Genomic DNA, 48,702 nt, shown 5'->3' on the forward strand with positions numbered 1-48,702 from the left:
GGTGGTCAGTTCTTTGTAGAAACACAGCTGGGAAAGGCCGCAGATCTGGCGACAGTCTGCCGTGCCGTCGATCAGACGGCGGCCATGGGCGTTACCGGCTGGATCAAGGTGGAAAATTAATGGACCGGGCAATCGTTTATGCGGGATCCATCCCGCTCGACACGGATATTCTGCGGGCCGGGCGTTATACCAAGGCCGCTTTCGGAAACCTGGCGTCCATGCTGTACGGTCCGAATGTCATGGCGGCGTCCGGACTGGGATATTCTGCATCCTCCAGCGATCTGAGCCTGACGGTCGAGGCGGGTTCGATCCTGGCGCCGGGCGTCATGGACGCCAGCAGTCTGGGCGGCAATGGCGGGGGGCTTGCGGCGGATACAACGGCTCTCACATGCCAGTATATCAGCACGACATCGCAGACCGTTACGCTTCCGGGGAGCGGCAACACCTATACCGTTTATGCAGTCTGCTCTGAGCAGGATGCTGATCCGACCGTGCTGCCATTTTTCAATGCCAGCAATCCGTCGCAGACGCAGGCAGGAATCCAGAATGACGGTGGCGCGCTGCCGGTGCGCCGGGCAGGTGTGATTTCTCTGGTGGCCGCTGCCAATCCGCCTTCCGCTCCCACGGGTGGATGTGTTGTGGCGCTTTACACGATTGCGGTTCCACAGGGAGCAAACAGCCTGTCAGGTGTGACGGTTCAGCCGGGACAGGTTTTCTGGCCGACCATCCCGGAACTGGCAACGCAGGCTCTTCTCAAGGCCTGCACGGAACCCATGACGCTGGTGACTGTGAATGGCTCGGTCTCCGTTCCGGCATGGGCATCCCGGGTGGAACTGCGCGTTATTGGCGGTGGCGGCGGTGGGGCTGCTTCTCAGTCGATGACGACTGCCGGTGCGTTTTCTGGTGCCGGTGGCGGCGGTGGGGGAGATGCCTGGGGTATCTACGCGGTCAGCCCCACGCAGGGAAATGGTCTGGCGATTACCGTCGGAAGTGGCGGTGGGTCCGAGCAGACGGGCGGGACTTCCCTGGTGAGTTACAACGGGCAGACGCTCCTGCAGGCCGAAGGTGGACAGGGCGGAACCTTTTATTCCACGACCGGATCTGCGGGCGGTGTGGGCGGCAATGCTTCTGGCGGCACGATCTGGAACCAGAGCGGAACCTCTGGTGGGGACGGGCAGTGCAACGCCTACACGTTCTCCGGATATGGTGGGGATGGCCCTTGGGGAGGTGCGGGACGTTGTGGCAACCAGGGGGGGCGCCTTGCAACGCGGTACGGCGCAGGTGGTGGCGGTTCTTACTCGGCAACGGCTGAGGGCGTGTCTTCCAGTGGTGGCACCGGGTTTCAGGGCTGTGTGCTGTACCGCTTCCTGCCCTGAGGCGGCGTTCAGTTCAGTGAGACCGCATCATCTGCCATATCTGGTGGGGGCATGGTCTTGCTGAACTGTCTGACGTCTTCTGCTGAAACAGGAGAGGCGTTGTTGCCCCAGGCATGGCGGATGAAAGTCACGACATCGGCAATCTGCTGATCGGTCAGTTTGTGACTGAAAGCGGGCATCGTGATGGAAGAGGGCGCGGCTGTCATGGCAGGAAGGCTCGCGCCCTTCTGGACGATGTGAACGAGAGACACAGGATCGCTCTGCATCATGACAGAATTGCCAGCCAAAGGCGGAAAGACGGCGGGATAGCCTTTTCCATCAGTCCTGTGACAGGCTGCACACCGGTCGACATAGATGCGGGCGCCGCGTGAGGACAGATCCGCTTTGTGAAGCTGGTCGGTGATCGTGGGATCATACGTCCATGGCGTCTGTGTCCGGTCGGCGGGTGGCAGACTTTTGAGATAATGTGCGATGGCGTGCAGGTCGTTGTCGGTCAGTTTCTGTGTGCCGTGCAGAACGGCCGAGGTCATGGAGCCGAAAACGCTGCCGGGATTCGAGCGGCCGGTCCTGAGGAATGAAACGATGTCTTCCTCGCTCCAGCGGCCCAGTCCGGTTCGGTTTTCCTGGCGAAGTGATGGGGGCGTCCAGCCATCTACGGGCGCACCGCCAGCCAGATAAAGGCTGCCGTCATGCGCAATCAGGGCTTTTTCCTGCATTGTGATGGCGCGCGGGGAATGGCAGGCGCCGCAGTGAGCTGGGCCTTCCACGAGATAGGCGCCTCGTGCAAGGAGTGGATCGGTGAACTCTCCTGCCGTGCTGGTGATTGCCTTATGGGGCGTGGGAGCAAAGGCCCAGCGCCAGAATGTCAGGGGCCAGCGAATGGAAAGTGGCCAGGGAATTTCGTTCCTGGGCGCTGAAACCGGCACAGCTTTAACGCCGTCCCTGAAATAGACAAAAAGAGCGTGGATATCGCTATCTGTCAGTCGGGCGTAGGACGGAAAGGGCATGGCAGGATAAAGTGTCGAGCCATCCCGGCGGATGCCTTGTCGCAACGCCTGTCCGAACTGGGCTTCCGTATAGCGGCCGATCCCGTGATCGGGATCTGGAGTGATATTGGTGGAATAGATTTTTCCCATTGGAAGGGAAAATGATACACCTCCGGAATACTCCGGTTTGCCATGAACGGAATGACAGGCAGCGCAGTCGGACGCTGCGGCCAGATAGCGTCCCTTTTCTACAATGGCTTTGTCAGAGTCCTGCGCTGTGGCTTCTGCTGTGAGACCCATCCCCAGAAAGCAGGCGATGACCAGCGGCCACTTCATGCTTTCACCAGAGGGCCAGGGGACTTCAGGTAGGTCGTCCGGATGTGATGTGCGGCCCAGTAGGCCAGAGCGGCCACCATTCCCGTTGGATTATAGCCCATTCCCTGCGGGAAAGCGTTCGATCCGATGACAAAGACATTCGACACATCCCAGCTCTGAAGATAGCGGTTGAGCGCACTTGTCTGGGGATTGTCTCCCATGATGGCGCCGCCTCCCAGATGGGTAGTCTGATAATTGCGGGTGTCAAAGGGCTGCCCGGCATTGAGATGAACCAGATTCATCTTTGTTGCCCCCATCGCGCGGGCGATGGGCTCGATCCTGCTGACGACATACTGGTTCATGCGGATATCATTGTCTTTCCACGTGAAGGTCATGCGAAGCAGTGGCTGCCCGTAAACATCTTTCCATGTCGGATCGAGATCAAGATAGACATCCCGATACGCCATATTGCTTCCATGGGCATCAATACCCAGCGAATGCTTGTAGGTATTGATCAGGGCGTTCTTGTAGGCAGAGCCCCATCGTGGTGTTCCGCCACCACCGGCGCCTATAGCGGCGGCGATCGGTTTCACACCCGCCTGATTGACCCAGACAGGCGATCCCCCCACAAAACCAAGCGGCCCATGGTCGAAATTCATGCTGTTGAAATCGTCAATGGCGACACCGGCCCCGCCGGCCCCGACGAACTGGTTGGTGTAGGTTGAAGAGGGGAGCCAGACGCGCGAGGATGTAATGGTCTGATAGACAAAATTGCGTCCGACTGTCCCGGTATTGCTGACCGGATCGTAAGGTTTTCCAATTCCGGACACCAGCATCAGATGAACATTGTTGAACTGGAACGCTCCCAGGATCACCAGATCAGCAGAAAGCGAGGTTTCTTTCCGGGTCTTCGTATCCAGATAGGTCACCCCGGTTGCTTTTGTTTTTGTGCTGTCGAGATCGACCCGCAGGACATGGGCATTCGGGATAAGGGTAAATCCTGGGTCCTGCCGCAATGCGGGCAGGATATTCACGTTGGGCGAGGCCTTGGAATACAGGTAGCAGTCATAGCCGCTGCAATAACCACAGAAATTGCATGGCCCCATCTGACAGCCATAGGTATTGGTGTATTGTCGTGATGCGTTGGCAGCAGGCAGGGCGTAGGGATGATAGCCTGCATTTTTTGCAGCATCGCGGAAGATCGATGCTGAAAAGGTGTCTTTCATGGCTGGGAGTGGAAAATTATCAGAACGATCCGGAGAAAAAACATTTCCGTTTCCGACGATTTTCCCCTGAACCTTGTACGCTTCCCCAGACGTGCCAAAGACCTTTTCCGCCTTGTCGAAAAACGGTTCGAGTTCTTCATAGGTGACGCCATAATCCTGAAGGTTCATGCCTTCGGGAATGAATTTCTCACCGTAGCGTTCGATCACGGAGCTCCGCAGTCTCAGATCTTCGGGGGCAACGCGAAAATGCACACCCGACCAGTGCAGTCCTGCGCCGCCCACGCCTTCTCCGGGCAGAAAGGCTGCGAGTTGACGGTAAGGGAGTGCCGTCTGATCCATCGTATTGCGGATCGTCACCGTGGACTGGGACAGGTTCTGGAAAAGGCGCTTGCGCACGGCGCCGCGCAGTTCATCAATCGATTCCGGATAGGCGCCTTCGACGGGCGTCGTCCGCTCGGGGCCACGTTCCAGCATGATGACTGACAGTCCGGCTTCGGTCAGTTCCTTAGCCATGATCGAACCGGCCCAGCCAGCGCCGACGATGACTGCATCGACATGCGTCCTGCCCATCTTAAGCGGTCTCCCCTGAAATGGAGACCGGCGCGAGGGGATAGGGAGCGCCTTCCTGATTGACCCAGTCCATGAAATCCGCCCTGGCGCCAGGGAAACCCAGCATGGTCCAGCCGCCAAGTCCCCGGTTGCCGCCGTAAAGCGGATCGGCGAAGGCGCCTTCAAGTGTATTGGTCCGGAGCTGTTCGAAAAAGACGCGTCCAGGGACTTCGTCTAGCTGGACCGATCCCCCTTCCAGCGCCGTCAGGATTTCATCCTGCTGCACCGGCGGGAGGTCTGCAAAGCCTTTGCCGTAATGTTGTCGGGTGTAGTGCTCAACGCCTGCGATGCCCTTGCGATACAGGTCGCGCGGGACAAATGGGAGCTGATACCCCAGATTGGCCGGTCCCTGCTGGAAGGGGCCGGACATGTACCAGTTTTCACCCCGGGCATAAGGGGTCTGCATCTGACGGTCGATGAATTCCGCTACCCCCAGCGCTTTTGCGCCCGGTCCGTTATCGTCAACAGGAAAGAGGCGCTCGCTGGCTGCCTCTATAAACCGGTATTCCATCGCATCGAAAAAGGTGGGCAGATAGGGCTGGGCTGCCTCAGCCGCCAGCGCTGCTGTCCATGAGGCATTTCCCGAAGCCATCCAGAATGATGTGGTCCCAAGAAGCCCCTTCACGAAACTGCGGCGGAGCGGACGGTTCAGTGTCGGTTCCATGGGGGGCACAGGTTTCTCCGGACAGTAGAACCAGAAATGACAGAAAATCTGGAAACGGTTATTTTACAAAAGGGATGCTCTCTCCCTAACGAAGGCAGGCGCAGTTCACCAGACATGTGCTCATCACAACATGACGAGAGGCGTGAATCAGTGCGTTTCAGTGCTGTCTGTTGAGGGAAGCTTCAGTATTCCGGGCTGGGGCGAGTGCTGGGTGGCTGTCGTTGTCGCCTCGGTGTCGGATCCTGTGGGGAAAATGGCGTCTGGTGCGCTCGGAGTGGCGGCGGGTACTGCGGCTTTTTCGGACGTGGCTGATCCCGGGGCAGTCTCGGTAGAAGAAAGTGCCGGCGTTGTCGGGGCGGCCACTGGTTCTGTTCCAGGTGCTCCAAGTGTCTGCTGCTGGATACCGCCATTGACGAGCGGAGTTCCGGCAGCATCCGTCATCCAGGAGAGGAGCTTCTTGCGGATCTGGAATTCCAGTTCCACGTTCATGTCCTGCATCATCTGGCTGGTAAGGGTATAGAGTTCCTTGCGCGAGGTCGGATCCCGGTCTCCCGCATCCAGCTTGTGGGTGATGCGCGCATGGACAAAGCCGGTATGCTGGTTGCCGGCATCCGCGACGTTGAGTTGTACGTCCATGGCGCCGGTCACCACGTTATCGCCTGCCCGGTTCAGATAGGCCTGCTTGATGATGAAGTCGGCCTTGCCGGAGGTTCCGCTGGCTACCAGACGCTGGTTTGCCATGGCCTTCAGAGCCTGGTCCGGCGCAACAGGGGCCTTTGCCGATAGTGAGTCCGGCGCAGCGGGAGCTTCATCCTGCACGTTAATGGAGGCCACGTTCAGATGGATCTGGGACAGATAGCTGTAATCAAGCGGAGGAAAGGTCTGGTCCGCATCTCCATCGGAGCATGCCGCCATGCCAAGGGACAGCACCAAAGCACTCAGACCAGTCCAGTAACGTACGCGCATATCCTGTCTCCTGAAGGCGCTACAGACGACCGAAAAGGGACTTGAGTCGACTTTTCAGCCCCTGTCTAGACGCGTGAGGGGGGGTAGCAGAAGCCGGTTGTTCCACTGGGAGCGGCGAGGGAGCTGGCGCAGCCGGTGGGGGCGGGGAATTTTCGTCTGAGGGTTTCGGGCGCAGGCCGGACGCCTGTCCGACGCCGAAATCCTCGGCCCTGAAGGGGCGCGCCTCGCGGATCAGCGCAGCATGTTCGGGATGGCGCGCATACCAGCTCAGGATCATCCCCGGGATCATCGCGCCGCCCGGATCATCACTGATGAGCAGCGGGGCATCGGGATAATAGAAAGAGGGGCGAAGGGCCGGAAGAACGTTGTTCCAGATCAGGTAGAAAACCGTATCGGCTTCCTGAAAACGGCTGACACTCAGAGGGCCCGTTTCGAACGTGATCTGTGCCAGCAAAGGGAGCGCTGTGAAGGGCGAAGAAACGATCAGCGGACCGTTTCCGCGTTGGGCAGCCAGCAGGGCCGTTATCCGGTTTGCGCCGATTTTGCGGCCATTCGGACATGGTAGTGCCTCACCGCTATCTGCATGGCCTGATGGCAGAAGGAGCGTATGCGGTGCGTATCCTTCAAGCCACGAACCGGCCAGCTCGTTCACGGCAATTTCGGGCAGGCTGTCGCAGGATGGTCCGGTCTGGTCGGGCAGGGGAGAGCCCAGCACTCCTGATGCCAGCGGCCAGAATACCGGATCCATGGCGGTCAGAAGGCGTTTCCGCAAGGAGGGATCCAGCGCCAGAACATGGCTGGCACGATAATTTTCGCCTTCAAGCCACCAGCATGCCTGCCGGCTGGTGCTTGCTTCAGTAAACACCACAACGCTGAAATCATCCGCGACCGGCGCCCGGTTGAGGGGCGCCCAGCCGGGATAAAGCTGCTCGACCGGAAAGCCATCGAGCTTTACGTCATCAAGCAGGGGCAGAGTCATGCAGAGCGTGCTCCAAGTTCATCGCGCGTGAATCGGAAACCCACGTTGCAGAATTCACAGTTCATCGTGATGGCGCCATTTTCGACCATGTGGTCGAGGTCGTCATCGGGGAATGTTTCCAGAACGGATGCGAGCCTTGCCCGGTTGCATCGGCAGCCATAAGCCAGCGCGCGTGGAGTGCCCAGACGGACATCCAGCGTACCAAAAAGCCGATGGATCAGCCGCTCGTTCGACAGGTCCGGATCAAGGACTTCCTGTTCCGTCACTGTGTCGGCCAGCGCGCAGGCGGTTTCCCACGCATCTTCGTCCTGTTCGGTGGTCTCGATGCCGCCTTCGGCCGCAATACGCTCCAGAACCAGTGCACCGGCCTTCCAGCCGTCAGGCGATTTCGCACAGAACAGCCGGATCCAGCAGTCATGCTGCTCGCTGGTCTGGAAATAGTTCATCGCCATATCGGCGAGCGTCGTGCCCGTCAGGTCCACGATGCCCTGATGCCGGTCCATGTCCGGCCCCTGGTCGATGGTGAAGGCCATGTAGCCGTCGCCCAGAAGCTCCTTGGCGGTTCCGGGCAGTGCATCGCGATCGGCGTCTTCACGCAGACGCGCGAAAAACCGCAGATCCCCGCTATCCGTCGCATCCGCCACCAGCATGGAAACCGGCCCATCGCCCTTGACCTGAAGGGAAAAGGCACCTTTGAACTTCAGGGCCGAAACCATGGCGGCTACGAGTGCCAGAGCCTCGCCGCCAAGCCGGGAGACGGCATCGGGATTGTCGTGACGCGACAGGATGGCATCCGCCAGTGGTCCGAGCCGCACCAGACGACCCCGAACCGGCGAACGTTCCAGATAGAACGGCATGACACCGCCCGAAACGACCATGTTCGGAACTTCAGGCCGGTTCGTATCAAGAAAGGGGGGTGTATCCATCAGCCGTTTTCTTTCCCCAGGGCCCAGAGCAGCAGGCCCTTCTGCGTGTGAAGGCGGTTTTCCGCCTCATCAAAGACGACGGACGCCGGGCCTTCAAAGACCTCGGACGTCACTTCCTCTCCGATATGGGCAGGCAGGCAGTGAAGGAACAGGGCATCGGGCGCAGCGTTTGCCATCAGGGCTCCATCAACCTGATAGGGCTGGAACACCTTGAGCCGCTTTTCGCGGTCCTTGTCTCCCATGCTGACCCAGGTATCCGTCAGTACTGCATCAGCCCCGGCCACAGCTTCTGCAGGGTCCCGGAAAATCTCGATTGTCGCGCCATGAGCCCGTGCCCACGCCACGGCATCGGGGTTGGGAGCAAAGCCTTCCGGCGTTGCCAGGCGGACATTGAAGCCGAGAAGGGCCGCGCCTTCCATCAGGGAAGTAGCGACGTTGTTGCCATCCCCGATCCAGGCCAGCGTTTTGCCGCGGATCGGCCCGCGATGTTCCTCGAATGTCAGGACACCCGCAAGAATCTGGATCGGATGGGAAACCGGCGTCAGGCCATTGATGACCGGCACCGAACTCCACTTCGCCAGTTCGCGCAGATTGGCATCATTGCCGGTCCGCAGCACGATCACGTCCAGAAAACGCGACAGGACACGGGCCGTGTCCGCCACCGTCTCGCCACGGCCAAGCTGCATGTCGCCCGGCGAGAGGACCGAAACCGACCCGCCAAGCTGTCCCATCCCCACCTCGAACGACACGCGGGTGCGTGTTGAAGGCTGGGCAAGGATCAGGCCGAGACTGCGGCCTTCCAGCGGACGATCCGGATGCAGGGGCTGGCGGCGGCCGTTCTGCAGAGCCTTGACCTTCGCCGAAAGGTCGATGATCTGCCGGATGACCTCGGGGCTGAAATCCCGCAGATCCAGGAAATGTCTCGGAGTGAGGGTTGCTGCTGTGGTGCTCACGATGCGTTCTCCTGCGTTGTAGGGGTTTTCAGGGAGTGAGCCGCCTTCACGAGCCTTTCGCAGGCTTCGCGGCATTCGGCTTCCGTCACGACCAGTGGCGGGACGAGGCGCAGCACGTTGTCCCCGGCACTGACCGTCAGAAGCTCCTGATTCAGTACGGCCTGCATGACGTCCGCGACAGGCGGCACGCAGTGCAGACCCCGCATCAGTCCAATCCCGCGGACATTGTCGAAAACACCTTCAGACCGGCTAACCACATCTTCCAGCATCTTCCCGAATGCGTCGCCGACGCTCCGGACATGCTCCAGAAAACCGGGGCTCAGGATTTCTTCCAGAACGGTCACACCCGCCGCACAGGCCAGCGGATTGCCGCCAAAGGTCGTCCCGTGTGAGCCCGGGGTCAGATGCCGCGCCAGCTCTTCCGTCGCAAGGACGGCGCCGAGCGGGAAGCCGCCACCGATCCCCTTGGCCACGGAAATCACGTCCGGACGGACGCCATACCATTCATGTGCAAACAGCTTGCCTGTCCGGCCAACGCCGGTCTGGACCTCATCAAAGCCCAGATACAGCCCGAATTCATCACAGACGGCGCGAAGTCCTTCCATGAATTCACGGGTTGCGGGCTTGATGCCGCTCTCCCCCTGAACGGGTTCGACGACGATACCCGCCGTGTGCGGCGTGATGGCGTCACGCAGAGTATTGGTATTGTTGAACGGCGCATGGTCGAAGCCCTCCACCACAGGACCAAAGCCCTTCTGATAGGCGGGATTGCCCGTCGCCGAGATCATGGCCAGCGTCCGGCCGTGGAATGCCCCGTCGAAGCACAGAATGTTGGTCCGCTCCGGATGCCCGTTTTCGAACTGGGCACGGCGGATCATCTTGACCATGCCTTCATTGGCCTCGGCACCCGAATTGCAGAACAGCACCGAGTCCGCAAACGTGTTCTGCACCAGCAGTTCCGCCAGCTTCTCGGCCTGGGGGATCCGGTACAGGTTCGAGACATGCATGACCTTCGCGGCCTGTTCCGCAATGGTCTTCACAAGCTTCGGATGAGCATGTCCCAGCGAGGTCACGGCAATACCGGCCCCGAAATCCAGATATCGTCGCCCGTTCGTCGCCGTCAGCCAGACGCCTTCGCCCTGCTCGAAAGCAAGGTCGGCACGTTTGTAATTCGGCATCAGCGCGGGGATCATGATGGATCTCTGAATATCTGGTTGAAAACGAAACGGTTTGTGCGGAATCGCAAAACCCTGCTCTGGTTGCCCGGAGCAGGGCTTCAAGTTCCACACCCTCATAGTGAAGGGCAGAAAGGGGTTCCGTCAAACCCCGACGCAACAGAATGTCCCGGTTAACCCGGCAGATCAGACCCGCTGATACATCAGATCCCGCGCCAGCCAGCACCCGACCCGCACCGCCGTCACGCTGCCGCCCTGACGCTCGAATGCCAGTGTCCAGTCTCCGGGTGCCGTATGATCCAGCGCCCGGGGGCAGGGCAGAACCCAGACATCCTTTGCCAGGCGCTGGAGCATTTCCATCCGGCCATCGCCCAGGATTCCAGAGAAACCGCCATAAACCACGCCGCCAGCCAGTTCGATGGTCACTTCGGCCTCGTCCAGTTCCTCGCAGCGATAGACACCGGCCAGTTCGGCAATATCCTCGCCGGGCGTCTCATCACAGCGGGCGAGGATGCTGGTGCGGTTCTCGCCCGGACGTTCCATCACGGCTTCCGCGCCCTCTGCAGTCTCCTGCGCTTTCACGACGACCGATCCCGCCTCGGCGCGCGTGGCTGAAATGCCTTCCAGAAGCTCCGGCACCATCAGATAGCGCAGCTTCGCTCCACCGGGCGCGGGTTCGATTCGGGCCGAAAGCCCCGTCTCCCGTTCCAGATAGGTGCCATACAGTGCCGTCGGCTGCTGCGTGCTGCGCTCGGGCTCGTAGGGCACACCCAGAGCCGCGGCCAGGATCTGCGCCGAGGCAACCTGCGCCGCACTCATGTGATTGAACATTACAACGACGGACAGACGCTCGGACGCGACATGCAGCCGATGGGACCTCCAGCCGCGCAGTGCGCCCCCATGCATCGTGACGTCCCGGCCGAACATCTTTGTCCGTTGCAGCCCGAACCCGTAAGGCGCGGGTTGCCCGTCGCTGAATGTTACCGGAACGGTCAGGCGCCGGTAAAGACTGTCCGGAGCGTCGCGCGTCTCGTCAATGAAGCGCTCCCAGGCGATCATGTCATCCAGCGAAGCGCCGAGTCCCGCATCGCCCGTCCACCAGATGTTGTTGATGGCCGGGCGGAAACCGCTCTCCACGCTTCCTTCGTAGCCCACCGTTCCATCCGGCATGGCACGTGTTTCGGCGGCAAGGATTGCGCGTTCCATGCCGACAGGATTGAAAATCGACGTCTGGAGCAGTTCGGCGAAGCTGCGCCCCGTCCGGTCCTGAAGAATGTCGGAAATCAGCCGGAAATTCTGGTTCACATAGGAATAGGATGTGCCCGGCTGGAACTGGAGCGTCCGCGTCCCGTCAATGACGCGTCGTGCCTCCCGGTCGCCGAAATATCCTTCGATGGGCGCGCCATGCAGCATCGCCACCGCCCAGTAATCCCGCAGGCCGGACTGGTTATGCGCCAGATGCAGCATTCCCGGTGAGGGTTCATCAAGCTGTGGCAGGCGTGCATCCACATCCGCGTCCAGTTCGGACGGATCGTCATACAGGTCCAGCAGCGTTCCGCAGGTGAACTGCTTGGTGATGGAGCACATGCGGAACAGCGTGGACGGTGTGAACGGAATGCGACGTTCCACATTCGCATAGCCCCACCCATGCCGGACCAGAACCTCTCCGTCCTTCAGAACGGCCACGGCCCCGCCGGGACCGGGAAAGCGGGCAGGGAGGGCGGAGACGGCCGCTTCAAGACGGGCAGAAAATGAATCGCTCATGGACGGAATGATGGCTCCAAGGCGTCTTGCCGTAAATGCCTTTCACGCCGCATACTCCGAAGCATTATGGAGGACAGTCCCGCCCCGCCACCCGTTCCGGATGCAGCGTCCCTGCGTGAAGCGGCGCTGGCGCATCTCGCCCGCTTCGCTACAACCGAACAGGGCCTGCGTCAGGTGCTGGACCGCCGCCTGCGTCGCTGGGGCGTACGCGCTTCCCGGGCGGGTCTGCCGAACGAAGACATCGAATCCGCTATTGCGTCCCTGCGCCCCGCCATCGACGGAATTGTCGCATCCATGACCGATCTCGGTGCAGTGGATGATGCCGGCTATGCCCGCAACCGCGCACTCAGCCTGACCCGGACCGGACGCTCCCGCCGGGCGGTTGAAGCCCATCTTGCCAACAAGGGCGTGGATCAGGACACGACCCGCGAAGCCCTTAACGACTCGCTCGGCGAACGCTCGGACAGCAGCGCGCAGGAAGCAGAGCTCGCCGCCGCCCTCGTTCTGGCCCGCAAGCGCCGCCTTGGCCCGTTCCAGAGACCCGACCGCGAAGAGGAAGATCCGCTCAAGGCACTGGGCGTCTTTGCCCGCAACGGTTTCTCCCGTGATGTCGCGCAGAGCGTGCTCGACATGGACTCCGATGAGGCGGAAGACCGCATCATCGCTTTCCGCAGTCTCTGAAAATGATGATGCCCCGTTTTTTCCGCTGTCTGCCGCTGGGCCTTCTGGTCGTCCTCGCGGCCTGCGGCAACCGCTATGAATACAGCCGTGCCAGCTTCAACGGCCCGCTGCAATGCGCACCCTACGCCCGCGAGCGCACCGGCCTGAAACTGAGCGGAAGCGCCGCCTCATGGTGGGGACAGTCCGCCGGGCGCTATGCCCATACCCATACGCCCCGACCCGGAGAAGTCCTGGTCTTCCGCGCCACGTCCCGCGTGCCCAGCGGCCATGTTTCCATCGTGCGCCGGCAGGTTTCGGACCGCACGATCCTCGTTGACCATGCCAACTGGGAGCCCGGCCGCATCGACCGAGCTGTCCCCGTGACGGATGTTTCCGCCCGCAATGACTGGACGCTGGTGCGCGTCTGGTGGGCTCCTGTCCACAGCCTCGGAAAGCGCGCTTATCCGACCTATGGCTTCATTTCATCGCACGACAGTGACGACGCTTCCTGAGAGGAACGCTTGCACAATCGCCCAAGCCTTGCCACATGATGGTGGCCTTGGCTTTTCGGAGTAATACATTATGGGCAGCATGAGCCCCGTTCACTGGCTGATCCTGGCGGTCGTCCTGCTCGTCGTGTTTGGCGGCGGTGGCAAGATCAGCGGCCTGATGGGAGACTTCGCGAAGGGCATCAAGTCCTTCAAGAAGAACATGGCCGACGATGAATCCATGATCGCGACGGATGCCACGCAGGCTCCGGGTCACATCTCTCCGCCGAACCAGAATCCCGGCTACAGCCAGACGACCAGCAGCGAAACGCACCGCAACCAGGTCTGATGCAGAACCTCAAGGTTGATGAAAGCTGGGGCAATGCCTGCCGTCAGATCGTGCAGGCTGGCCAGCGAATGGACCAGCGCGGCTGGGTTCCGGCCACGGCGGGGAACCTCTCCTGTCGCCTGCCGGACGGTCGCATCGCGATCACGCGCTCGGGTGGCCACAAGGGTTTTCTGACGGACAGCGACGTCATCGAGATTACCCCCGATGGTGTTCCGGTCGACCCCGCAAACCGTGCCAGCGCGGAAACGCTTCTGCACACGCAGCTTTATGCCCATGATCCCGCAATCGGGGCCGTGCTGCATGGTCACTCCGTGGCTGCGACCATCCTGTCCATGGATGAACCCTCCGACGCGATCACGCTGGCAGGCTATGAGGTCCTCAAGGTGTTCGAGGGCCAGACGACCCACGATACCAGCCTCGAACTGCCCCTGTTTCATAACGATCAGGACATCGCGCGTCTGGCCACGGTCGTCGCACCAAAGCTCTCGGACATGCGCCTTGGTTACCTGATCCGCGGCCATGGCGTGTATGTCTGGGGCAAGGACATGTTCACGGCCCTGGCCCGTCTCGAAGGGCTCGAGTTCCTGCTGGCCTGCGAACTGGCCCGTCTGCAGAAGAAGGCCTGATCATGAGCCGTCTGACCGTCTATCGCGACGATGCTCCCGATACGATTCTGCTGGACGTCACCACGCCCGGCGAGATCGCAGAGACCCTGCGTCCCCACAACATCCGCTTTGACCGCTGGTCCGCCCCCATTACACCGGCGCCCGACGCGCCGGCGGAAGAGGTGCTGGACGCCTATCGTCCCTATCTCGATACGCTGATGGGTGAGACGGGTGCTGGCAGCGCAGACGTGGTGCGGATCAACGCGTCCACGCCGAACCTTCCCGAGCTTCGGAAAAAATTCCTGTCCGAGCACACTCACAGCGAAGACGAAGTCCGCTTCTTCGTGCACGGGCAGGGGGCGTTCGTCCTGCATATCCGCGGGCGCGTCTATTCCGTCCTGTGCACACAAGGCGACCTGATCTCCGTTCCCGCAGGCATTCCGCATTGGTTCGACGCCGGGCCGTCGCCGGATGTCGTGGCCCTGCGCGTCTTTACCGATACGACCGGATGGATCGCGCAGTATACCGGCGATGACATTGCCAACCGTTTTCCGGCCGAAGTGCCTGTCGAAGCCTCCGGCAACTCCTGAAAGTCCCCCATGATCCGTCTCGTCCTGCTTGATATCGAGGGCACAACCCTGCCGATCTCTTTCGTACGGGACGTCATGTTCCCCTATGCCGCGAAGGCTCTTCCGGCCCTGATGCAGGACCATACGAACCCGATAGTTGTGGGCGCCCGTGCAGATATCGTCATGGAGCATCCGGGGCAGGACCCGCTGAAGGTCTGTCAGGACTGGATGAAGGCGGATGTAAAGGCTGCTCCCCTCAAGACACTTCAGGGCCTGACCTGGCGTCAGGGCTTTGAGGATGGAACCCTTCAGGCCGATCTGTATCCGGATGTCCCGCCCGCCCTGAAGGCTTGGTCGAAAGGCGGTCTGCGTCTGGCCGTCTACTCGTCCGGCTCCATCCCGTCGCAAAAGCTGCTTTACGGTCACACGGCGCAGGGTGACCTCACGCCGCTGTTCGAGGATTTCTTCGATCTTTCGACCGGCGGAAAAAAAGACGCGGCCTCCTATGAAAAGATTACAGCCGCTGTCGGTCTGCCCGCAGACGAAATCCTGTTTCTGTCCGATATCGGCGCCGAGCTTGATGCCGCCCAGAGGGCAGGGCTGAGCGTCTGCCAGCTTGTCCGTGAGCAGGACGGCACCGTTCCCCATCCGGGCGTGCCGCAGGCGCCGGACCTGAACGCCGTCTCCACCCAGTTCGGCCTGCCCGTCGCATGATCCTGCATACGGACTGGCGCAATATTCCTGCCGCTGCGCGCAATACGGTTGCGGCCCTGGGCAATTTCGACGGTGTGCATCGCGGGCATGTCCATCTGCTCGACACGCTGCGGATGGCGCGTCCCGATCATCCGCTTTCGGTCGTCACGTTCGATCCCCATCCCCGCACGCTGTTCCGACCGCAGGATCCGCCGTTCCGCCTGATGCTGCCGGATGTCCGTGCCGCCGCTCTTGGCGAGCAGGGCGTGGATCATGTCTTCCAGATTCCGTTCGATGCGGAGTTTTCCCGTCTGAGCTCCGAGCAGTTCGTGAACGATGTTCTGGTCAACGGCCTTGGCGTGGCGCATGTGGCCTGCGGGGCGGATTTCGCGTTCGGCCACCGTCGCACCGGCAATATCGAGCGCCTTGAAACCCTTCTGGCACCCCATGGAATCGGGCTGACCATCGTGCCCCAGCTTTCCGATGAGGGCGGTCCGATCTCTTCAAGCCGCATCCGTCGCCTGCTGCAGGAAGGTTATCCCGAACGCGCGGCGCAGGAACTTGGCCGTCCCTGGAGCATCACTGGTCCCGTCATGCACGGAGACCAGCGCGGACGCCTCCTCGGTTTCCCGACTGCCAACATCCCCCTGACCCAGCATGTCGAGCCCGCACGCGGCGTCTATGCCGCGCGCGTCACGCTGCCCGATGGCCGCGTCATTCCCGGCGTCGCCAATATCGGCCGCCGTCCGACCATCAATGATGGTCAGGAAAGCCGGCTCGAAGTCCATCTCTTTGATTTCAACGAGGACCTGTACGGCCAGATTCTCAGTGTCGCCCTGATCGCCCTGCTGCGTGAGGAAAAGCGGTTCTCCGGTCTGGACGAACTCAAGACCCAGATCGCCGCAGATGCTGCGCAGGCCCGGTCCATCCTGAACGCCTGACGTCCCCGGTTTTTCCCTTTTTCAGCGCCGTCAAACCCCCTTTTTCGGTCCGGGAAAGGGGGTTTTTGTTACGTATCGTTCTGTGTCATTTATGCCACGCTTCGACATGGAGAATGAGAATCTTTCGCAATGTTGCTGAATCTGTATTGAGAATTAGTCGCATTAACTCTTTAAGGACAGCATCCGTTTTCGTTTGCAGGATCGTGATCCGATGTCGTCCAGAACACCCCGCCACCCTCTGGGTCCGCTATCTCTTGCCGCAGGACTGACGCTCGTCTGTTCCGCCGCACACGCACAGGGCGACACCGGGCATCATCACAAGGCCCGTCGTCACCCGGTTTCCAAAAACGACGCAGCTAGCGCCCAGACGCCCAAGGCCCTTCCGCCGAAAGCTCCTACATCGGGGTCTGCTCTAAAAACGACGGACAACAGCATCGTCGCAACGCCTGAGGAAACCGAACATCTGCAGGTCATCGGATCTCCGATGAACACCTTACAGACCCCCATCGGCATTGGCCGGATGCCCGAAGACGTCATGCATACGCCGCAGACGATCAACGTCGTGCCCAAGCTCCTGATGGAACAGCAGAACGTCAAATCGCTCGACGAGGCCCTGCGCAACGTGCCGGGCATTACCGCGTCGGTCGGTGAAGGCGAGGGCGGCATGGCGGGGGACCAGTTCCTGATCCGCGGTTTCCAGGCGCAGAACGACATCTATGAGAACGGCCTGCGCGATTTTGGCGTCTATACCCGCGACAGTTTCAATTACGACCACGTTTCGGTCATCAAAGGACCGTCTTCGGAAGTCTTCGGCAATGGCACAACGGGTGGCGCCATTAACATCACCACCAAGGTCGCGCATCTCGGGGACAGCTACAGCGGCGGCTTCTCAGGTGGGTCGGGCGCCTATTATCGCGGCACGCTCGATTTCAACAAGCAGATCGGTGACTCCACGGCCATCCGCATCACGGGCATGGGCAACGAGAACAACACGGTCGGCCGCGACAATGTCTTTTCCCATCGCTGGGGTATTGCCCCGTCCATCGCCTTCGGTCTGGGCAAGCGCACGACCTTCACGCTGGAATATTTCCACCAGACGGACAACCGCGTGCCGGATTATGGTGTGCCGGTCGTCACCAAGCCGGGAACGAGCATTGCAAAGCCACTGACGGAATATGGCCTGAACCGCAACAACTGGTACGGCACGACCTATGATCAGGATGCGTCGAATGTGGACATGCTGACGGCGCGCCTGAAATTCGACCTGAACAAGAACATCACGTTCTACAACGATGCGCGCGGTGGCATGTACAGCCGGTACTTCTCCGCATCACAACCGGGCTGCGATACGACCTGCGCTACCGAGTATTTCACCGATCCTGAAGCGGCGACCATCAACCGGCGTGGCCATCTGGGCGGTCCGGAGCCCTATCAGCAGAACGACTGGTCCGTGCAGGATGTGTTCTCAGGCATCGCGAAGTTCTCGACCGGCAGCATCCGTCACCAGATGATCGCCGGTGTCGATATCTCGCATGTCTATGACCGTCGCACGAACTACGCCTACAATTTCAACGGGCAGAACGGCACGAAAACTGACACGACAAGCCTGCTCCACCCGTCCGCCACCCAGCCGGGTCTCCTGCTCGGATCGCTGGGTCAGTACAGCGGAAATCTCGTGAACATCTCCGGTGTCGGTCATGCCATGTACAAGACGGGCGATGCCACCGATGTCGGCGCGTTCTTCTCCGAACAGATGTGGCTGGCACCCTGGTTCTCGATCCGTGGCGGTTTCCGCTGGGATCACTGGGACAGCCACTACTCCGCCAATGGCGGAACGGCCGGCGCCGGCGTGTCTTACGGACAGACACAGGATACGTTCAATCCGACCGTCAGCCTGATGTACACGCCCAACAGCAACATCATGGTCTATTTCAACTGGGCCCAGTCCACTACGCCGCTGGGCCTGTATGTGACGAACAGCTCCGAACCCCTGAAATCCACGACGCAGGGTTTCAGCCCCGAACGTAGCAGTCTTTACGAACTGGGGGCGAAGTATAACGCCTTTCACGGCCGCATGGGCTTTACGGCGTCCGTGTTCCGTATGGAAAAGGGCAACGCCCTCATGACCGACCCTTCGACGGGGGATGTGTCTTCGTCCAGTGATCGTCAGCGTAACCAGGGCGTTGAACTCAGCGTTTCGGGCGAAATCCTGAAGAACTGGACCATGATCGGCACCTACGCCTATTATGACGCCACAACCGTCTCGTCCCTGACGGCGGCTGATGTCGGCAAGCGCATCCAGTACGCGCCGAAGAATTCCGCTACCATCTGGTCCACCTACACGATCGCGCCGAACCGCCCGTGGAACGTCACGTTCGGTGGTGGTCTGACCTGGCGTGATGGTGTCTACCTGAACGCCACCAACACAGCGGCCGTGCCCGCCACCGTGGAATGGGATGCCGTGATTTCCCACAATTTCGGCAAGCACTGGCGCGTCGCCATGAACGGCTACAACCTCGACAACCGTCTGAACTACAGCAACCTGTTCAGCGACCGTGCCACCCCAGCTGTCGGCCGCTCCTTCCTCTTCAACCTTTCGGCGAATTACTGACCGAAACCGCCGCGCCTGACGGAGAAATTCCCATCTCCTTCAGGCGTTCGCGCACCCGTTCCAGCAGGTCCGCATCACCTTTTGGCCCCAGCGCCGTCAGCTTCTGATCCATCGCCAGCAGAATGTCGGACGTCGCATCTACGACAGCCTGGCGCCACCAGCCCAGCGCCTCATCGATCTTCCCGGCATCCACAAGCGCCGTGGCATGGTTGTGCTGCCCCCGGTAATCGCCGCCTTCCGCTGATTTCCGATACCAGTCCAGCGCCGCGCCCCGATCCTGCGGCACAACCCATCCCTCTTCCAGAAACCGCGCATACAGATTCATGGATTTCGCATGGCCGTTATTTACCGCTGTCCGGAACAGGTCCAGCGCCCGCGCCAGATCTGTCTCCATGCCAATCCCGCGCATGGTCAGGATGCCCAGATTGTACCGGCCCCATTCGTCTCCAGCCGCAGCAGCAGCTTCATAACAGCGCGCGGCCAGTTGAAGATCCTTTTCGCAGCCCCAGCCGAACTGGAAACACCGTCCACGCATGTTGTGTCCCGGGCCGAACCCGGCATTGGCCGCGATCGTGAACCAGTCCAGCGCTGCCACCGGATCACGCGGAACATACACGCTGTCCAGCAGCACCTGTCCCCACTGTACGATCTGAAGATGCTGTCCCTTGAGCGCGCCCTGCCTGATTTCCTCGATCTGCGGTGGCAGGGCAGGGGGCTCGGGACGGCGCGTGGGCACTTTGCGGCCCAGGAATTTCTGAACGATCCGTTTCATCAGAGTGCGGGTACGATCTGCTGGACTTCAAACCCGTCCCTGCGGAGCAGGGCGGGCAGCCCCTTCGGCCCCGCCATGTGCAGGGAGCCCACGGCCGCGAACAGCGATGTCCCGCTCTCATGGATCTTCTCGATTTTCTGCGCCATGCCGACATTCCGATCATCCAGAAGCCGCGTCATGAAGCGTCGCTCCTGCGCGGTATTCAGGCAGTCGCACCAGTCCTGATAACGATCCAGCCGTTTCACGTCGCTTGAGGCCCACATCTCCGCCAGACGCTGGTTTTCGGCCTGCGTCTTGCCGGACGACACGCCCTTGACGATGTCATCGATGAACGCATCCTCATCCTCAGCGTCCGGTCCAATCAGCAGGTCCCGCTGCATCTGCACCGTCTCCAGCCCGATCAATGGCTTTTTCAGACTGCCCGCCATGCCCTGCAGAACGCCATCCACGGCATAGTCCGGATAATATCCGTCCTGGCGTGACGCCAGGGATTCGACGCCTGCCGCTTCCACGCCAACCGCCACATGCGCAAATGCCGCGCTGGGCACACATTGCTGGTCCATAAGCGCATCCACTTTCGCCTTGCGCCCCGACTGCACGAGATGCGCCCATCGGGCCGGATCTTCCGACTGGCGCAGCGTGGTGGCCGTGTCCGGGGCGTTCAGATCAAGCTCAAGGGCGACCTCGCTGCTGTGCAGGATCGCGGCGCGTGTCAGCGGGCCGGGCAGCAGCCAGTCCTGTTTTGCGACATGCAGCGTCCCATACAGCCAGGAGGAGTGACCGTCCTTCGTCACTTTCCACAGGAAGCCCCGGTCCGGTGCCGTCTGGAACATCTGTGCCATCCGGGCCTTGTCCGGCACGCTTGCCGCTGCCGGGCAACGGGGCGCCTGCGCGTGTGCGGCCATGCTGAACCCCGTACAGACACCCAGAACGGCTCCTGCAACAGACTGGAAGAGACGAAGTGCGTTCACGGTTCTGCCTTCTGAAAAAAGCGCCATATCGCCCATCATCCGCGAGTCCCGCCGTCCCGGCAACCCGCTTTGGGGCAGCCCTGCATTGCTGCCGCCCTTAACGCGGACTTGACCGGATTGGCTCGCGATCTCCATATAACCCACCCTTTGTGTGAATGACCGAAACTGGCTCGTCCCTCATGTCCGATAAGACTCCCGATCCTTCCGTTGCCGCCTTCAAGGAACAGCAGGACCGCTACCGCGATACCGTGTTCCTCCCCCGCACCGGTTTTCCGATGCGCGGCGGCCTGCCCAAGCGCGAGCCTGAAACGCTCGCCCGCTGGGCCGCGACAGGACTGGACGAAAAGATCCGCGAGGCCGGGAAGGGACGTCCCGTCTTCACGCTTCATGACGGACCGCCCTACGCCAACGGCCACATTCACATCGGACACGCCCTGAACAAGGTGATGAAGGACGTCATCAACCGTGCCCATCGCATGTCGGGGTATGAAGTCCGCTATCTTCCGGGCTGGGACTGCCACGGCCTGCCGATCGAATGGCGGATCGAGGAGCAGTATCGCAAGGCCGGCAAGGACAAGGATCAGGTGCCCCTGCTCCAGTTCCGCGCCGAATGCCGCCAGTACGCCGCCCAATGGGTGCAGAAGCAGGCCGAGGACTTCAAGCGCATTGGCGTTCAGGCCGAATGGGCAAACCGCTATGTGACGATGGACTTCAGCTCCGAAGCCAAGATCGTCGACGAAATCGGCAAGTTCCTGCTCAATGGCAGCCTCTATCGTGGCCTGCGCCCCGTCATGTGGAGCCCGGTCGAGAAGACGGCCCTGGCCGAAGCCGAGATCGAATATCACGACATCGACTCCACGACGATCTTCGTGGCCTTCCCGATCATCAAGGATCCGACGCCCGCCCACGCCCTGAACGGTGTGTCGGCCGTCATCTGGACGACCACGCCCTGGACCATTCCGGCGAACCGCGCGCTCGCCTATGGTCCGGACATCACCTATGTCGTCCTGCGCGTCGATGAGACGAACGAGAACAGCGTGGTTCCGCAGGGTGCCAAGCTGCTGGTGGCCGAGGATCGTGTGGACGCCTTCTGCACGGAGACGGGCATTACGGCGCATCACATCCTCTACACGCTGCCAGGCAACGGGCTTGAAGGCGCGGTCTGCGCTCATCCGCTGCGTGGCCGTGGCTATGAGTATGACGTGCCGATGCTGCCGGGCGATTTCGTCACGACCGATGCCGGTACGGGCCTTGTCCACATGGCGCCGTCCCACGGTCAGGACGACTTCATGCTCTGCCGTCAGTACGGCATCGAAGTCCCCGAACTTGTGCAGGACGACGGCCGCTATGCCCCGTGGGTTCCGCATCTGGCCGGCATCCACGTCTTCAAGGCGGCCGATCCGGTCTGCGACCTGCTGACCGAAGCCCGCCAGTCCGCCGAACATGACGACGCCCCCGCCACCGGCCTGATGGCCCGCGGAACGGTCCGTCATTCCTATCCGCATTCCTGGCGCTCCAAGGCGCCGATCATCTTCCGCGCCACGCCGCAGTGGTTCATCGCAATGGATGGCGAGACGAAGCTGCGCGAAAAATCCCTGAGCGCACTGGATAACGTCACCTTCGTCCCCGAAGCCGCCCGCCGTCGCCTGACCTCCATGATCGAGCAGCGCCCCGACTGGTGCATCTCCCGCCAGCGCGCCTGGGGCGTGCCGATCGCGGTTTTCGTTGAGAAGCGCACCGGTGAAGTACTGCGCGATGCGGCTGTCATGCAGCGTATTGTCGAGGCTTTTCGCGAAAAGGGAGCGGATATCTGGTACGAAGCCGACCCGTCGCTGTTCCTTGGGGAAGGCCGGAATCCCGCCGATTACGAACAGGTTTTCGACATCGTGGACGTCTGGTTCGAGAGCGGCTCCACGCATCGCTTCGATCTGGGGCAGGAAGGCCTGAACTTCCCGGCAGATCTTTATCTTGAAGGCTCCGACCAGCATCGCGGCTGGTTCCAGTCCTCCCTGCTGGAAAGCGTGGGGACGATGGGGGTCGCGCCCTACAAGGCGCTTGTGACCAACGGTTTCGTCATGGACGAGCAGGGCCGCAAAATGTCCAAGTCTCTGGGCAATGTCGTGGCGCCGTCAGACGTGACCGAAAGCCTCGGCGCCGATATCCTGCGTCTGTGGGTCCTGAACTCCGACACGAACGAAGACCTTCGCATCGGACAGGACATCCTCAAGCAGCAGGGCGAACTCTATCGCCGCCTGCGCAACACCCTGCGCTGGCTGCTCGGTGCGCTGGATGGCTTCACGCCCGAAGAAGCCGTGTCCTACGCCGATCTGCCGCCGCTGGAGCAGTACATCCTGCACCGCCTGACGGAACTGCGCGGCCTGATCGCCAGTGCGGTCGAGACGCATCAGTGGGTTGGTGTCTACCCGGCACTGCACGGCTTCTGCACCACTGATCTCTCGGCCTTCTATTTCGACATCCGCAAGGACGCGATCTACTGCGACGCCCCGTCTGACCCGACGCGCCGTGCAGCCCGCACGGTGCTGGACGCCCTGCATCGCGCGCTCTGCACTTGGCTGGCGCCCGTCCTCGTCTTCACGGCCGAGGAAGCCTGGCAGGCCCGCTTCGGCGAGGACGACAGCGTGCATCTCGCACAGTTCTTCGAACCGGAAGCTGAGTGGAACGACCCGGAACTCGGCAACCGCTGGGAAGACATCCGCGCCTATCGCCGTCTGATCACGACCGAGCTGGAAACGGCCCGCCGTGACGGCACGATCGGCTCTTCGCTCGAAGCCAGCGTTACGCTGCCACTTTCGCAGGAAGAGGCCGGGATCTTCGGCGGGCTGGACTGGGCCGAACTGCTCATCACCTCCCATGCCGAAACCGAGCTGCTGCCGGGTGACACGGCTCATGGCGGCCCGCAGGTCGAGCGTGCGCCGGGCCATAAATGTGCCCGCTGCTGGAAGGTCCTGCCTGAAGTTGGCGAGAACACCGAGCATCCGGCCCTGTGCCGTCGCTGCATCGACGTGGTGAGTGCCTGATGTCCCTGTGGCATGAGGGGATGAGCCGGACAGGCCGCATGGTTCTGGGGTTTGCCCTGCTGGTTCTGGTCCTCGTTCTGGATCAGGCCAGCAAGGACTGGATCCTCTATGTTTACCATCTGCCGGACCGGGGATCGGTCGAGATCCTGCCGTTCCTGAATTTCACGATGGTCTGGAACCATGCCGTGACGTTCGGCATGTTCGGCGGCCTCGGCAGCCGCGGGCCATGGATTTTCTGCGCGGTTTCCCTGATCGCCGTGGGGCTTCTTGTCTGGACCCTGACCCGCACGAAGCGCACGCTCGTGGCGGCGTCCTGTGGGGCGATTGCCGGTGGCGCCATCGGCAATGTCATTGACCGCCTGCGCTATGGGGCGGTTGTGGATTTCCTGCACGCCCATGCATTCGGCTGGTCATGGTATGTCTTCAATATCGCGGATTCAGGGATCGTCTGCGGCGTCATCGTCTGGCTGATCGACTCCCTGCTTGCGGAACGTCAGGCCGCTGCCAAGTGATGCGATTGCGGAACTTGTTCCAATGGCTTGCCCCCGCGTCGCGCGGACTGTAGGAGTGTTGCATCATGATCGCGTCCCAGGGGCCCTCCATGCGCCGTAACCGTCTTTCCGTTGCCCGTCTCAGTGTCCAGATGGGTGCCATGGCTTCCGTCGGCCTGCTGCTTTCGGGCTGCTCGGGCGCCGATGTCTCACGCGCGATCGGTCTCGAACGGGCCATGCCCGACGAGTACACCGTCACGACCCGCGCCCCGCTCTCCATGCCGCCTTCCGAGCAGATGCAGCTCCCCGGTGCCGCCGATGCCCATCGCCCGGACGAAAGCCCGCGGATGCAGGCACTCGAAACCCTGTCACCGGACACGGCCCTGCATCCGGATTCCGGCAAGGGCAGCACCGGCCAGACCGCACTGGTCGGACAGGTGGACAAGTCCGCCAGCGCACCGAACAACGCCGAGCTTGGCGCGGCCGATGCCGGTTTCGTGGACAACCTGATGTTCTGGAAGGGCGGCAATGCCGGTTCCGTCGTCGATGGTGACGCCGAAAACCGCCGCATCCGCGAGAACTCGGCCCTGGGCCGCAATCCCGCAACGGGTGCGACCCCGACCGTCAGAAAGAAGAAGGCCTTCCTCGGCGTTCTCTGAAGTACCCTCCGTCCCGACTGCCCCCTGATTGGGTGGACGGGACGGCCCTGTCTGCCGTCCGGCCCCTGTCCGGACGATGAGGAGGCATCGTGTCCGAGGCCCCGTCCTTTCCCCGCCCCACAATCCGTCGTCTTTCCGGCCACGTTATCGATCTGATTGCGGCTGGTGAAGTCATCGAACGTCCTGCTGCTGCTCTGAAGGAGCTGGTCGAGAACGCTATTGATGCCGGGGCAACCCGCATCGTGGTCGCCCTGCGTGCCGGCGGGACGGACCGGATCGACGTCACCGACAATGGCTGTGGCATGACCCCGGGCGAGCTGGAACTGGCCGTCGAGCGGCACTGTACCTCCAAACTTCAGGACGAACGCCTCGTCCAGATCCGTACGCTTGGCTTCCGGGGCGAGGCTCTGCCGTCCATTGGCGCCAGCGCGCGCCTGTCCATCACGTCCCGCACGCCGGAGTCCGATACCGCCTGGTGCATCCGGGTGGATGGGGGTGTCATCACGCCGCCCCAGCCTGCCTCCGGTCCGGTCGGCACGCGCATCGTTGTGACAGACCTGTTCTTTGCCACCCCGGCGCGGCGCAAGTTCCTCAAGAGTGCGCGTGTCGAAAGCAGCCATGCCGAATCCGTCATGCGTCGTCTGGCCCTGTCCGCGCCTCATTGCGCCATGCGCGTCCTGCTGGACGACAAGGTGCTGTTCGATCTGCCCGAGCAGAGCCCCATTGCTCGGGTAGCTTCCGTGCTGGACACGACGCCTGACACGCTGATCCCCCTCGACGAACAGCGCGGGGCCGTGCGTCTGTCTGGCTTCGCCTGCGGGCCGGCCCGCACCCGCGCCACCGGATCGGGACAGTTCATTCTTGTCAACAACCGCCCGGTCACGGACCCCATGCTCCGGACCGCCATCCGTGTGGCCTACCGCCCCGTGATCGAGCGTGGCCGGTTTCCGGTCATGGCGCTGCATCTGACAGTGCCGCTGGAACGCCTGGACGTGAACGTCCATCCTGCCAAGACCGAGCTGCGTTTCGCCGACGAAGCCGAAATCCGGTCTCTCGTGATTGGCGGTCTGGGCCGGGCCTTGGGTCATGGTTCGAATGGCGGTGGTGGCATTCATGCGAGCTTCGGTTCGCGGCCGTCCATCGTCTATCCGCCCCGGCCGCCGGAGCCACGGGAAGCTCCGGCTTCCATACCGCTACAGGGCAGCCTTCCGACCGGTTATGCCCCGCGATCCTCGCCTCTGCCGGGCGCCACCCCGTCTCTGGCCCGACCGGGTTTTGCGGAAACGGATCCGGCTTTCGCTCCCGCCGCCCGTGCTCCGCAGCAGCCCGAAGCGCTCGATCCTGCATTCCCGCTGGGTGCCGCCATCGCGCAGGTCTTCGATACCTATATCCTGGCCCTCGCTCCCGATGGGGACCTCGTCCTCGTGGACCAGCATGCCGCCCATGAGCGCCTGACCCATGAACGCCTGCGCGAACAGTACGCCAATGGCGGCACGCTGCGGTCGCAGGCCCTGCTCCTGCCGGAAGTGGTGGACCTGCCGCGTCGCGAGGCGGAAGCCCTCATGGCCCGGGCCGAAGACCTGTCAAAACTGGGGATCGATCTTGAATCCTTCGGCCCCGGCAGTGTTCTTTTGCGCTCTGTACCGGCCCTTCTAGGGGCTCAGGACATTCAGGGTCTCCTGAAGGATATTGCCGACGAGCTGGCCAGTGATCCGGATCTGGACGCCGCCAGTACGGGAAGTTTCTCGCATCATCTGGATGCCATTCTCGCACGCATGGCATGTCATGGCAGCATCCGTGCAGGTCGTCGCCTCAAGCCCGAGGAAATGGATGCCCTGTTGCGCGAGATGGAACTGACACCGCGTGCAAATACTTGCTCGCATGGACGGCCGACATGGCTCAAACTGACACGGCGTGAACTTGAACGTCTTTTTGGGCGCGTTAAATAACACGCAGGGTTGAAGAGCGGTTTCTTGCAACACCATGTTAGGACCAGCGGCGATCACTTTGGCGGCAGGAAAGACAACAGAATGTCAGCGTCACTAAAAGGCAGTTCCGAGGTCAGCAATGCCTCGCTCATCCACTCCCTGCGGGCCATCGTGGGCGCGCGGCACGTCCTGACGAAGCCGTCGGCGACCTACCGCTTCCGCAAGGGCTTCCGCTTCGGCATGGGTGACGTTGTTGCGGTGCTTCAGCCGGGCAGCCTGGTGGAACTGTGGCGCGCTGCAAAACTCTGTGCCGAAACGGGCCGGATCATCATCATGCAGGCCGCCAATACCGGTCTGACCGGCGGTTCCACCCCTGACGGCAACGACTATGACCGCGATGTCGTCATCATCAGCACGAACCGCCTGGACGGCATTCATCTGATCGGTGAAGGCAAGCAGGTCGTCTGCCTGCCAGGCTCTACGCTGCATGATCTGGAAGAAAAACTCGCTGCCATTGGCCGTGAACCCCATTCCGTGATTGGCTCGTCCTGTATCGGCGCCTCGGTTCTGGGCGGCGTCAGCAACAATTCCGGTGGCGCGCTGGTCCAGCGTGGACCGGCCTTCACCGAGATGGCCCTGTTCGGCCAGATGGGCGAGGACGGCAAGCTCCACCTCGTCAACCATCTGGGTATCCGTATTGAAGGTAATCCCGAGCAGGTCCTTGCCGCCGTGCAGGCCGGTCAGCTTCCGGAAAATGCCATCGACTGGAAGGCCGGTCGCGGTCATGACGAGAACTACGCCACCCATGTCCGCGACGTGGACGCCGATACTCCCGCCCGTTTCAATGCCGATCCCAACCGCTGGTACGAAGCCGCGGGCTGCGCAGGCAAGCTGGTCGTGTTTGCTGTCCGTCTCGACACGTTCGAAGCCAACAAGAATCCGGGCGTGTTCTATATCGGGACGAACAACACATCCGACCTCGAAGACCTTCGTCGCCATGTTCTGACCCATTTCGACGAGCTGCCGATCGCCGGTGAGTACCTTCACCGCGATGCGTTCAATATCGCCGAAAAATACGGCAAGGATACGTTTGCGGTCATCCGCTATTTCGGTACGAAATACCTGCCGATGTTTTTCTCCATGAAGTCCCGGTTCGACGTTTTCGCGCAGCGCCTGCCGTTCCTGTCCGATCATTTCAGCGATCTGGCGATGCAGTTCCTCAGCCGCTTCCTGCCGAAACAGCTTCCCCAGCGCATGTGTGACTACCGCGACCGCTTCGAGCATCACCTGATGCTCAAGGTCTCCGCCCACATGACCGCACCCGTCCGTGCCTATCTGGAGCAGTGGGCCTCGAGCACGGGTGGCGCCTTCTTCGAATGTACGCCGGATGAAGGCACGCGCGCCTTCCTGCACCGCTTTGCCGCAGCCGGTGCCGCTGTGCGTTACCGTGCGGTCCATACGAAAACCGCTGAAGACATCGTGGCGCTCGACGTTGCCCTGCGCCGCAACGACCGTGAGTGGTTCGAGGTCCTTCCCAAGGAGATCGAGGACCGGATCATCGTCAAACTCTATTACGGCCACTTCTTCTGCCACGTGATGCACCAGGATTACGTGATCAAGAAGGGCTACAACGCCATGAAGGTGGAGCACGACATGCTCCCCGGACTGGATGCCCGCGGGGCGCGCTATCCGGCCGAACACAATGTCGGGCATCTCTACAAGGCGCCCGAGGAAATGGTCGAGCATTACCGCAGCCTTGATCCCTGCAACTGCTTCAACCCCGGCATTGGTCTGGCGACGAAGAAGCGGAACTGGGTTGCCGAGAGCGTCTGACGCGCTCCCGGTTCTCTTTCAGAATGCGGCGGTCAGGCTCATGTTGAAGGACCGCCCCATTCCGGGCAACGGCCCCAGAATACCCGTGGCGTCATAGTCACCCAGTGAGAGGCCGCCGAGCGGCAGGTAGTATCTCTGGTTCAGCACGTTCGCCAGTTCGGCATTGAGCGTGAAATACCGCCAGCGATAGCTCCCCCCAAGCCCCAGCAGCGCATAGCCCGGCGTGCGGAGCTCGTTGCGCAGCCAGTCCACCGTGTCCTTGGACTTTACGAGCGTCACTTCGACGCGCCCAGTCCAGTTCTCATAGGTCTCGTGCAGCCCGATCACGCCATTTGCCGGCATCTGGTGATACAGGCCCGAATGTGTCACCAGATCCACGCCGCGGACCCAGTTGATGTTTCCGACAAGCTCGCCCCGTCCGTAGGCATGTCTGTCCCACAGGCGCACCGAGCCTGAGGCGTTGATGCCATAGCTCTGGACGTTGTGGTTGACGAAACCCAGCATCGACAGCCCGTTCGAGAAGCTGCCCAGGCGCCGGACGTTAATGTAGTTGTGTGTGTAGGTGTAAAACGGCTGGATTTTCAGGTCCCAGCGCTGCGTCGGGTTGGGGTCATGCCAGTCCACCGTCACGCTGGCCGTATTGGCGACTTCGGGCGACAGGTTCAGGTTCCCCACATAGCCGTTGCCATCGCCAAACCAGCCGATCATGCGCGTCGCCATGCTGCCCATACCCCAGGCATAGCGCTCATACAGGTTCGGCGAGCGCGTCTTGCGGGCATAGCCGCCCTCAATGGACAGGCTGTCCAGCGGCTTCCATCGCCCCGTTGCCGTGACATCGAAATTGACGTCCGTCCGGCCGCGTGACGCCTTGTTGAACGTCTCGGCTGCGGCCGCATCCGCCATCGACATCATGCTGCTCCAGGAATAGGGGGCGACCTTCCTCGTATTCATCATCACCACATCATTGCGGAACCCGAGCTGCGTGGAAAAGCGTGGCAGCCACTGCGCATCCCATTCCACGAAATGGCCCAGCCGGTCCCGATGGCCGTTATTGATGTTGTGATAGGTGCCGGGCCCCATCATCGTGCTGCCCTGCAAAGGCGGCCACCAGTCGTTCAGCCCGTTATGATCGAAAGAACTGCCCAGCTTCAGCGTATGCTTCAGCCCGAGCGGAATGGTCGCCTTGATCGCATAGGCAGCCGTCCGCGCATCCGTGTTCATCGGCATACCCGTGGTGGCACTGTGGCCGCCTTTGTCCGAGAGCATGTCCATGACATGCGTCACCCGCTGCCAGGACCCGCGCACATCCAGGGTGCCCCAGTTGAAGTCGCCCTTGTACTTGCCGTTCACGAAGGTCGAACGGTTGTTCGTCATGTCCATGTACTGGTTGGGAAAGCCCTCATACGGGATGTCCTGCTGACCGAACGTCAGGGCCAGCAGATGATTGGCTTTCTTCACGCCCAGCGTCACCGCATGGTTGAAGCTCAGGTAATCCGTGGAGCGCACGCGCTGCCCGTTTCCGCCGGCCTGATAGTCGCTGGCATGGGAGTAGGACGCCGTATAGCGCAGGCTGAACATGTCATTGGCGACCTTCAGGGATCCGGAAGCGCCGGAGCCGCCGCCATTGCTGCGATAGTCGCCGCGCACATGTCCCGTTACGAGGATATTGCCTGTCTTGGCAAACAGCGGGTCTTTCCGCTCGATTTCCACGGTGCCGCCGATGCTGTCTCCGCCCAGACTGACCGGCGTGATGCCGGCGATTGCCACGGCGCGGGATACGCTGTCCGGATCGACATAGGACATGGCCGGGTTCATGTGGTTCGGGCAGGCCGCATCGATCCGCATCCCGTCCACGAGTGTCGCCACCCGGTCATCGGCCATGCCGTTCAGGACGGGCAGGGCGGAAACACCCCCTGCGGAATAGGTGCTGTAGCCCAGTGCATGATCCAGAAGATGCGCCGTATCCGCGCTGGTCGTCCGGGGCTGGCGCACACCGTTGACGGTCAGATGTTCGGTTTTGCCAGCTTCGACGGAGTCCGGCTGGGACAGGATTTCCTGAGCAGAGGCCCCTGAAAAGGCGCTCAGGGTCAAAATGATGGCCGCCAGGTACGGGCGCACGTGAGGTGCACCGCCTGCGCGGGCGCTGAAAAAGGGGAGCATGATCCGCATCCTCGACTGGTCTGAAATCCAGTCACGGCGAATCACGTCCTGAAGAGCTGCCCGAAACGGGCAGACCGCAGGAAGTTCCGTCCTCCGCCATGACCACGATGGGGGTCAGACGAAGCGAGGTGGTCCCCGGGACGGCGGAAGCAGACGCCAGATTGCAGGTGGCGCGCGTGGTGTGCCCGGGTGTTGCCGGATCTGACGTCCTGTGGACCCACAGGCGGGCACGAGCGGCAGACTGGCGAGGATGACCGCCAGCAGTTGCAACAGCGGACAGAGCGGGCAGGTGCCGTCATGGGAATGGTGATGATGATGTTGCCCGGCCGTCATTCCGGGCATAGGGCCCGCCATCCCCATGGGTGACGGTGCAATGTCGATCCCCGTCAGGCGCTCGATCGTCGCCCGCGGACTTTCTTCGGGATAGGCACATCCCTGAAGGACCAGCTGCCCCAGAAATCCCAGAAGAACCACGGCGATGACTGCAAGCGCAGACAGACCGGACCGTTGGTTCGAGGAGGGAAAGAGGCGGGACATGACGTCCGCATCTGGCGCGCGTGTCGCAGGCCGGTCAAGGGAGCGAAATACGGCCCATCCCTATATTTCTGTCAGTTTTCAGCCGATTATTGCTCAGGCGGGATCAGTGGAGCGGCTTCTGGCGCCCTGTCAGGACATTCCCGGCCGATGCCGCCGCGATGCACAGAACGCCCATCCAGCGCATGATGGACAGCGCCTCATGCAGGAAAATGAATCCTGAAAGCGCACCCAGCATCGGCTCCATGCTCAGCAGGATTCCCAGCTCGCGCGGGTTCAGGGTCCGCATCGCCATCATGTCTAGAATATAGGGCACGGCCGAGGAGAGGACAGCGACGCTCAGCGCGGCTCCCCCCTGCCAGGGATGGCTCAGAACCGTCGGAATCGTCGGGATCAGGCAGGGCAAGAGCAGGATACCGGCCGTGCTCATGCCCAGAGTGGTGGCGACGGGGGCGGGGAACATCTTGCCCATGCGTGTGCCGGTCAGGATATAGACCACCCAGCCACACCCGCTCAGCAGGGCCGCGGCCACGCCGAACAGGTTGAGTGACGACAGGCCAATCGTCGCTCCCTCGGGCCGCAGCAGAAGGAAAAGCCCCAGAACCACAAGCCCTGCCCAGCACAGATCCAGCCATCGGCGGGATCCAACCAGTGCCAGCGTCAGAGGGCCGGTGAACTCGAGGGCGACAACAACGCCCAGCGGCAGCCGGACCAGTGCCACATAGAAGCAGAAGTTCATGACCGCGACAGCGGCGCCATAGGGCAGTAGTAGTTTCAGCCGTTCGACTGTCAGCGAACCGCGTGTCGGCCGCCAGATGCACAGCAGGATCACGGCCGCCAGACACACGCGCAGTCCCACCATGCCGGTCGGACCGAACAGGGGAAACAGCCCCTTTGCCAGCGTTGCGCCGATCTGAAAGGAGGAAATCCCTCCGATCAGACATCCGACGGCCTTGAGCTGGCTATGAGACTCCGTGGTACTGGCCGGTGACGACACGCTCAGACGTCGAGCTCGTCAACGGATCGGGCATGTTCCTGAATAAAGCGGAAGCGCAACTCCGGCTTGCGGCCCATGAGGCTCTCGACACGCTCGCTGGTTGCCAGGCGGTCTTCGGCCGGGGTGATGACCCGTAGAAGCGTGCGCCGGGCTGGATCCATGGTCGTTTCCTTGAGATCCTTCACCGGCATCTCACCCAGGCCCTTGAACCGGGAGACCTCGACCTTTGCATTTGGCTTGAAGTCGGCCTTGATGCGACGGACGCGGTCCTGATCGTCCATCGCATAGACCGTCTTGGGCCCATGCGTGATGCGATAGAGCGGCGGCTGCGCCAGATGTAGATGTCCGTGCCGGATCAGCTCCGGCATCTCGCGATAGAAGAACGTCATCAGCAGCGAGGCGATATGCGCCCCGTCCACGTCGGCATCCGTCATGATGATGACACGCCCGTAGCGCAGGCGGCTGATATCGAACGACGCCCCGATGCCGCAGCCCAGAGCCTCGGTCAGGTCCCGAAGCTCCTGATTGGCCCGCAGCTTGTCCGTTGTCGCAGATGCCACGTTGAGGATCTTCCCTCGCAGCGGCAGCACGGCCTGCGTCTCGCGGTCACGGGCCTGACGTGCCGAACCACCAGCCGATTCGCCCTCCACGAGGAACAGCTCCGTTTCCGCCGCATTTTCACGCGTGCAGTCCGTCAGCTTGCCCGGCAGACGCAGCTTGCGCGTCGCGCTTTTGCGGGCCGTGTCCTTGACTTCACGACGGCGCAGCCGCTCTTCCGCCCGCTCGACCATGAAGGCCAGCAGGGTGTCGGCCTGTTGCGGGTTGCCGCCCAGCCAGTGATCCACACGGTCACGCAGCGCGCCTTCAACCAACCGCGAGGCTTCCTGAGAAGTCAGCTTGTCCTTGGTCTGGCCCTGGAACTGCGGATCACGGATGAAGACCGAAAGCTTGGCGGCAACGGAGCCGAGCACATCCTCGGCCGAGATCGCCGCAGCCCGCTTGACCTTGCGCTGGACGCCCCAGGCGCGAAGCCCTTTGACCAGAGCGGCCCGGAACCCGGCCTCATGTGTTCCGCCCTGAGGCGTGGGAATCGTATTACAGAACGAGGAGAGCGACGCCGTACCGCTCTCCAGAAACGCCACGGCCCATTCCACGCGGCCGCCCGTGCGGCCATCTGCCGCAATCGGCAGCTCGACGTCGCCGGCCCAGATCGGCGTCAGCAGATCCGGATCAGGCCCGAGTTCCGCTGAGAGGGCGTCTTCCAGACCGTTGGGGAACTGAATGGTGGCTTCAACCGGCGTCTCGTCTCCGGCCTTGATGAAAGACGGCTCACATTTCCACTGGATCGTCACCCCCCGGAACAGCGCGGCCTTGGAGCAGCACATCCGGTAGAGGCGCGCAGGGGAGAAATGATGATTGCCGAAGATTTCGGGGTCGGGCGTGAAACGCACCGTCGTGCCGCGACGGTTGGGCGCATTGCCGACTTCCGCCAATGGCGCCAGCGAGACACCGCGCACGAAGTCCTGCCGGTACAGTGTCCGGTCTCGCGCGACCTCGACTTCCAGCTTCTCGGACAGCGCATTAACGACCGAACTGCCGACGCCGTGCAGACCGCCGGAGGTGTCATAGGCTTTGCCGGAGAACTTTCCGCCCGCATGGAGCGTGGTGAAAATCACCTCAAGCGCGGATTTCTCGGGAAATTTCGGATGGGGATCGGTCGGGATGCCCCGGCCATTGTCGCGCACCATGAGCGTGCGCGGGCCTTCCAGCCGGACGTCGATGGTCGTGGCGTGCCCTGCCACCGCCTCATCCATCGCGTTATCAAGGATCTCGGAGGCCAGATGATGATATGCGGTATCATCCGTGCCGCCGATATACATGCCCGGACGGCGCCGGACGGGCTCAAGCCCTTCCAGCACCTCGATGTCGTGGGCGCCATATTCCGTGTCGACCGTGCCCTTGCGGGCGCCGCCGGTCCGGGTTTTGCCTGTCTTTCCTGACTCGAACAGATCGCTCATGTCTGCGTTGTCGCCGTCCCGTCACGGAACGTCAAGCGAACGCTTCGCGACAGGATCAGAGATTGGCTCAGGCGCGGTTCGTGTGGCGGATGGCTGCCCGCTTCGTCACGCCCTTGCGGGAGTGGCGGTCAATGGTCGCCGGAGCTTCGCAGCTTTCATAGGAGGCCGGCTGGGCCACGTCTTTGGCTTCGGCGTAATGCGCCAGATCGGATGCGGATTCCAGAGCGTCGATCTCGTCGAACATCGCCTCGCGCTGCTGGCAGAAAACCGTACCGGACTTCAGTCCACCCAGTGACTGGATGTCGGCCAGCTGCGTGATGTAATCGTCATGTTCGACCTGCGCACGACGACCATAGGTCGTGTGGAAATAGCTGTTCAGACGCTCGTCCGCATTCAGCAGGGCCGGGCGGAACTTGCTGACGAAAGCGTTATAACGGTCCTGCGCCTTGCACGACAGCGCCGTCACCATCAGCTCGGATTTCAGGCCAGCCACATCGAAGGCTTCGTGAGCGGGCGAATTGCCACAATCCGCAGCGCGGGCGGACAGGGGATGAACGGCAGCAAGCGTAGCGCAGGAAAGCCCGACAGCAAGCAGGCTCTTGAAGGAACGACGGAAGATCGACGGCATTGACAGACTCCACAAGACCGGATCGACCGGCCACAACCACTGGAACAGACTACCCGCGGTCGACCCCCTGCGAAAGCTGATTCTGCGTCTGAGGAACGTGCGGCAAGCCCTTAATCCGAAACATGATTTCGTGGCAGAAAATTGGCGCATACCCTCTCAACACCAATTTATCCGCCATCAGGCATAAAATACCGTCAAAATGGCCGCTGTCCCTTCACGCAGTCTTTCGCCCCGTGCTGTCCTGTTCTACATCCGAACGTCTGTCCGCCGTGAAAACGCGGCATGTCCAGTCACGATGCGTTGGAGTTGACCGTGCGTCTGCGAGGTTCTGCCATTACCCTGGGTTCGGCACTTGCCGTATCCCTGCTTCTCTCCGGTTGTGCCCAGCAGCCGATCGTCCAGCGTTCCGTGGCTCCGAATCCCTTCGGCTATCAGCGGACCTCCGCTGTCTGCCACGTCTCCGCCGTCAAGAAGGCCGCTGACGGCACGATGAGCGTGGACATGACTGTCCGTAGCGATGACGGACTGTGCTCCATCGCCATCCAGAAGCCGATGGGTGGCAACTATGCATCCTTCGGCGTCAATCCGCCGCCGGCTCACGGCAAGGCCTTCCTCTACAATTATGATGGCAAGACCTATGTGGATTACACGCCGGCCACGGCTTACGCCGGAACGGATTCGTTCACGGCCGAGCTGATCCCCGGTGGTGGCCAGAAGCGCGAGCATCTGACGATCCACGCCACGGTGGATGCAACAGGCGTCGTTGTCGCCAAGCCGCCCGCAGTCGTCGCTCCGACGCCCGCGAAGACGACGGCCAAGAAAGCCACCGTCCGCCACACGGTGCGCCGCAAGAAGTAAGTCTTTTCCATCACGTCGATGGGTCTGAAGGGGCGGGGAGGTTTCTCCCCGCCCTTTTTTATGTCGGAAGGGCGTAGGACAGACGTAAAAAAACCGGCGACCTCGTGAGAAGCCGCCGGCTGACCGGGAAGCCGCGTCTGTTCGCAGACCTTACTTGAAATCGATTTCCACGCGGCGGTTCTGGGGCTCGCGGGTATTGGCAGCGGTGACCACAAGCGGGTGGCTCTCGCCGAAGCCCTGCGTCGTGATTAGCCCGGCAGCCACGCCGTCACGGACCAGCTCTTCCTTGACCGTGTTCGCACGACGCTGCGAGAGCGCCATGTTGTAGGCCTCGCCACGATGTCCCGGGTGGGCGGCGGACGTGTCGGTATAGCCACTGACCTCGATATGCGTGACTTGCACGGAGGTGGAGTTGCGGGCTGCGGCGGCCACAACGGCTTTGGCGCGCGTGCTCAACTCAGCCGAATCCCAGTCGAAGAACACCAGATAGGTGCGGGTGGGGGCCGGGCCCGGGATCGGCCTGGGAGCCGCAACCGGCTTCGGCGGCGGGGGAGCCGGATTGAACTCGTAGCGCAGCCCCAGCATCAGCGAATGGTTGAAGTCCGTGCGGGTATCGCGGTTGCCACTGGACACCCCGAATTCCTTGGTCTTGTCCCAGCCGCCATAGATTCCGGTTGCCGTGGCATGGTGCCCGTTCGGACCCATCAGCGTATAGAAGCGGTACTCGGCGGTGGCGGACAGACCCACAACCCAGGGAACAGGGAAGGATAGGCCGAAGATGCCCTGATAGGCGAAGTTCCCAGTCGTGCCGCCCACATGCTGGTCAAAGGCGCCGTTCGGGGCATGAACATAGGTGTTCATGGCCTGCCAGCCATAGCCGATACCGGCGCCGAAATACGGGAAGACCCAGGACTTGCCGATATCCATGTCGAACAGGGCATTGGCCATGACGCCATAGCCCTGCTGACGGCCACCGACGGAAGACGGGAAGGTGCTGGAGCGGAACTGCTGCAGACGGTTGTTGCGGTAGTTGCCCTCGACCTCGACGCGGAATCCGTTACCGAGTCCGTAGCCGAGGCTGCCAATACCGGTCACACCGGCCTGGTAATGGTCACGTCCGCTCGGAAAGACCGGGGACAGGCGCGCGGTCTGGTCCTGGTTGAAGCTGGCGCCGCCTTCACCTGCAATATACAGGCCTTTGACGGGCTGTGCGGTTGCGGCACCCATGACGAGCATCGAAACGCCTGCAGTGAACCCGGCACGGGTAAGCCAGGTCCTGACAACGGATCGTTGCGTCATGTCATTTCTCTCCAACCAGACAAATCTGCCAACCTTATCTGCGTGTGTTCTTGCTGAAAGCTCGGACGATGGCAACGCATCACACAGCACAATGCCGCATCATGCGGTTTTCTGTATGGCAGGTTCGCCATGTGCTGTGTCTTCACTCCCACAGTTTACGCCTCTTCGTCCAGATCGAGTCGTCGCGAGCCGAGGGTGCGCTCTATGGGCTGGGACACGTCCCGCATCTCCAGTTCGATGATCCACAGGTCGGGATCATATTTCTTCTGCCGCTCCAGATAGGCGTCCACGCCTGCCGGATCGGTGGCATCAACGCGGGCCCACCCGTTTCCGTCTTCGCGCAGGACGCCGGTTCCACCCGAGCGGTCTGTCAGGACGATCAGGACCGCTCCGGCGTCCTCGTCGCCTTTCTTCAGGACCATGGCCGAGGTTCCGTCCGAGGAAATACGGCGCAGGACAGCCCGTACCCAGAGTCCCGTTTTCAATCGTGCGCCCATGACTGTTTCCGTTCGTCCTGCAAAGTTAGTGGATGGGCGCGCTGTTCTCATCAGGAACAGACTCCAGCGCCGCCCTGTAGGCGGCAGGGGAGGACAGCAGCACCCTGGCGGCGTCCATATCGGCATCCGAGCCGATAGCGGCCGGGCAATGTTTCCGGATATCGAGGATTTTCGTCACCGGAACCGGATAGCGGGCCGCGCGTGCCATCTGCACGGCCTCGCCCTGCAGGGTGTTTCCCTGCTTCAGGGCGGAGAGCTGGGCCTGAAGGGACTCGGCACCAAGCGATGTGCAGACCTGCGGCATGACGCCCAGACCCTGGATGGGCCAGCCGAGCGGGGCCTGATTGCGACTCCACGTCACGAACAGCTCCCCGCCGTTCGGCATCTGTCCGATCACCTGCACGAGTCCCTTGCCGAGCGTCTCGCTCCCGATCACGACGGCGCGCCGGTGATCGGCCAGCGCGGAGGCCAGGATTTCAGCCGCGCTGGCCGTCCGTCCGTCCACGAGAATCACCACCGGCGTGCCATTGGTCATGTCGCCACCCTGAACGGCCCAGATATGGTTGGCCAGAGGGTTCCGGCCATGCGTGGTCACGGCCACGCCATGATCCAGCAGCAGGGCCGCAGTGGTGACGGCCTGCTGAAGGACGCCGCCGCGATCACCACGCAGGTCGAGAATAATCCCCGCGGTCTTGTTTTTGCTGGCAGAAGGAGCAGGCGTATCCGGTGTCGGTTCGTCCACGACCTGATCGATATACTGGCTGATCTCTTCTGCGGTCTGGGTCGAAAAGGACGTGACGCGGAGAACGGTGAAAGGCCCGTCCGTCGAGGCAAATACGGTTTCAGGCGGAACCTGTGTCCGTTCCAGCCGCAGCGTCGTAGTCCGATGGCCTTTTGCGGCGATCCCCAGTGTGACGGAGGTATGCTCGTCCCCCTCCAGCCAGCCCTGAACCGTGGTGACATCCTGACCACGCGTCGACCGGCCGTTGACGGAGACCAGACGCTCGCCCGTATCCACGCCGGCTTCCCAGGCGGGGCCGTTGGCGTTGACGGCCGTAATCATGATCATGCGGCCGCTCTGGCCCAGACTCAGCCCCACCGTTCCCGTATTGCCGGTCCGCCGCGTGCGGTCCGAACTGGCGGGAGAAGGACCGAGATACCGGGAATAGGGGTCAAGATGATTGAAAAGTTCGTCGAAAAAGCCCTGCAGAAGCGCGTCTGATCCGGCCTCCCGCAGCGTTGCGGAGTGCTGCCAGGCGGCCTGCATGGCTGCTGTGACCAGATCGGCCCATGCCCCGTTGCTGTCCGAGGCCGGCATGATCCGGCTGAACACAACCGTCTGCCCCTGAAGGACATTCAGTATTGTGGGGCCCTGCGCAGATGCATCGCCAGAGGTCTTTTCCGCCGCCATTGCCCCACCAGGAGAGGGCGCCGGTCCCGACACTTCCGGGCGCGTTTCCGTGACGGAAAGGGTCGGGTCGATGGCCGTCAGCCCGTCCAGTCCCCACAGGCAGAAATCCCGGGCGGAATGCGCCTCGAGAGTGCGGGGTTCCAGAAAGCCAAGGGCTGCAACCAGCACTTCGCGTGTCAGGGAAACTGAAAGTGCTGGCTGCGGTACGGGCGACGCAGCGGAGATGGCGGGAGCTGCCTGTCCTGCGGTTCCGGCTGTATCTGCGGGTGTCTGTGCCTTTGCGGGTCCTGTCGGAGCGATCAGGATGAACATGCAGAACGCCAGACAGAGAGCCGGGCGACATGCCGCCTCGCGGCTGCGCGGCATGAAATGGATCATAGGGCGGACGGCATGACGCAAGACGGGGTCCTTGGAGACGGGACGGCAAAGAAGGCTGCTCCCCGTAAGGCGACCACGCCACAAACTTCAGCCACGGTAAAGACTTGCCAGACCGAATGTGGGGTCGGCAGTGCCGTCAGGCAACACTGTCGACCCGATCTGTTTTCAGCCTTCCGACGACGTGTCGGAAACAGTCTTACGCTTCCGCGGCGTTGTGGTTTTCGTCTTTGTGGCGGATTTGGCCGGGCTACGCTTTGTTACCTTCTTCGGGGCCGTCTCATCCCCTTCCGCAGCCGCAACGTTTTTTTTCGCCTTTGCTGCTTTCGGAGCCGCTTTTTTCGCGGAAGTTTTTTTTGCGCCACCTTTCAGTGGCTTGCCCTTCTCCGCCAGAAGCGCCACGGCCTCATCCAGCGTGACCTCATCCATATCCTGCCCCTTCGGCAGGTTGGCAATCAGCTGGCCATGCTGCGCGTACGGGCCAAACCGTCCCTTGCGGATCATGACCGGTTCGCCGTCTTTCGGGTGCGGCCCCAGATTGCGGATGGAGGCCAGTTTCTTGGCCAGCGCATCCACGGCACGGTTCAGCCCGACAGTCAGGACGTCATCATCCTTGTCGAGCGTGCCATAGATGGCGCCCATCTTCACATAGGGTCCGAAGCGCCCCAGACCGGCCTCGATCTTCTCGCCTGTTTCAGGGTGAAGTCCGACCAGACGCGGCAGGGACAGCAGACCCAGCGCCTGTTCCAGCGTCATGGTATTGCCGTCGAGACCCTTGGGGATGGTCGTCCGCTTGGGCTTGGCCTTCTTGTCTTCGGGGTTCGGCTCTCCGCGCTGGATATACAGACCGTAAGGCCCGCGGCGGATCGTGACGTCCTCGCCGGTCTCCGGATCCTGCCCCAGAACCTTCGGGCCATCATTCAGCCCTTCGGTATCGCCTTCCTCGGCCACCAGACGGCGGGTGAACTGGCAGGTCGGGTAGTTCGAACAGCCGATGAAGGCGCCGAACTTGCCCAGCCGCAGACCCAGTCGCCCGGTTCCGCAGGATGTGCAGACACGCGGATCGGCGCCATCGGGACGTGGCGGGAAGAAATGCGGTCCAAGATCCTCGTCCAGCGCGTCGATGACGTCCGAGATCTTCAGATCCTTGGTCTGTGCCACGGCAGCCGAGAAATCATGCCAGAACGCGGCCATGACATCATGCCAATCGGCCCGGCCGCCTGAAATGTCATCGAGCTGCTCTTCAAGCGAGGCCGTGAAGCCCGTATCGACATACCGCTCGAAGAACGACGTCAGAAACGCCGTGACCAGACGGCCGCGATCTTCGGGAACGAAACGCCGTGCGTCCAGACGCACATAGTTGCGGTCCCGCAGCACGCCGAGAATGGACGCATAAGTCGAGGGACGGCCAATGCCGATCTCTTCCATTTTCTTGACGAGCGAGGCTTCCGAATAGCGCGGCGGCGGCTGGGTGAAGTGCTGTTCGGCTTCCACAGCCCCCGTCGTCAGGCGATCGCCTTCCTTCATGGGGGGCAGAAGCTTGCCGTCCTCGTCCTCGGCCTTCGTGTCGTCACGGCCTTCGATATAGAGCTTGAGGAAGCCGTCGAACGCGATGGTCGAACCCGTGGCGCGCAGAAGCGTCTGGCCGCTCGCGTCCGCCAGCGTTACTGCCACCTGATCCAGTTCGGCTGACTGCATCTGCGAGGCGACGGAACGCTTCCAGATCAGTTCGTAAAGCTTCTTCTGTTCCGGCGTCAGGGCATGGGCGACCTGCTGCGGTGTCAGGAAGACGTCCGTCGGGCGGATGGCCTCATGGGCCTCCTGCGCATTCTTGGCCTTGGTCGAATAGCTGCGCGGATAATCCGGCACATACTCGTCTCCGAACGCCTTGCCGATATGCCCGCGGATGGACCCGATGGCTTCCTTGGCCATCGTCACGCCATCGGTTCGCATATAGGTGATCAGACCGGTGGTCTCGCCACGCAGATCCACACCTTCATAAAGCTGCTGGGCCGTCCGCATCGTGGTCTGCGCGCTCATGCCGAGCTTGCGTGAGGCTTCCTGCTGCAGGGTGGACGTCGTGAACGGCGGCGGCGGGTTGCGCTTGGTGCGCTTGCGCTCGACGGAGCGGACCGTGAACTGTCCACCCAGAACGGTATCGCGCGCGCCGAAAGCCAGCTGCTCGTTGTTCAGGTCAAACTGGTCGAGCTTCTCGCTCTTCAGATGCGTCAGCCGTGCCTGAAATGCCGCTTTGCCCGGCGTCGTGAAGCCGCCGGTGACGGTCCAGTATTCCTTGGGGCGGAACACCTCGATTTCGGCTTCGCGCTCACAGATCAGGCGGAGAGCAACGGACTGCACACGCCCGGCACTCCGGCTGCCCGGCAGCTTGCGCCACAGGACGGGAGACAGCGTGAAGCCCACCAGATAATCCAGCGCGCGCCGGGCCAGGTAGGCGTCGATCAGCGGACGGTCCAGCTCACGCGGAGCGGCCATCGCAGCCGTGACGGCTGATTTGGTGATTTCGTTGAAGGTGACGCGATGGACGTCGACGTTCTTCAGAAGCTTCTTTTCTTCCAGAACGCTGCGGACATGCCAGGAAATCGCTTCGCCTTCGCGATCCGGGTCAGTGGCGAGGTAAAGGTTCTTCGCCCCCTTCAGCGCCTTGGTGATGGCGGAAATCTGCTTGGCACCGCGCTCGTCCGTCTGCCAGCTCATGGCAAAGTTCTCGTCCGGGCGCACGCTGCCGTCCTTGGGCGGCAGATCCCGCACATGGCCGAACGAAGCGAGCACGGTATATCCGCTTCCCAGATACTTGTTGATCGTCTTGGCCTTTGCCGGGCTCTCGACCACCACAACGTCCGTCATCGCCACTCCGGTATTCCGCGTCACTTCAGTTCGGCAGCAACGCCACGCGTCCGCCGGGCACAAACTCCACGACCCCGCCGAGCTCAAGCTCGGCCAGCGTCGCAAGCACTGCCGACACGGAGAACTGGCAGCGGCGCACCACATCGTCAACTGCTACCGGTGTTACAGACAGGAGGGAACAGACCGTCTTCTGGGCCAGATCCGGCTCAACCCAGTCCTCGCTGGTGGGGCTGCCCCAGGGCGTGGAAGGCTCGGAAAAGCCCGTCAAAGGCGGGCTGTGGGCGGATGAACGCTGCCAGGGCGCTTCCTCGCGCGGTGGAAGCGCCGAGGGCAGGACCTGAAGAATATCGTCAATATTTTCTGTCAGGGTGGCCTGGCCCGTTTTCAGCAACTGGTTTCCGCCCCGTGATCGCGGATCGAGCGGTGAGCCGGGTACGACGAGGAGTTCGCGGTTATAGGACTGGGCCAGATCGGCCGTGATCAGAGTGCCGGACCCGACAGTTGCTTCAATGATCAGGCACCCCAGCGAAATCCCCGCGATCAGGCGGTTGCGCCGTGGGAAATGGCGGGCCTGCGGAGCTGTGCCGAGCAGAGCTTCCGTCACCAGACATCCCCTTTCGGCGATCTGCTGCTGAAGGGAGGCATTCGCGGGCGGATAGACATGATCCAGCCCGCCCGCGATGGCCGCGACCGTCAGTCCCGGATAAAGAGCTGCCGCATGCGCCGCCGAGTCGATTCCCCGTGCCAGCCCCGAAACCACGCAAAGTCCCGAATGGGCAATTTCGGCCGAAAGGCTCTCTGCAATCCGGATTCCGGCCGCAGACGCATTACGCGCGCCCACAATTCCCACGGACCGCATTGAGAGTTTGCGAACATCTCCAAGTGTGAACAGGACAGGCGGGGCATCCGGGATGCAGGACAGGAGCAGCGGATAGTCCGCATCACCCCGCACGAGCATCTTTCCGCCCAGTTTTTCAAGGCGTTCCAGCTCATCCGACATGCGCGAGACGGTTGGAATGACAGGGTCTTCCCGGCGTCCCGCCCTGCGCATACGGCCGGGCAGGGCGGCAAGAGCAGCGCCCGCACTGCCGTACTGTGTCATCAGTCGCGCAAAGTTGATCGGGCCGACACCCGTTGTCCGCGCCAGACGCAGTATGTCGATTCGGTCTGTTGCGGGCAGGACGGGGCGCATGTCCGGAGAAGCTGTCATAGGGTATTTTCCTTAAGACAGATTTCTTAACGGACGCTTAAAATCTAGCGCCGGGATGCCTGGTCAACCTTCACGCGCGGTTCTCGTCCCGTCACAAGCCGGGCAATATTGCTGGAATGCCGGGCCCAGATCAGAAGCGAAATAAGAAGCGTCGCTACCGGAATGGGGGTGTGCAGCGGCCGTCCGGACAACAGCACCATCAGTCCCGGTGCCAGCAGGAATGCGGCCAGTGCTCCGGCCGAGGAAATCCGGCTCAGCCGTGCGACCAGCAGCCAGACCACGCAGCAGGCCAGTCCCACCGGCCAGCACAGGACCCAGATCGTCCCGAGCCCTGTTGCAACGCCTTTTCCGCCCCGGAAACCGAGCCAGACCGGGAAACAGTGCCCGATGACAACCGCTACGGCCGCCACGGCCATGGTGGTTTCGCTGGCGCCAGGAAAGAAAAACCGGGCGATCAGGACAGCCAGAGCCCCTTTGAGGGCATCCAGCAGAAGCGTCGCCGCTGCCAGGCCTCGACGGCCCGTACGCAGGACGTTGGTCGCACCGATATTGCCTGAGCCGATCTTGCGGATGTCGCCACCACCGGCCACGGCCGTCAGAAGCAGCCCGAAAGGGATGCTCCCGATGACGTAGGACACAAGAGACAGCAGGATCAGCTGTGCCTGAAAGCCGCTCATGAAGCTGCTCCCGCCCGTTCATCACCGGCCAGCTCATCCGCCGTGAAGACTTCCACGCCGCGTTTGAAGGTCCGCAGGACGCGGCCCTTCAGGTCTTTTCCATCGAAGGGCGTGTTCTGCGCCCGGCCCGGAAGGTTTCCGGCCACGACGGTCCAGGAGTCTTCCGGATCGAACAGGCACAGATCGGCATCGCTTCCAACCGCCAGCGTTCCGGCCTTGAGGCCAAGCAGTGCCGCAGGGGCCGAGGTCACCAGACGCAGGGCATCAATCAACGGTAGCCCAGCCCCGAGCGTGACGCCCAGAAGGGTGACCAGACCGGTCCCACCGGCTCGGGCCTGTGCAAATGGCAGTCGCTTGTCATCGGCATCCGCCGGTGCATGATCCGATGCTACGGCGTCGATCGTGCCATCCGCCAGCGCCGCACAGACGGCCTTGCGGTCCGCTTCGTTGCGCAGGGGGGGCGACAGTTTCGCATAGGTGCGGAAATCGCCGATATCGTCTTCGGTCATGGCAAAATAGGGCGGTGCCGTATCGCAGGTCACCCGGATTCCGCGGCTCTTGGCCTCGCGGATCAGGTCCAGCCCTTCTGCTGTCGAGACGTGTGCGAAATGCAACCGCGCCCCCGTCATGGCTGTCAGACGCAGATCCCGCGCGATCATGATGGCTTCGGCTTCTGCCGGAACCGAGGGTAGCCCCATCCGCACAGCCCGTGCTCCGGCCGTGGCGCAGGCGCCTTTGGCGAGAGAAGGTTCTTCCGGATGCTGCACCACGATGGCGTCGATGAAGCGCGAATAGGACAGCAGATTGCGCATCTGCTTGGCGTCCGAAATGGCCCGCGTCCCGTCCGTAAATGCCACGGCTCCGGCATTCTGGAGCAGGCCGAGTTCGGCCATTTCCCCGCCCTCGCAGCCACGTGTCAGCGCGCCATAGGGATGGATCGAGACCATCCCCGTCTCTTCGCCTCGGACGCGCAGGAGATGAACCAGCGCTGGATTGTCGATCGGGGGCGAGGTGTTGGGTAGGACCGCCATCGTCGTGATGCCGCCGGCCACAGCAGCCCGCGCGCCAGAAGAGACGCTTTCGCGATATTCCGATCCCGGCTCTCCAAGCGCCACGCGCATATCCACCAGCCCCGGACATAGAACGGCTCCTGCGCCGTCAATGACCCGTGCTCCTTCGGGAACAGAGCCGTCCTCGCAGGCGACGATCCTGCCCTGACGTACCACAAGCCGTCCGGTCTCATCGCGGCCCGAGGCCGGGTCGATCAGGCGGACATTTTCAAAAACGATATCACTCATGCCGGCATCCGTGCCCGGGACAGGCGGTCCAGAACCGCCATCCGCACAGCCACGCCCATTTCAACCTGTTCGGAAATCACGCTCTGATCCGAATCCGCCACGTCCGAAGCGATTTCCACCCCGCGATTCATCGGTCCCGGATGCATGACGAGCGCACCGGGTTTCGCCAGCGCCAGACGTCTGCGGTCCAGTCCGAAGAAGTGGAAATATTCCCGTGCACTGGGCACCAGACCGGCCCCCATACGCTCTTTTTGCAGGCGCAGGGACATGACGACATCCGCGCCTTCAAGGGCGCGGTCCATGTCGGAATACAGCTCGACATTGCCGAGTCCGGCCATGGCGCCGGGCAGGAGCGTTGGCGGTCCCGCCAGACGGACCCGGTTTCCGAACGCCGTCAGCAGATGAATGTTGGACCGTGCCACACGGCTGTGCCCGACATCACCGCAGATCGCGACTGTCAGGCCTTCAAGGCGGCCAAAATGACGACGGATCGTCAGCGCATCGAGCAGCGCCTGTGTCGGGTGTTCATGCGTACCGTCGCCAGCATTGACGACGCTGGCCTCGACCTTGCGAGACAGCAGGGCAGGAGCACCGGATTGCGCGTGCCGTACGACCAGCAGATCACAGCGCATGGCATTCAGCGTCGCCGCCGTATCCAGCAGTGTCTCGCCCTTGTTCACCGAGCTCGTGGCGACGGACATGTTGATCACATCCGCGCCCAGCCGCTTGCCCGCGAGTTCGAAACTCGTACGGGTGCGGGTGCTGTCCTCGTAGAACAGGTTGATGACCGTCCGCCCCCGCAACGCATCACGTGGCGCGGAACGCGAACGGCTCAGAAGCGCGTAGCTTTCCGCCAGATCGAGGAACGGTACGAGCTGTTCAGCTGACAGCCCCTCGATTCCCAGCAGATGCCGGGGGACGGAAGGCCGCTCAGGCATTGGCAGACCCGGAAGCCAGAACGGCTGCAATGCGGGCCAGGACCTCGTCCTGCCCCAGCGCCGACAACGTCAGGTCAATGCCGGGAGACGTCGTGGAGCCCGTCATGGCAGCGCGCAGCGGCTGGGCCACGGAGCCAAGCTTGATCTCGTGCTTCTCAGCATAGGAGCGCAGCGTGGCGTCAATGGCTTCGGGCGTGAAATCCTTGAGAGCGGCCAGCTCCTTGCCGACGCCTTCGAGAACCCTGCGTCCGTCCTCGCCGAGCAGCTTCTCGGCCTTGGGCGTGAAGGTCAGCGGCAGGGTGAAACCTGCGAAGGCCGCATTGTCAGCCAGTTCGACCAGCGTCTTGGCGCGTTCCTTGAGGCCCGGCATCATCGCCAGGATGCGCGCGCGGGTTTTGTCGTCCGTCACAACGCCTTCGCGGCCCTGAAGGCGCTCCATGACGTCATTCGTCAGGCGCTCGTCATCAGCCTGACGCATCCAGATTCCGTTGAGATGCGCCAGCTTGACGTAATCCATGCGCGACGGGGACCGGCCCACGCCGTCCAGATCGAACAGCTTGATCTGCTCTTCGCGGGAGAGGACTTCGGCATCGCCATGGCCCCAGCCGAGACGCAGCAGGTAGTTGCACAGGGCTTCCGGCAGATAGCCTTCCTCGCGGAAGTCTACGACCGACTGCGCGCCATGACGCTTGGACAGCTTGGCGCCATCCGGGCCATGGATCAGCGGCAGATGTGCGAAATGCGGCAGGTCCCAGCCCATGGCGCGATAGATCATGGCCTGACGGAAGGTGTTTGTCAGGTGATCGTCACCGCGCATGACATGGGTGATCTCCATGTCATGATCGTCGCAGACCACGGCATGCAGATAGGTTGGCGTTCCATCGGAGCGCAGCAGGATCAGATCGTCCATCTCCGCATTCGCCACACGGACTTCGCCCTGCACCAGATCCTTGATGACGGTCTCACCTTCGCGCGGTGCTTTCAGACGCACGACATAAGGCGCGCCCTCGGGGGCCTCGGACGGGTCACGGTCCCGCCAGGTGCCGTCGTAGCGGGGCGGGCGCTTCTCGGCCATGGCCTTCTCGCGCATGGCGGTCAGCTCTTCCGGCGTGCAGAAGCATTTGTAGGCCTGTCCCTTTGCCAGAAGTTCCAGCGCGACTTCCGTGTGGCGGTCCTGACGGGCGGACTGGAAAACCGGTTCCGCATCCGCCTCGATCCCCATCCAGGCCAGACCGTCGAAGATCACGTCCACGGCCTTCTGGGTGGAGCGTTCCTTGTCGGTGTCCTCGATCCTCAGGAGGAATTCGCCGCCGTGATGGCGGGCAAAGAGGAAATTGAACAGGGCGGCGCGGGCGTTGCCGACATGCAGCAGACCCGTCGGGGAGGGGGCAAATCGCGTACGGATGGTCATGGGGCCGTCATATCACGCTCTGCCCCGCGCTTCCATCCGCCAGCGCAGGGTCCGGTACAGGGCAGGTCCATATCCCGAACCCGTCCGTCAAAACGCCGTGTCTTACAAAAAGCTAAGCCTCTTCAAGCGCGTGTGATTTCCAGCCCTCTGCCGAACCTGCCTATCCTGACCTTCAATAGTGCAGGTGGTACCTTTCCAATGAACCGACGCGATTTCAACGCCCTGCTGGCAGGGCTGGGACTGACCTTCGGAGAGGGCAGGATCCATCACGCCAGCGCCACGACCTCCCGCGTGGACGTTTTCACGCTGCGGGTCAATGACTGGGTTCCGAACAATCCGGATCTCCCTGTCATCGTGTATCGCAACGCGCTCGAAGCCGGGCCGAACCGTGAGGCGGTGTACGAGGATCTGTTCGCCCATAACGGATGGCCGCCGCAGTGGCGGAATGGGGTTTACCCGTTCCACCACTATCACAGCCTGGGACACGAAGTTCTGGGCTTTTCCAACGGTTCCGCACGCTTGATGCTCGGAGGCCCCAAGGCCCGAACAGTCGAGGTACGTGGCGGGGATATTGCCGTGCTTCCGGCCGGAACGGGGCACTGCAATCTCGACTCGGACGAGGATTTTACCGTCATAGGCGCCTATCCGCCCAACCAGTCCTTCGACATCCTCCGTGCCGCCCCGACAGCGGAACAGCGCGCGCGTATCCACGGTCTGCCATTCCCGAAGACCGATCCGGTCCAGGGCGCAGCAGGTGTTCTCGCGCGGGAATGGCACCCTTCATGACGGCCTTTCCTCTCAGACGACGCCCTTTCCTCGCAGCGCTCGCGGGTCTGGGCACTGTCAGTAATGCCGGCGCGGTGGATTCCAACACGCAGAAGACGCGAATTGGCATCATCGGTACCGGCCATGTCGGCACGACGCTGGCTGAACTCTGGGTTCATGCGGGCTATCACGTCATGGTCTCGTCGCGCTCCCT

Annotated in this window: 42 protein-coding genes; 17 read left to right on the forward strand and 25 right to left on the reverse strand. The window is 62.2% G+C overall.

Annotated features, from left to right (window positions below):
- Window positions 1–119 precede the first annotated feature (119 nt).
- Entirely contained in the window at window positions 120–1,376 is a 1,257-nt protein-coding gene (locus tag GOX01_RS09145; protein WP_011252782.1) for a glycine-rich domain-containing protein, read from the forward strand.
- Between the two features lie 8 nt (window positions 1,377–1,384).
- Here the strand turns inward: GOX01_RS09145 and GOX01_RS09150 are convergent, their stop codons facing one another.
- From GOX01_RS09150 to GOX01_RS09190, 9 genes are all read right to left on the reverse strand, one after another.
- On the reverse strand, window positions 1,385–2,698 hold the full coding sequence (locus GOX01_RS09150; protein ID WP_011252783.1) for a cytochrome c: 1,314 nt from the start codon (window positions 2,696–2,698) through the stop codon (window positions 1,385–1,387).
- Window positions 2,695–4,473 carry a GMC family oxidoreductase gene (locus tag GOX01_RS09155; RefSeq protein WP_011252784.1) on the reverse strand — a complete coding sequence of 593 codons (1,779 nt, stop codon included), beginning with the start codon at window positions 4,471–4,473 and terminating at the stop codon, window positions 2,695–2,697. The genes GOX01_RS09150 and GOX01_RS09155 overlap by 4 nt, the downstream gene beginning before the upstream one ends.
- Window position 4,474: 1 nt before the next feature.
- Window positions 4,475–5,185, reverse strand: a complete 711-nt coding sequence (locus GOX01_RS09160) for a gluconate 2-dehydrogenase subunit 3 family protein (protein WP_011252785.1) — start codon at window positions 5,183–5,185, stop codon at window positions 4,475–4,477.
- A 138-nt stretch (window positions 5,186–5,323) separates the two neighbouring features.
- Window positions 5,324–6,142 carry a RodZ family helix-turn-helix domain-containing protein gene (locus GOX01_RS09165; RefSeq protein WP_011252786.1) on the reverse strand — a complete coding sequence of 273 codons (819 nt, stop codon included), beginning with the start codon at window positions 6,140–6,142 and terminating at the stop codon, window positions 5,324–5,326.
- Window positions 6,143–6,161: 19 nt separating this feature from the next.
- Window positions 6,162–7,121, reverse strand: coding sequence for a hypothetical protein (locus tag GOX01_RS09170; RefSeq protein ID WP_011252787.1), 960 nt, complete (start codon window positions 7,119–7,121; stop codon window positions 6,162–6,164).
- On the reverse strand, window positions 7,118–8,047 hold the full coding sequence (gene hslO, locus GOX01_RS09175; RefSeq protein ID WP_011252788.1) for an Hsp33 family molecular chaperone HslO: 930 nt from the start codon (window positions 8,045–8,047) through the stop codon (window positions 7,118–7,120). The genes GOX01_RS09170 and hslO overlap by 4 nt, the downstream gene beginning before the upstream one ends.
- Window positions 8,047–9,075: an ornithine carbamoyltransferase gene (gene argF / locus GOX01_RS09180; RefSeq protein WP_228119282.1), complete on the reverse strand. Its 1,029-nt coding sequence runs from the start codon at window positions 9,073–9,075 to the stop codon at window positions 8,047–8,049. Before argF ends, hslO begins: the two co-directional genes overlap by 1 nt.
- Window positions 8,997–10,193, reverse strand: a complete 1,197-nt coding sequence (locus tag GOX01_RS09185) for an aspartate aminotransferase family protein (protein WP_024717033.1) — start codon at window positions 10,191–10,193, stop codon at window positions 8,997–8,999. Before GOX01_RS09185 ends, argF begins: the two co-directional genes overlap by 79 nt.
- A gap of 168 nt (window positions 10,194–10,361) precedes the next feature.
- Window positions 10,362–11,939 carry a D-aminopeptidase gene (locus GOX01_RS09190; protein ID WP_011252791.1) on the reverse strand — a complete coding sequence of 526 codons (1,578 nt, stop codon included), beginning with the start codon at window positions 11,937–11,939 and terminating at the stop codon, window positions 10,362–10,364.
- A gap of 66 nt (window positions 11,940–12,005) precedes the next feature.
- On the opposite strand from GOX01_RS09190, the gene GOX01_RS09195 reads away from it, so the two are divergent.
- The 8 genes from GOX01_RS09195 to GOX01_RS09230 all read left to right on the forward strand — a co-directional run bounded on the left by GOX01_RS09195 (window position 12,006) and on the right by GOX01_RS09230 (window position 18,855).
- Window positions 12,006–12,620 carry a regulatory protein RecX gene (locus GOX01_RS09195; protein WP_011252792.1) on the forward strand — a complete coding sequence of 205 codons (615 nt, stop codon included), beginning with the start codon at window positions 12,006–12,008 and terminating at the stop codon, window positions 12,618–12,620.
- A gap of 2 nt (window positions 12,621–12,622) precedes the next feature.
- On the forward strand, window positions 12,623–13,111 hold the full coding sequence (locus GOX01_RS09200) for a CHAP domain-containing protein (RefSeq protein ID WP_011252793.1): 489 nt from the start codon (window positions 12,623–12,625) through the stop codon (window positions 13,109–13,111).
- A 70-nt stretch (window positions 13,112–13,181) separates the two neighbouring features.
- Entirely contained in the window at window positions 13,182–13,436 is a 255-nt protein-coding gene (locus GOX01_RS09205) for a twin-arginine translocase TatA/TatE family subunit (protein ID WP_062269472.1), read from the forward strand.
- Window positions 13,436–14,062, forward strand: coding sequence for a methylthioribulose 1-phosphate dehydratase (locus tag GOX01_RS09210; RefSeq protein ID WP_011252795.1), 627 nt, complete (start codon window positions 13,436–13,438; stop codon window positions 14,060–14,062). The genes GOX01_RS09205 and GOX01_RS09210 overlap by 1 nt, the downstream gene beginning before the upstream one ends.
- 2 nt (window positions 14,063–14,064) lie before the next feature.
- Window positions 14,065–14,631, forward strand: a complete 567-nt coding sequence (locus GOX01_RS09215; protein WP_011252796.1) for a 1,2-dihydroxy-3-keto-5-methylthiopentene dioxygenase — start codon at window positions 14,065–14,067, stop codon at window positions 14,629–14,631.
- 9 nt (window positions 14,632–14,640) lie between these two features.
- Window positions 14,641–15,324: an acireductone synthase gene (gene mtnC / locus GOX01_RS09220; RefSeq protein WP_011252797.1), complete on the forward strand. Its 684-nt coding sequence runs from the start codon at window positions 14,641–14,643 to the stop codon at window positions 15,322–15,324.
- A complete protein-coding gene (locus GOX01_RS09225) occupies window positions 15,321–16,244 on the forward strand; it encodes a bifunctional riboflavin kinase/FAD synthetase (protein ID WP_011252798.1) in 924 nt (307 codons plus the stop codon). The genes mtnC and GOX01_RS09225 overlap by 4 nt, the downstream gene beginning before the upstream one ends.
- A gap of 211 nt (window positions 16,245–16,455) precedes the next feature.
- A complete protein-coding gene (locus GOX01_RS09230) occupies window positions 16,456–18,855 on the forward strand; it encodes a TonB-dependent receptor (protein ID WP_011252799.1) in 2,400 nt (799 codons plus the stop codon).
- On the opposite strand, the gene GOX01_RS09235 is transcribed toward GOX01_RS09230, so the two are convergent.
- A complete protein-coding gene (locus GOX01_RS09235) occupies window positions 18,833–19,627 on the reverse strand; it encodes a tetratricopeptide repeat protein (RefSeq protein ID WP_011252800.1) in 795 nt (264 codons plus the stop codon). The two genes, GOX01_RS09230 and GOX01_RS09235, sit on opposite strands and share 23 nt — an antisense overlap.
- Window positions 19,627–20,598 carry a TraB/GumN family protein gene (locus GOX01_RS09240; protein ID WP_255314066.1) on the reverse strand — a complete coding sequence of 324 codons (972 nt, stop codon included), beginning with the start codon at window positions 20,596–20,598 and terminating at the stop codon, window positions 19,627–19,629. Before GOX01_RS09240 ends, GOX01_RS09235 begins: the two co-directional genes overlap by 1 nt.
- 179 nt (window positions 20,599–20,777) lie before the next feature.
- On the opposite strand from GOX01_RS09240, the gene ileS reads away from it, so the two are divergent.
- The 5 genes from ileS (at window position 20,778) to dld (ending at window position 28,547) form a co-directional block, all read left to right on the forward strand.
- The gene (gene ileS / locus GOX01_RS09245; protein ID WP_024717035.1) at window positions 20,778–23,636 is read left to right on the forward strand and encodes an isoleucine--tRNA ligase; all 2,859 of its coding nucleotides are present in this window, start codon (window positions 20,778–20,780) and stop codon (window positions 23,634–23,636) included.
- Window positions 23,636–24,148 (forward strand): signal peptidase II, encoded by a 513-nt coding sequence (gene lspA, locus GOX01_RS09250; RefSeq protein ID WP_011252803.1) that lies wholly within the window; start codon window positions 23,636–23,638, stop codon window positions 24,146–24,148. Before ileS ends, lspA begins: the two co-directional genes overlap by 1 nt.
- A 65-nt stretch (window positions 24,149–24,213) precedes the next feature.
- A complete protein-coding gene (locus GOX01_RS09255) occupies window positions 24,214–24,786 on the forward strand; it encodes a DUF3035 domain-containing protein (protein ID WP_011252804.1) in 573 nt (190 codons plus the stop codon).
- 89 nt (window positions 24,787–24,875) lie between these two features.
- Window positions 24,876–26,735 (forward strand): DNA mismatch repair endonuclease MutL, encoded by a 1,860-nt coding sequence (gene mutL / locus GOX01_RS09260; protein WP_011252805.1) that lies wholly within the window; start codon window positions 24,876–24,878, stop codon window positions 26,733–26,735.
- Window positions 26,736–26,816: 81 nt separating this feature from the next.
- On the forward strand, window positions 26,817–28,547 hold the full coding sequence (dld, locus tag GOX01_RS09265; protein WP_011252806.1) for a D-lactate dehydrogenase: 1,731 nt from the start codon (window positions 26,817–26,819) through the stop codon (window positions 28,545–28,547).
- Window positions 28,548–28,565: 18 nt separating this feature from the next.
- On the opposite strand, the gene GOX01_RS09270 is transcribed toward dld, so the two are convergent.
- The 5 genes from GOX01_RS09270 to GOX01_RS09290 form a co-directional block, all read right to left on the reverse strand.
- Window positions 28,566–30,707, reverse strand: coding sequence for a TonB-dependent receptor (locus tag GOX01_RS09270; RefSeq protein WP_131973878.1), 2,142 nt, complete (start codon window positions 30,705–30,707; stop codon window positions 28,566–28,568).
- A gap of 114 nt (window positions 30,708–30,821) precedes the next feature.
- Window positions 30,822–31,244, reverse strand: coding sequence for a DUF2946 family protein (locus GOX01_RS09275; protein ID WP_011252808.1), 423 nt, complete (start codon window positions 31,242–31,244; stop codon window positions 30,822–30,824).
- A 103-nt stretch (window positions 31,245–31,347) separates the two neighbouring features.
- The gene (locus GOX01_RS09280; protein WP_011252809.1) at window positions 31,348–32,238 is read right to left on the reverse strand and encodes an EamA family transporter; all 891 of its coding nucleotides are present in this window, start codon (window positions 32,236–32,238) and stop codon (window positions 31,348–31,350) included.
- Between the two features lie 2 nt (window positions 32,239–32,240).
- On the reverse strand, window positions 32,241–34,256 hold the full coding sequence (gene parE, locus GOX01_RS09285; RefSeq protein ID WP_011252810.1) for a DNA topoisomerase IV subunit B: 2,016 nt from the start codon (window positions 34,254–34,256) through the stop codon (window positions 32,241–32,243).
- Window positions 34,257–34,323: 67 nt separating this feature from the next.
- The gene (locus GOX01_RS09290) at window positions 34,324–34,884 is read right to left on the reverse strand and encodes a hypothetical protein (RefSeq protein WP_011252811.1); all 561 of its coding nucleotides are present in this window, start codon (window positions 34,882–34,884) and stop codon (window positions 34,324–34,326) included.
- A 312-nt stretch (window positions 34,885–35,196) separates the two neighbouring features.
- Here GOX01_RS09290 and GOX01_RS09295 point away from each other — a divergent pair, with 312 nt between their 5' ends.
- Entirely contained in the window at window positions 35,197–35,742 is a 546-nt protein-coding gene (locus GOX01_RS09295) for a hypothetical protein (RefSeq protein ID WP_024717037.1), read from the forward strand.
- A gap of 150 nt (window positions 35,743–35,892) precedes the next feature.
- Here the strand turns inward: GOX01_RS09295 and GOX01_RS09300 are convergent, their stop codons facing one another.
- From GOX01_RS09300 to gltX, 9 genes are all read right to left on the reverse strand, one after another.
- Window positions 35,893–37,041: an OmpA family protein gene (locus tag GOX01_RS09300; protein WP_024717038.1), complete on the reverse strand. Its 1,149-nt coding sequence runs from the start codon at window positions 37,039–37,041 to the stop codon at window positions 35,893–35,895.
- A gap of 155 nt (window positions 37,042–37,196) precedes the next feature.
- Entirely contained in the window at window positions 37,197–37,538 is a 342-nt protein-coding gene (locus GOX01_RS09305) for a DUF1491 family protein (RefSeq protein WP_011252814.1), read from the reverse strand.
- Window positions 37,539–37,563: 25 nt separating this feature from the next.
- Window positions 37,564–39,315, reverse strand: coding sequence for a S41 family peptidase (locus tag GOX01_RS09310; RefSeq protein WP_172952926.1), 1,752 nt, complete (start codon window positions 39,313–39,315; stop codon window positions 37,564–37,566).
- A gap of 177 nt (window positions 39,316–39,492) precedes the next feature.
- Window positions 39,493–42,189, reverse strand: a complete 2,697-nt coding sequence (gene topA, locus GOX01_RS09315; protein ID WP_011252816.1) for a type I DNA topoisomerase — start codon at window positions 42,187–42,189, stop codon at window positions 39,493–39,495.
- A gap of 25 nt (window positions 42,190–42,214) precedes the next feature.
- Window positions 42,215–43,399, reverse strand: coding sequence for a DNA-processing protein DprA (dprA, locus tag GOX01_RS09320; protein ID WP_011252817.1), 1,185 nt, complete (start codon window positions 43,397–43,399; stop codon window positions 42,215–42,217).
- Window positions 43,400–43,443: 44 nt separating this feature from the next.
- Window positions 43,444–44,076 (reverse strand): glycerol-3-phosphate 1-O-acyltransferase PlsY, encoded by a 633-nt coding sequence (gene plsY, locus GOX01_RS09325; RefSeq protein ID WP_011252818.1) that lies wholly within the window; start codon window positions 44,074–44,076, stop codon window positions 43,444–43,446.
- Window positions 44,073–45,374 (reverse strand): dihydroorotase, encoded by a 1,302-nt coding sequence (locus tag GOX01_RS09330; RefSeq protein WP_011252819.1) that lies wholly within the window; start codon window positions 45,372–45,374, stop codon window positions 44,073–44,075. Before GOX01_RS09330 ends, plsY begins: the two co-directional genes overlap by 4 nt.
- Window positions 45,371–46,312 carry an aspartate carbamoyltransferase catalytic subunit gene (locus tag GOX01_RS09335; protein WP_011252820.1) on the reverse strand — a complete coding sequence of 314 codons (942 nt, stop codon included), beginning with the start codon at window positions 46,310–46,312 and terminating at the stop codon, window positions 45,371–45,373. Before GOX01_RS09335 ends, GOX01_RS09330 begins: the two co-directional genes overlap by 4 nt.
- The gene (gene gltX, locus GOX01_RS09340) at window positions 46,305–47,723 is read right to left on the reverse strand and encodes a glutamate--tRNA ligase (protein ID WP_011252821.1); all 1,419 of its coding nucleotides are present in this window, start codon (window positions 47,721–47,723) and stop codon (window positions 46,305–46,307) included. Before gltX ends, GOX01_RS09335 begins: the two co-directional genes overlap by 8 nt.
- A gap of 198 nt (window positions 47,724–47,921) precedes the next feature.
- Here gltX and GOX01_RS09345 point away from each other — a divergent pair, with 198 nt between their 5' ends.
- Together GOX01_RS09345 and GOX01_RS09350 are read left to right on the forward strand one after the other, a co-directional pair.
- Entirely contained in the window at window positions 47,922–48,509 is a 588-nt protein-coding gene (locus GOX01_RS09345) for a cupin (protein ID WP_011252822.1), read from the forward strand.
- Window positions 48,506–48,702 (forward strand): NAD(P)-binding domain-containing protein (locus GOX01_RS09350; protein ID WP_170212321.1); only part of this gene is annotated, 197 nt, incomplete at its 3' end. The genes GOX01_RS09345 and GOX01_RS09350, both read left to right, overlap by 4 nt.

This window comes from Gluconobacter oxydans (genome assembly GCF_006539685.1).
Taxonomy (GTDB): domain Bacteria; phylum Pseudomonadota; class Alphaproteobacteria; order Acetobacterales; family Acetobacteraceae; genus Gluconobacter; species Gluconobacter oxydans.

What these genes read in the sequence shown, in the direction of transcription:
- GOX01_RS09145 (WP_011252782.1), top strand. Translation starts at nt 120, where the DNA reads ATGGACCGGGCAATCGTTTATGCGGGATCCATCCCGCTCGACACGGAT.
- GOX01_RS09150 (WP_011252783.1), bottom strand. Translation starts at nt 2,698, where the DNA reads ATGAAGTGGCCGCTGGTCATCGCCTGCTTTCTGGGGATGGGTCTCACA.
- GOX01_RS09155 (WP_011252784.1), bottom strand. Translation starts at nt 4,473, where the DNA reads ATGGGCAGGACGCATGTCGATGCAGTCATCGTCGGCGCTGGCTGGGCC.
- GOX01_RS09165 (WP_011252786.1), bottom strand. Translation starts at nt 6,142, where the DNA reads ATGCGCGTACGTTACTGGACTGGTCTGAGTGCTTTGGTGCTGTCCCTT.
- GOX01_RS09170 (WP_011252787.1), bottom strand. Translation starts at nt 7,121, where the DNA reads ATGACTCTGCCCCTGCTTGATGACGTAAAGCTCGATGGCTTTCCGGTC.
- hslO (WP_011252788.1), bottom strand. Translation starts at nt 8,047, where the DNA reads ATGGATACACCCCCCTTTCTTGATACGAACCGGCCTGAAGTTCCGAAC.
- argF (WP_228119282.1), bottom strand. Translation starts at nt 9,075, where the DNA reads ATGCCGCGAAGCCTGCGAAAGGCTCGTGAAGGCGGCTCACTCCCTGAA.
- GOX01_RS09185 (WP_024717033.1), bottom strand. Translation starts at nt 10,193, where the DNA reads ATGATCCCCGCGCTGATGCCGAATTACAAACGTGCCGACCTTGCTTTC.
- GOX01_RS09190 (WP_011252791.1), bottom strand. Translation starts at nt 11,939, where the DNA reads ATGAGCGATTCATTTTCTGCCCGTCTTGAAGCGGCCGTCTCCGCCCTC.
- GOX01_RS09195 (WP_011252792.1), top strand. Translation starts at nt 12,006, where the DNA reads ATGGAGGACAGTCCCGCCCCGCCACCCGTTCCGGATGCAGCGTCCCTG.
- GOX01_RS09200 (WP_011252793.1), top strand. Translation starts at nt 12,623, where the DNA reads ATGATGATGCCCCGTTTTTTCCGCTGTCTGCCGCTGGGCCTTCTGGTC.
- GOX01_RS09205 (WP_062269472.1), top strand. Translation starts at nt 13,182, where the DNA reads ATGGGCAGCATGAGCCCCGTTCACTGGCTGATCCTGGCGGTCGTCCTG.
- GOX01_RS09210 (WP_011252795.1), top strand. Translation starts at nt 13,436, where the DNA reads ATGCAGAACCTCAAGGTTGATGAAAGCTGGGGCAATGCCTGCCGTCAG.
- GOX01_RS09215 (WP_011252796.1), top strand. Translation starts at nt 14,065, where the DNA reads ATGAGCCGTCTGACCGTCTATCGCGACGATGCTCCCGATACGATTCTG.
- mtnC (WP_011252797.1), top strand. Translation starts at nt 14,641, where the DNA reads ATGATCCGTCTCGTCCTGCTTGATATCGAGGGCACAACCCTGCCGATC.
- GOX01_RS09225 (WP_011252798.1), top strand. Translation starts at nt 15,321, where the DNA reads ATGATCCTGCATACGGACTGGCGCAATATTCCTGCCGCTGCGCGCAAT.
- GOX01_RS09230 (WP_011252799.1), top strand. Translation starts at nt 16,456, where the DNA reads ATGTCGTCCAGAACACCCCGCCACCCTCTGGGTCCGCTATCTCTTGCC.
- GOX01_RS09235 (WP_011252800.1), bottom strand. Translation starts at nt 19,627, where the DNA reads ATGAAACGGATCGTTCAGAAATTCCTGGGCCGCAAAGTGCCCACGCGC.
- ileS (WP_024717035.1), top strand. Translation starts at nt 20,778, where the DNA reads ATGTCCGATAAGACTCCCGATCCTTCCGTTGCCGCCTTCAAGGAACAG.
- lspA (WP_011252803.1), top strand. Translation starts at nt 23,636, where the DNA reads ATGTCCCTGTGGCATGAGGGGATGAGCCGGACAGGCCGCATGGTTCTG.
- GOX01_RS09255 (WP_011252804.1), top strand. Translation starts at nt 24,214, where the DNA reads ATGATCGCGTCCCAGGGGCCCTCCATGCGCCGTAACCGTCTTTCCGTT.
- dld (WP_011252806.1), top strand. Translation starts at nt 26,817, where the DNA reads ATGTCAGCGTCACTAAAAGGCAGTTCCGAGGTCAGCAATGCCTCGCTC.
- GOX01_RS09270 (WP_131973878.1), bottom strand. Translation starts at nt 30,707, where the DNA reads ATGCTCCCCTTTTTCAGCGCCCGCGCAGGCGGTGCACCTCACGTGCGC.
- GOX01_RS09275 (WP_011252808.1), bottom strand. Translation starts at nt 31,244, where the DNA reads ATGTCCCGCCTCTTTCCCTCCTCGAACCAACGGTCCGGTCTGTCTGCG.
- parE (WP_011252810.1), bottom strand. Translation starts at nt 34,256, where the DNA reads ATGAGCGATCTGTTCGAGTCAGGAAAGACAGGCAAAACCCGGACCGGC.
- GOX01_RS09290 (WP_011252811.1), bottom strand. Translation starts at nt 34,884, where the DNA reads ATGCCGTCGATCTTCCGTCGTTCCTTCAAGAGCCTGCTTGCTGTCGGG.
- GOX01_RS09300 (WP_024717038.1), bottom strand. Translation starts at nt 37,041, where the DNA reads ATGACGCAACGATCCGTTGTCAGGACCTGGCTTACCCGTGCCGGGTTC.
- GOX01_RS09305 (WP_011252814.1), bottom strand. Translation starts at nt 37,538, where the DNA reads ATGGGCGCACGATTGAAAACGGGACTCTGGGTACGGGCTGTCCTGCGC.
- GOX01_RS09310 (WP_172952926.1), bottom strand. Translation starts at nt 39,315, where the DNA reads ATGCCGCGCAGCCGCGAGGCGGCATGTCGCCCGGCTCTCTGTCTGGCG.
- topA (WP_011252816.1), bottom strand. Translation starts at nt 42,189, where the DNA reads ATGACGGACGTTGTGGTGGTCGAGAGCCCGGCAAAGGCCAAGACGATC.
- dprA (WP_011252817.1), bottom strand. Translation starts at nt 43,399, where the DNA reads ATGACAGCTTCTCCGGACATGCGCCCCGTCCTGCCCGCAACAGACCGA.
- plsY (WP_011252818.1), bottom strand. Translation starts at nt 44,076, where the DNA reads ATGAGCGGCTTTCAGGCACAGCTGATCCTGCTGTCTCTTGTGTCCTAC.
- GOX01_RS09330 (WP_011252819.1), bottom strand. Translation starts at nt 45,374, where the DNA reads ATGAGTGATATCGTTTTTGAAAATGTCCGCCTGATCGACCCGGCCTCG.
- GOX01_RS09335 (WP_011252820.1), bottom strand. Translation starts at nt 46,312, where the DNA reads ATGCCTGAGCGGCCTTCCGTCCCCCGGCATCTGCTGGGAATCGAGGGG.
- gltX (WP_011252821.1), bottom strand. Translation starts at nt 47,723, where the DNA reads ATGACCATCCGTACGCGATTTGCCCCCTCCCCGACGGGTCTGCTGCAT.
- GOX01_RS09345 (WP_011252822.1), top strand. Translation starts at nt 47,922, where the DNA reads ATGAACCGACGCGATTTCAACGCCCTGCTGGCAGGGCTGGGACTGACC.